We start from the raw sequence: 57,671 nt of genomic DNA, 5'->3' as shown, positions 1-57,671 counted from the left end.
CAAGCGGACGGATTACATGATCGCGAAGAGCGCGATCCGATCCGGCGCCTTCTGGGAAATCGGTCCCTACCTGCAGGATTATCCCAATCTGGCGCGGCTCAAGAAGGAGATTCTGGAGCAGGGGGCGGTGGACGGCAAAATTTACGGCCTTTATACCGAACGCCCCTCGTCCCGGCAAGGACTGATCATCCGGAAAGATTGGCTCGACCGGCTCGGCCTGCAGCCGCCCGGAACGCTCGATGAGCTGTACGAGGTGCTGCGCCGCTTCACGTGGGACGATCCGGACGGAAACGGGCGCAAGGACACCGTCGGTTTGGCGGATCGCAACGACCTGGTATACGGCGCCTTCAAAACGCTCAGCTCCTATTTCGGGACGCCGAACAACTGGGAGCGGCGCGAATCGACGTTCGTGCCGGAGTTCGAGACCCAGGCGTACATCGATACGATGGATTTCATGCGGAAGCTGTTCCGGGAAGAGTTGATCAACACCGATTTCGCGATCACCAGCAAAGAGCAGCAGCGCGACCTGCTGATCCGGGGAGTCGCCGGCGTATACGTCGGCAGCATGACCGACGTGCAGCGGCTGCTGGAACAAGCGAAAGCCTATAATCCGAAGACGGAGTTCACGCTGGTGAACCGGATCATGGGCCCATTGGGCAGCCGGGTGTGGTCGATTCCGAATTACAACGGGCTGTTCCTGTTTTCCCGCAAGACGATTCCGACCGAAGACGAATTAAAGCGGATTTTGGCCTTTTTCGACCGTACGATGGAGAAAGACGTCAGCAATATCATGAAATACGGCATCGAGAACGTCCATTATACGCTGTCGAACGGGAAAGTCGTCCTGCCCGAGGAAACCTACGCGCTTCGGGTAAGCGAAGTGAGTCCGCTGTACACGCTCATGATCGCGGACATCAACAATCCGAACGTCTTGCCGATCGAATCCCACGAGCCGATGGCCGATCTGGCCGACCGGCTGAGCAACGACAACGAGAAGTTCACCGTCCCCGACCCGACCGTGAACCTCGATTCGAAGACGTTCGACGAGCGGGGCGTGGAATTGACCAAGATCGTCACGGACGCGACCTATCAATATATTCTCGGTTTCCTCGATCTAGCCGGATTCCAAGATCAGGTGAAGCGCTGGGAAAACGCCGGCGGCCGCCAGGTCATCCAGGAGTACGAGACGTCCTATCGAAATCAGAACGAGGCGGGATAACCCCTGCCAAGCTGTCCTAATCGCGCAGATCGCTGCCGGGGGCAGCTTTTTTGTTTTTACGCCGAAAGTGTCATTAGCAATGGCGATAATCATTGTCTCGGATTCCGCGCCGTTATGCCTTTGGAACCTCCGAAATGAGCAAATGATTGTTTACGCACCAAAGCGCGCCCCGGTACGGTGAAGGTGCAACAAACAAATTCGATTTTGGAGGTCATAGCGGTATGTACAGAAAACGAGTTTCGGTCCTGACCAGCTTGATTCTGGCGTTTACCCTCGTGCTGACGGCATGCGGCGGGGACAAGAAAACGGAATCCAGCCCGTCGCCGGCCGGCAGCGGATCGACGTCGGGCGGAGCATCCCCGTCCGCATCGCCCTCGGAATCCGCCAAGGAGCCGACCAAGATCACGATCATGCTTCCGCTCAACATCGCCGAGACGCCGCCGGACACGATCGAGAAGGAAATCGAGAAACTGACGAACACGGATTTGACCTATCAATTCTTCCCCGCGGACACGTATGAGGACAAACTGAACGCGTCCTTCGCGACCGGCGCGCTGCCGGAGGTCACGTACCTGAAAAACCAGTCGACCTTCATTCAAATGAAAGAAGGCATCCGCGACGGACAATTCTGGGAAATCGGGCCGTACCTCTCCGAGTTCCCGAACCTGTCCAAGCTGAAGCCGCAAATCCTGGAAAACACCAAAGTCGACGGCAAGCTGTATTCCTTGTATATCGGACGTCCGCTTGCCCGCCAAGGCATCGTCTACCGCAAAGACTGGGCCGATAAGCTGGGCCTCAAAGAGCCTCAGACGATCGACGACGTCTTCGCGATGGCGAAAGCGTTCACCGAGAACGATCCGGACGGCAACGGCCAGAAGGACACGGTCGGCATCACGGACCGGAACGACCTGATCTACGGCGCGTTCAAGACGGTCGCTTCCTGGTTCCATACGCCGAACAACTGGGGCGAGAAGGACGGCAAGCTGGCGCCGGAATTCGAATTCCCGGAATACATCGCCACGATGGATTGGTTCAAGAAAGTCCGCGACGCCGGCTACATCAACAAAGATTTCGCCGCGACGAGCAAAACGGACAGCGTGAACCTGTTCACGAGCGGCAAAGCCGGCATCTACATCGGCTCCATGCAGGACGTCGACACGCAGCTGTACGCGAACCTCGTGAAAAACGTGCCGGATGCCGTCGTCGATACGGCCGCGCTCATCAAAGGTCCGGACGGCACGGCGACGACCTGGTCGATTCCGGGGTATAACAACGTCGTGCTGTTCCCGAAAATGGCCATCAAGGACGAAGCCCGCCTGAAGGAAATCCTGGCGTTCTTCGACAAGATGATGACGCCGGAAGTGTCCAACGTGATGTTCTGGGGCATCCAAGGCGCGCATTACGAAGTGGTCGACGGCAAAGCCAAGGAAACGGACAACAAAGACCTCATTCAACGCGAAGTCAAAGGTTTCAAGGACAGCGTGATCGGCGAAGAAGAAACGAACGGGCGCCTGTACGGCTACTATACGCTCGAAGCGCGGATCAAGGCCGAGCAGCTGCTCCGGGAAAACGAGAAGATCATGATCAACGACCCGACCGCGGCGCTCGATTCGAAAACTTACAACGAGCAAGGCGTGCAGCTGCAAGACGTGATCAAAGACGCCACATACCAGTACATTTACGGCAAAATCGACGCCGCCGGATTCCAGAAAGCCATCGACGACTGGAAGAAGCGGGGCGGCGACAAGATCATCGAAGAATATAACGCCGTTTACAAGAAATAATCCCTTGAACGACCGCGAAGAGCTGTTGATGTTCTCGTCAACGGCTCTTTCGCGAAGGGATGGCGTTCCCCATCATGCGTCTTTTCGAACGTAACGAAAGCCGCTCACGCAGGGAGGAAAAATCCGCATGCAGGCAATAGCGCATCGCAGGGAATTGAAACAGCGGCTGAAGCGCAACAAATGGCTCTATGTGATGATCCTGCCGGGCATCGTCTATTTTCTGATTTTCAAGTACGCGCCGATGTACGGCTTGATCATCTCCTTCCAGGATTTCAAACCGTATACCGGAATCGCGCACAGCGACTGGGTCGGCTTGGAGCATTTCAAACGGCTGTTCACCGAACCGGACTTTTGGCGCATTCTGAGCAATACGCTCATTTTGTTCGCGATGAACCTCGCGTTTTTCTTTCCGGTGCCGATCATCCTCGCGATGATGCTGAACGAAGTCCGGTTATCCGCGTTCAAGCGGACGATCCAGACGATCGTGTACATTCCGCACTTCATGTCATGGGTCATCATCGTTTCGATCGGATACGTCATGCTGACCATGGACGGGGGGATCATCAACGAGTTGTTGGTCTATTTCGGCCATGAACCGATCAACTTCCTGCTCAATTCGCACTGGTTCCGGCCGATGTACATTTATCAGGTCATCTGGCGGGAAGCAGGCTGGGGAACCATCATCTATCTGGCGGCTATCGCGTCCATCGACCCGCAGCTGTACGAAGCGGCCCGGATGGACGGGGCAGGACGGTTCCGCCAAATATGGCACATTACGCTTCCGGCGCTCCGGAGCGTCATCATCGTGCTGCTCATCCTGAAAATCGGGGATGTCCTGGAGCTTGGCTTCGAGCACGTGTATCTGCTCCTCAACTCCATGAACAGGGACGTGGCCGAAATCATCGATACCTACGTCTATACGGCGGCTTTGAAGCAGGGACAGTTCAGTTACAGCGCCGCGATCGGTTTCTTCAAATCGGTCATCGGGCTGGTGCTCGTCATCGCCGCGAACAAACTCGCCAAGAAAATGGGAGAAGAAGGCGTCTATTGACGCCCGCGGGAGGTTAAGCCATGGTAGAAGACCGCTCCTTTGGAGGCCGATTGTTCTCGATCGTCAATTACGCGCTCTTGGGAATCATCGCGCTCGTCTCCTTTTTGCCGTTCGTTCACGTCATTGCCGGCTCTTTCACGACCGGCGCCGAACTCGCGGTGAAGAAATTCGTCCTCATACCGACGGTATGGAGCTTCGACGCGTATCGGTTCATTTTCTCCACCAACGCCATATTCAGAGCCATGCTCGTCTCGGTGCTCGTCACGCTGATCGGCACCGCGTTCAGCATGCTGATTTCCAGCATGATGGCATACGGACTGGCGAGGCGCGATTTGGACGGCAGAAGGTTCATCATGTTCGCCGTCGTCTTCACGATGCTGTTCAACGGCGGGCTGATTCCGACGTTCCTGGTCGTCAAGGAATTGGGCCTGGTCGACCAATACGCCGCGCTCGTTCTTCCGATCGCGGTCAACGCGTTCAACATGATCATTCTCAAAAACTTTTTCCAGAACATTCCGGATGGACTCGAGGAGTCCGCCAAAATCGACGGGTGCTCGGACTGGGGCATTTTGTTCCGGATCGTGCTGCCGCTGTCTCTGCCCGCCTTGGCGACGATCTCGCTGTTCTATGCCGTCACGTATTGGAATACGTATTTGAACGCCATTCTGTACCTGGACAGCAGCAGCAAATGGCCGATCCAGGTACTGCTGCGCCAAATCGTCGTACTGGCCAGCGGCTTCGAATTCGGCTCCAGCCTGGACAACGAAGTGCCGCCGCCCGATCAGTCGGTCAAAATGGCCGTCATCGTCGTCGCGACGGTCCCGATCCTGCTTGTCTATCCGTTCTTGCAGAAACATTTCGCCAAAGGCGCGCTGCTAGGCTCGATCAAAGGATAACTTTGGCTGACGGTCAATACGATGAAACGAGCGGGCCGGCTTCAAAATAAGGATTGAACGAAAAACCGTTTCCACCTATGATAGAAGAGGACTGGAAATAACAACGTTGTTATCCCGAACCTTGAAAGGTGGAATTGGCGTTTATGGCAGGATTCATGGAAGAAAATTTTCTGCTGAACAACCGGACGGCCGTCGCCCTGTATCACGATTACGCGAAATCGATGCCCATCATCGACTACCACTGTCACCTGAGCCCGCAGGAAATTTACGAGAACAAAACCTACAAGAACATAACGGAAGTATGGCTCTACGGAGATCACTACAAATGGAGAGCCATGCGCGCGAACGGCGTGGAAGAGAAATACGTGACCGGGGACGCAAGCGATTACGACAAGTTCCTGGCCTATGCCCGCACCGTTCCGATGACGATCGGCAACCCGCTGTACCATTGGTCCCATTTGGAGCTGAGAAGGTATTTCGGGGTGAATGAACTCCTGAACGAGAAGAACGCTCCGGTCATCTGGGAGAAAGTGAACGCCCAGCTGAACGGCGAAGGCTTCGGCGCGCGCGACCTGATCCGCAAATCGGACGTGAAGGTCGTCTGTACCACCGACGATCCGGCCGACTCGCTCGAATTCCATCTCAAGCTGCGGGAAGAGCAAGGAGCCGGCTTCGCAGTATTGCCGTCCTTCCGTCCGGATAAGGGACTGGAGATCAAACGAGCGGGATTCCGGGAATGGATCCGGAAGCTGGAAGGAGCCTGGGGACAACCGATCGGGGATTACGACGCGCTGCTTTCGGCGCTGAAGTCGCGGGTGGATTTCTTCCATTCGGTCGGCGGCCGGGTATCGGACCACGCGCTCGACTACGTTCCGTTCGCCGAGACGACGAAGGAAGAAGCGGCGGGCATTTTCGCGCGGGCGTTGAACGGCGAAACCGTCAGCCTCGCGGACGAGCAGAAATACAAAACGTACACGCTGGTCTATCTCGGCAAGCTATACGCGGAACGCGGCTGGGTCATGCAGTACCATATGAACGCGCAGCGGAACAACAACGCCCGCATGTTCGCGAAGCTCGGTCCGGACACCGGCTTCGATTCGATGAACGACAGCCCGATCGCGCAGCCGCTGGCCCGGCTCTTGGATGCGCTGGAGCGCGAGGACGCGCTTCCGAAAACCGTGCTGTATTCGCTCAACCCGGCCCAAAACCCGATTATCGCTTCCATGATCGGCAACTTCCAAGGCGGCGGCATACCGGGCAAGCTGCAATTCGGCTCCGCTTGGTGGTTCAACGATACGAAAGAGGGCATGATCGCCCAGATGAAATCGCTCGCGGACATGGGCTTGCTCAGCCGGTTCGTCGGCATGCTGACGGATTCCCGGAGCTTCCTGTCCTATACCCGGCACGAGTATTTCCGCCGGATCCTCTGCAACCTGATCGGGGAGTGGGTCGAAGGCGGAGAGTTCCCGAACGATCCCGAGCTTCTCGGCACGATCGTGCAGAACGTTTCCTACAACAACGCGAAGGAATATTTCGGATTCTGATCGTTTTCGGCTTTGTTTTGCCCGCGCATCGCGTTTGCGCGGGTTATTCGCGTTTTCCGCGCCGCGCGCATCCATTCGCTTTCCCGGCCCTATGTTCGATTCGCATTCGGGCTCATAAACTAGGAGCAAGATCCTCGTTCGATGAGCCTGGGAGGTGTCCGATGAAAGACAAGATCGCGATCGTGGGAGAAGGGAGGTTGGCCGACCTCGTGGCCGAATCGCTGTCCGCCGAACGTCCCGTCCTCCGGCTGGGAGACGCGATCCGTTCCGACGTTCCGGAATCCGTCGTTTTCGTTGTGGCCGTTCATGACGAATACCGCCCGTCGGCGTATCAGGCGATTAACATGGCGCTGCGCGAAGCCGGAATTCCGTGGCTTAGCGCGACGGTGATCGCCGATGAAGGCATCGTCGGACCTTATGTCCGGCCCGGCGAGCCGGGGTGCCCGCATTGCGCTTTGAAGCGGCGAACGACGTCCTCGGCGGATGACGCGAAGCAGCTGGAGATGCGAATGACCTTGTGGAAGAAAGGGGTCGTGAAACGGGACCCGAAAGTTCCGCCGTGGGGACTTCGCCACATGCGCGATTTGATCGTGGCGGAAGCGCGGAGTGCGCTGGGCCGGGAGACTCCCCGTACGGACGGGCGGATTTACCTGGTGGATCTGTGCACGCTGGAAGGTTCGCGGCACGTCTTTCTCCCGGATCCGTTCTGTCCCGTATGCGGGCGCTTGCCAGACGATACGCCGGAATCGGCGCGAATCGACTTGAAGCCGCGTCCGAAAACCGACCCCCGTACCTTTCGCGTCAAATCGTTGACGGAGACGGATTTCTCCCGGTTGCAAGAAGATTATCTGGACGACAGGACCGGGGTGATGAAAGAAGCGCGGCTCCAGCTTGCCCATCCGTTCAGCGACGTGCTCGTCCTGTTGCCCTCGGCCTTCGGGGACGAATGGACCGCCGGTCGCTCGCATGCGTATCCGCTGAGTTTGGCGTCCGCTCTTTTGGAAGGTTTGGAGAGAAACTGCGGAACGACGCCGCGGGGGAAAAAGACCGTAGTCCGGGACAGTTACCGAAATCTGGCGGACATGGCTTTAAACCCGACCGACGTCGGACTTTATTCGCCGGAACAATACGCGGACGAAGATTTCCCGTTTGAGCCGTTCGATCAGGACGCGCCGCTCACGTGGGTATGGGGGTATTCGTTCATGCGGGAGAGTCCGATTCTCGTACCGGAGGGGCTGGTCTATTACCACGCGGCATTCGGCGGCAGCTTGGCGAACGAAGGTTCGAACGGCTGCGCGCTCGGGGGGAGCTTGGAAGAAGCCGTCTTCCATGGCGTGATGGAGGCGGTGGAGCGCGACTCGTTCCTGATGGCCTGGTACGCGCGTCTTCCTCTGCCCCGGCTGGATCCGTTCTCGGCCGGCGATCGGGAATTGGGGCTGATGGCGGAGCGGCTTATCGCCGTGGCCGGATATGAGCTGAACTTGTTCAACGCGACGACGGAGAACGGGATCCCGAGCATCTGGGCGCTAGCGAAGAACAAACGCCGGACGGGCGCGAACCTGATTTGCGCAGCCGGCGCGAGCTTGGACCCGGTAAGGGCGGCCAAAAGCGCGGTTTACGAGCTGGCGGGTTTCACCCGGTTTTTGAGCGAGCAAGCCGAAGCCCGGCGCGAAGAAATCCTGGAAATGCTGGGCGATTCGAATCGGGTCGAAGAAATGCCGCATCATGCTCTCGTCTATGCTTTGCCTGAAGCGGAAGAGCGGCTGCGTTTTTTGCGGAATCCCGAACGGCCGGTGCGAAACTTCGCCGACGAATTCGCGGAACGTGCGCCCAGCCCGGATTTGACGGAAGACCTGCGGGGCGTGCTGAATCGGTTCCGCCGATTGGGGCTCGAGGTGATCGTCGTCGATCAGACCTCGGCCGAGTTGTCGCGGAACGGACTGCATTGCGTCAAGGTGCTGATCCCGGGGTTGTTGCCGATGACGTTCGGTCACCGCATGAGGCGGGTGCACGGCTTGGATCGGCTGCTCAAGGTGCCGATGGCACTTGGGTATACGGACCGTCCTCTCACGGAAAACGAGCTCAATCCGTACCCTCATCCTTTTCTGTAAACCGATGCGAGGGCGCCGTTCCGCCGGGATCGCGTATGGGCGCCTGCATAATTCCCGAAATCTGGACATCTGTCCTGACGGGTTCAATGTCCTCGCCATATGTTAGGGGTGTAACAACCAATCCCTAACTGAAAAGGCGGTGACGAATTTGGGATTCGGAGTAGCCGGTGCAGGGTTTAGTTGCGCGGGATTCGGAGGCGCTGCGGCGTTCGTACTCGTATTGTTCATCCTGCTGGTCATCATCCTCTCTGCCGGTTTCTTTATCTAACGAATGCGTTCGTTCGATGCGCGGAATCGGCGAAATGGCCGGAGGCCATGAAAGGCGGCACCTCCTGCGAGGTGCCTTTTTCGCGTTTCCTAGCGGAATCTCCATTTGACGTCCGGCTAACACCGCTAAAACGAAAAATTAAGGTTCGGATAGAAGCAGAAGAGCAGCGGAGCGATCCGCTGCTCTTCTCGTTTATCCGACGAGCTCGATGAACCGGCTGGCCGCGATGGATAACGGCATGTTCCTCATCGTCATGATGCCGACATGGGACGGAGGCAGGGACACGTCCAGCCGGATTTCGAACAGGGATCCCGCTTCCAGCTCGTTCGAGACGAACTCCCGGGTCACGTACGAGATGCCGAGTCCCCGGCGCGCGAACTCGATCAGCAGGTCGACGCTGCCGACTTCGATGTCCGGCTTGAGCGTCAGTCCGTAGCTCTGAAAAAGCTCCGTGATCGTCATCCGGGCGCGGCTGTTGCGGGAGAAGAGGATTACGGGATACTGCAGCAGCTGCTCCAGCGACAATGTCTTGTCTTTGAGCTCCGCATAGCGGGCTCCCGCCACGAAGCAGTCTTGGAGCTGGAAGCTTTCGCGGACTTTAAGCTGCGGATCCACGATCGGCATCCGCACGACGCCCAAGTCGATCCGGCCTTCTTTCAGGAACGTGATCACTTCCGGCGTCGTGCCGTGGTGAAGATGCAGCTTGATGCCGGGATGGCGCGAATGGTACGACTCCAGGATCGGGAGCAAATAGTGCTTGAACAACGAATCGCTGCCGCCGATTCTGAGCTCGCCGCTGTCCAGGTTTTTGAGCGCGGCCATTTTTTCTTCGGCCAGCGCGATCAGGATCATCGATTGCTCGATGTAGGAGTAGAGCACGTTGCCTTCCTGCGTCAGCTCGACGCCTTTCGGCGTCCGGAAGAACAACGGCACGCCGAATCCGTCTTCCAGCTGCTTGATGGCGTGGCTGACGCTCGGCTGCGTGAGGTAGAGCGCTTTGGCGGCCTGCGTCAAACTGCCCGTTTTGACCGCCCAATAAAACACTTTGTACAGCTCGTAATTTTTAATCATAGACATCATCTATGTCTCCTCATCAATCTATCGATTACTTATATGTCCCCTTATCGTATTATAGTAGGATTATGAAAAAGTCACCAGAGCTTTGCTATTGAGCTCTCCACGAAAGGAGCATCGCACGATGGAGCCTGCTACGATTGTCCTTTTCGGGGCGACGGGGGATTTGGCGAAACGGAAAATCTACCCGGCCCTATATAACTTGTTCCTAGACGGCAAGCTGGCGGAGCCTTTCTCCTTGTTCGGACTCGGCAGAAGGGAGTGGACGGACGAATCGTTCCAGGCCAATGTCGAGAAATCGCTGCGCGAATTTTCCAGACGCCGGCCGGAGGACGAGGAATCGCTTCGCCGCTTTATCGGCGGCTTCCGGTATCACGTGCTGGATATCGGCCGCGAGGATGATTATCGGACGTTATCGGAGCGGATCCGGCAGCGCGAAGCCGAACTCGGCGCACCGCCGAACCGGCTGTTCTATATGTCCGTCGGGCCGGAATATTTCGAGACGATCGCCCTGAACATCAAGGCAAGCGGCCTCGGATCCGCCGGCGGGTGGAAACGCCTCGTCGTCGAGAAGCCCTTCGGACACGACTTGGACTCCGCCCGCAAGCTGAACAGCACGCTTACGCAGGCGTTCTCGGAAGAGGAAATTTTCCGCATCGACCACTACTTGGGCAAGCCGATCGTGCAGCGTCTGGAGTCGTTGCAGCAAGCCAATCCGGTCATCCAGGCGTTGTGGACGAACCGCTACATCGCGAACGTGCAGATCACGGCGAACGAATCGCTCGGCGTGGAAGAACGCGCGGGTTATTACGATCACGTCGGCGCCATCCGCGACATGTTCCAGAACCACATGCTGCAGCTCCTGATGATGGCGGCGATCCATCTGCCGAACGACAGCACCTCCGAGAAGGTGCGCTTCAAAAAGAAAAACGTGATGGAAGCCCTGGAGCTGTTGCAGAAGGAAACCGTCGGCGCGCATGTCGTGCGCGGCCAGTACGCGGCGGGCACGATCCAAGGCAAGCCGGCGGCCGGTTACCGGGAGGAACCGGGCATCGCGCCGGATTCGATGACCGACACGTTCATCGCCGCCCGCCTGCGGATCGACAGCAACGACTGGCGCGGCGTGCCGTTCTATATCCGCACGGGCAAGCGGATGAAGGAGAAATCGACGAGAATCGTCGTCGAGTTCAAGGAACCGCTCAAGCCGGTTTCCTTGCCCGGCGGGGAGAGCGCCGCGCCGAACCTGCTCGTGTTCGAGATCGGCCCGAAGGAAAGCATCACGCTGCAGTTGAACGCGAAAGAGCCCGGCCGCACCGGCAAATTCAAGCCGATCCATATCGATTTGCACGCGAACCCGTCCGAATCCCCGGAGGCTTACGAAAATTTGATTCGCGACGCGCTGCGCGGCGACGGCACGTTCTTCGCCCACTGGGACGAAGTCGAATTGTCCTGGCAATGGGTGAAGCCGATCCTCGAGGCTTTCGAGGAGCAATCGGTTCCGCTGCATCTCTATGAAGCGGGGTCTTACGGGCCCGAAGCGTCCGACGCGCTGCTCGCGGAAGACGGTTTCCAGTGGTGGTTCGACGAGAGAAACGAAAACAATAACGAAGAAGAAGGGGAACGTTATGCCAGCTACGCAAACCATTGAGCAACTCGCGGTCGACACGATCCGCACCTTGTCCATCGACGCCGTCAACGCCGCCAATTCCGGCCATCCGGGCCTTCCGATGGGCGCCGCGCCGATGGCGTACGCCCTCTGGGCCGAACACCTGAACCATAACCCCGCCAACTCCAAATGGTTCAACCGCGATCGTTTCGTGCTGTCGGCGGGACACGGGTCCGCTCTATTGTACAGCCTGCTTCATCTTTTCGGTTATCAGGTGTCGGTTGACGACTTGAAGCAGTTCCGCAAGCTGAACAGCCGTACGCCGGGCCATCCCGAATTCGGCCATACGGACGGCGTGGAGGCGACGACGGGACCGCTCGGGCAAGGGATCGCGAACGCGGTCGGCATGGCGATGGCCGAAGCGCATCTGGCCGCGAAGTTCAACCGGGAAGGCTTCCCGGTCGTCGATCATTACACGTACGCGCTCGTCGGCGACGGCTGCTTGATGGAGGGGATCTCCTACGAAGCGATGTCCATGGCGGGTCACATGAAGCTCGGAAAATTGATCGTCCTGTACGATTCGAACGACATTTCGCTGGACGGGGAACTGAATCTTTCGTTCGGAGAGAACGTGCGTCAGCGGGCGGAGTCGGCCAAATGGCACTATTTGCGCGTTGAAGAGGGCAACGACATCGCGCGCATCGCCGAGGCGATCGCGGAAGCGAAGCGGCATGAGGACCAGCCTACGCTGATCGAGATCCGCACGATCATCGGTTACGGCTCCAAAGCCGAAGGAACGAATAAGGTGCACGGCAATCCGCTCGGCAAAGAAGAAGCGGCGGCGACCAAAGCCAGATACGGCTGGCCGTATGAGGAAGAGTTCACGGTTCCGGATGCCGTTCGGGCGCATTTCGCGGAATTGAAACGGAAAGGCGCGGAGAAAGAAGCCGCCTGGAACCGGCTGTTCGCCTCGTTTAAAGCCCAACATCCGGCGCTCGGCCAGGAATTGGAGCAAGCGATCGACGGCAAGGTGACGATTCAGGCATCCGACATCCTGACGTTCGATACGTCCAAAGCCGTCTCGACGCGCGTGGCGAGCGGCGAAGCGATCAACCATTTCGTGAAAACCGTGCCTTCGATCTTCGGCGGAAGCGCGGACTTGTCCCATTCGACGATGACGGATATCAAAGGGGAAGCGAAGTTCGCCGTCGAGACTTACGCGGGCCGCAACGTTTATTTCGGCGTCCGGGAGCACGCGATGGGCGCGGCCGGCAACGGCATGGCGCAGCATGGCGGCGTGAAGCCGTTCGTCAGCACGTTCTTCGTCTTCTGCGATTACCTGCGTCCGTCGATCCGCTTGGCCGCGCTGCAGAAGCTGCCCGTCATCTACGTGTTCACCCATGACTCCATCGCGGTCGGCGAAGACGGCCCGACGCACGAGCCCGTGGAACAGCTGGCCTCCTTGCGCGCCATTCCGGGCCTCACGGTCATTCGTCCGTCCGACGCCAACGAAACGGCGAGCGCATGGGCGTACGCGCTGGAGAAGAAAGACGGTCCGGTCGCGCTCGTGTTGAGCCGTCAGAACTTGCCGATCTTCGAAGAGACGAAATGGAACAAGGACAATGTCGCGAAGGGCGGCTATATCCTGGCCGAGACGAACGATCGGCCGGACGTCGTGCTGATCGCGACGGGGTCGGAAGTATCCCTTGCCGTCGGCGCGAAAGCGGCGCTCGAGAAGGACGGCGTCTCCGTCCGCGTCGTCGCCATGCCTTGCCGCGAATTGTTCGACCGCCAGCCCGAAGCGTATAAGCAAAGCGTGCTGCCGGACGCCGCATCGAAGCGGATCGTCCTCGAGACGGGCATCTCGCTCGGCTGGGACCGTTATGCGGGACCCCAAGGCAAGATCCTGTCCATCGACACGTTCGGCGCTTCCGGCCCGGGCGGGGAAGTGCTCGCGCACTTCGGGTTCACGGTGGACAACGTCGTCCGACTGGCGAAACAAGCGCTGCAATAAGCAAGAGTCCACATACAAATTCAATATTCGGAGGGAATAACATGAAATTTTTCATCGATACCGCGAACCTGGAAGACATCAAAAAAGCGTATAAAATCGGCGTGCTGGCCGGCGTGACGACGAATCCGTCGCTGGTCGCCAAAGAAGGCGTCAAATTCGAGGACCGCATCGAGGAAATCCTGAAAGCCGTGCCGGGCGTCGAGTCCGTCTCCGCGGAAGTTACGCCCGACGCCGTGACGGCGGAGCAGATGATCGCGCAAGCGAACGAACTGATCAAAATCAACAACAACGACAAAAACATCACGATCAAGCTGCCGATGACGCTCGCCGGCCTGGAAGCTTGCCGTTACCTCGCCGACAAAGGCGTGAAGACGAACGTCACGCTGATCTTCACCGTGAACCAGGCGCTCTTGGCCGCCCGCGCCGGCGCAACCTACGTCTCGCCGTTCCTCGGCCGCTTGGATGACATTTCGGAAGACGGCGTCCAACTCGTGACCCGCATCGCAGAACTGTTCCGGACGCACAGCCTGGACGCCCAGATCATCGCCGCTTCCGTGCGCCATCCGGATCACGTGACCCGCGTAGCCATGGCTGGCGCGCATATCGCCACCGTACCGTTTGCCGTCATCGAGCAAATCACGAAACACCCGCTGACGGATCAAGGCCTGGAGAAGTTCGCGGCCGATTGGAGAAAAGCCGTTCAATAAAGCGAAGTTATCGGGGATTTACCGGAAGCCGGAGGCGTTTCAGCCTCCGGTTTTTTTGTTATCGATATACCGCAACGCCGATTCCAGTCGAGAACCGGGGCGGGGCTGCGGGACATGAGTACGTCCTTGACGACGCAGCCGGACGAAATGGTAAGATATTGATCCAATCCAACCTAGAGAGAGCGGAGCTGACACCATGATCGTCAACCCGAGCGAATATTTCATTAACGGCCTTAAATATTACGTTCGATCGGCTGTTTCCGCTGACGCGGCGGCTTTATCCGCGCTCCGGCTGCAGATAGACGGAGAGACCGAGAACATGGACCGGGAACCGGGCGAAGCGTTTCTCGACGCGGAAGCGTTCCGACGGATCATCCAAACGGATACGGAGAAGCAGAGAAACATTTTCCTAGTGGCAGAAACGGATGGGCGGCAGTGAACCCAAACGGCTAACAATCGCGAAAAAAGCGCGGCGGATTCATTCCGCTGCGCTTTCTTTTGCAGAGGCCGGCTCGGATTCCCGGGTGAGGTTCAAATACCGGAGCGCCGTAACGATTCTCCAGAGCAAGATCATGCCGAACGCCAGCAGGAAGAACAGCGCGCCGGATTGCGGAAGGGTCACGTATTGTTCCACGAGAGGATGCAGCAGCAACCGGAACAGCAGCAAACCGAGCAGGACGTAGATGAAGGAGCTGGATCTTTTCAAATAGACTTGCCCGTCCACGACCTGAAACTTGGAGGTATGAATCAACGGGTAGGACAGCAGCAACCCGACGAGCAAAGCGGCGATCGCGTATTCGAACGGAACGCGCATGAACGGAAAGAGAAACATCAGAAAACCGGTGCTCATGCCGAGAGGGGGGATGATCAGCTTGCGCAAGGAGGTCGGCCGTTTGGCCGCTTTGAGCCGGATCGCGATGACCAACGAGGCCATACCCGCGGTGCCGACGGTCGACAGAACCCTCATCACGGATGGAGCGAGCAGATGTGTCGACATGGCGATAGAGTCCCCGCTTTCATGGAAAAGTCGTTCCTTTCATTTTACTACAGGATCCGTTCCGGAAGGAAATCGTCGGCCGGTTCCGGCTCCAGCCGGAGGCCAATCCTGGCCGATTCGAGGACGGGCGTTTCGCCGAATCTTTTGACAATCGCAGCAGAATCGGGTAAGATGCCTGTAAATGTATGAGAGGGGGTTTCCGCGCACCGATGGAGTAATCATGCTGATCTGCGACGCTTTCACACTTGACGCAACGACGATGCGGCAAGCGCTCTGCCGAAGGCGGAGGAAGCGGGATCAGTGTGGACTCGGGGCCGGACTCCCTTTGGACGGGATTGTCCGCGTTTCCGCGGTTTAACGCACGACTCTATCCTGTTTTCCACCTGCCCGGCCGGCGATATGCGGCCGGGTTTTTCCGTATTCCGCGTTGTTCAGGCGCGCTTGCGGCATTCCATGAAGGAGTGACGCAACGATGTTTATCGTAAAACTAACGGATGTCAGAAAGGAATGGAGCGGCACCGAGTTGTTCCGGAATGTCACGTTCGAGATTCGGGGAGGGGAACGAGCGGCGCTCTTCGGGCGCAACGGAGCCGGCAAAACGACGCTGCTCGGCATCATCCGCGGGGCCGTGGAGGCGGACGGCGGCACCGTGCAGCGCGGAGTCGGCCCGGAAGATTGGGGCTGGCTGGACCAGCATCCGATCGTTTCCGCGGATGAAACGACGATCGGTTATGTACGCGGCGCCAAGCCGGACATCGCCGCCGCCCGCGAGAAGATGCGGCTTCTGGAACACGATTTGCATGCGGCTTCCGCCGCCGGGGAAATCGAAACGGTCACGCAAGCGGCGGAACGGTACGGGGAGTCGCTTGAAGCGTACGAAGCGCTGGGCGGTTACGCGTGGGAGACGGAAACGGAACGCGCGCTGCAGAGAGTCGGCCTGCCGCCGGAGACGTGGGAGCTGCCGTTCGTATCGCTAAGCGGCGGCCAGCAGACGCGGGCCGGCATCGCGCGGCTGGCGGCGCTTCGGCCGAAGGTGCTTACGCTGGATGAGCCGACGAACCATCTGGACATGGAGACGATCGATTGGCTGCAAAACTGGGTGAGGGATTACCCCGGAACGGTTATTATGGTTTCTCACGATCGGGCCTTTCTCGATGCGGCGGCGGACCGGATCGTCGAGCTGACCCCGACAGGCACCATGTCCTATAAAGGGAATTATACGGCGTTTCGCGAGCAGAAAGAGCTGGAGCGGAAAACGCAGATGGCGCTGTACCGCAAGCAGGAACTGGAGAAAGAAGCGATCGTCGAAGCGATCCGCATGTACAGCCAGTGGTACGCGAAGGCGAGCCGCGACGCGGCCAAGATCGGCGGAGCGGCGAAACCTTACTACGCCGCGAGGGCCAATAAACACACGGCGCGTTACCATGCCAAAGAGAAAGAACTGGAGCGTCTGGAGAAAAACCGCGTCGAAAAGCCGAGGGACGCGGAGCAGCTTCGCGTCGCGTTCCGGGAAGGAACGTTCGAGGCGAAAACGCTGCTGCAGGCGACGGATCTCGCGTTCCGGTATGAGGGACGGGAGCAGCCGGTGCTCCGCGGAGGCTCCTTAACGCTGAACCGAGGCGACAAGCTTGCGGTCGTCGGGCCGAACGGGGCGGGCAAAACGACGCTGCTGAAGCTTCTGCTCGGAGAGCTGGCTCCGACGTCGGGGGCCGTCGTCCGCCATCCCGCGCTGCGAATCGGCTATTTCTCGCAGCAGCTCGAGCATTTGGACGGAGACGAGACGGTGCTGGACAGCTTGCTGCGGGTGCCGGACATGACGATGACGTTCGCGCGTACGATCCTGGGTTGCTTCCTGTTCTCCGGAGACGCGGCGTTCAAGCGCATCGCCGACTTGAGCATGGGGGAACGCTGCCGGGTCGCCTTCCTGCAGTTGTACTTCAGCGGGGCGAACCTGCTCGTCCTTGACGAGCCCACCAATTATCTGGACATCGACACGCGGGAACGGATGGAAGAAGCGCTGGCCGCGTATCCCGGCGCCCTTGCCGCGGTTTCGCATGACCGTTATTTCCTCCGCAAGGTGGCGAACCGGGTCGTTTCGCTCGACGGCCGCGGCGGATGGACGGTTTTCGATGTTCCCTATCGCGAATACGAATCGTCCGGCGGCCGGTCCGAACGCGGACGCACGGAAGAGGAACGGGAGCGGGACGAAGCGCTTCGGTTGGCCGAATGGGAGAGAACGGCGCTGATGGCGAAGGAAGAGCTGAACGCGGGGGATCGCTCGCGTTTGGAGGAGCTTCGGCAGTTGATTGCGGAGCTGACCGGAGAAGGCTGACCCGCATGGATTTTCGGATTCCATCCGTTGACGGGTGGAATTTTTTTCTATACAATGTCAGTAAGTACTGACAGACATAGCGACAGGAGGTTTCTATCCGTGGATGCGTTCACCGGCGAACTCGGCAGCGGCGATCGATTATTGATGGCGGCGATCGATCTGATCGCGGAGAAAGGCTATAACGGGGTGACCACGGCGGAGATCGCGTCGGCTGCCGGTCTCAGCGAGAAGACGTTGTTCCGGCATTTCGGCAGCAAATTGAATCTGCTCGAATCCGCGATCGACCGTTTCCGATACGCCGAAGAGATGCGTCAGCTGTTCGAAGGGAAATTGGTGTGGGATTTGGAAAGCGATCTGTATGCCATCGGCGTCAAGTATCACGAGATCATGAACCGGAACCGCAAATTGCTGATGATCAGCATTAAGGACGAAGCGCATTTGCCCGGATTGAAAGAAAGGAAAATGCAGCATCCCCATCAGCTGCTGGACTTCCTGGATCGCTATTTCCGGACGATGGCGGAGAAAGGGAAGATCGCGAACGGAAACCCCCGCATGCTGGCGTTTACGTTCCTCATGGCCAATTTCGGCGCGTTCATCAACGACTTGGAAGCCGGAGAGAATTATCCCGGAATCGGGTTGGATTCGTTCATCCGGGAGAGCGTAAAGATTTTCGCAAGGTCGGTCGCACGGTAAAATCAACCGATGAGGTGAGAACGTTATGCATCCGCTCGACTGGACGCTCGTACGCGTTCTTGACGCACCGCCCGAGCAGGTCTTCCGGGTCTGGACGGAACCGGAACATTTGATGCGGTGGTGGGCCCCCAAAGGCGCCGATCTGCTCATCTTGCATCATGAGCCGCGTCCCGAAGGCCTCTTCCTTTATCGTCTGCGCCTGCCGGGCGGTCAAGTCGCGCACGGCCAATGCGTTTACCGGGAAATCCAAGCGCCTGACAGGCTGGTTTTCGACTATACCTCCAACATGGAAAGCAAACGGATGAACAATCGTCCGCCGTCGGATGTTTGGCGGATTCGGTTGACCTTGCAGGAAGCCGGCAGCGGCACGGTGGCGACTTTGCAGGGAACTTTGTTGGAGGTACGGCGAAAAGAACGGCATGCCGCCTGGACGGAATCGGACGCGGGAGTCTTATTGCAATTTATCGGCGTATAACCGTCCGGCAGTGATGGAGCGAAGAGCGTGCCTTCTTCGTCGGGGGTATCGGATCGGGGAACTGTCGGATGAAGTTTCGCGATGCCGAGTCGAAAAATGTTGTATAATGGTAAAAACGCCAATTCCCTAGCATGCGATCGGAGAAATTGCATGAGGTTTACGGCTGTTCTTCTCGCGAGCCTCATTCTGGTTTTATCGGGAGTCGCTCTCCCGGCCAAGGCGGCATCGAAGCCGGCTCCCCGTGCGGTTGCCGGCTTTTTGGATTTGCGAGGCGAATCGTTTCGACAGTCCGGCATGGCGAATCTGGACGGGGAATGGGCGTTCTACTGGAACAACCTTCTGACGCCGGAGCTCCTCCACGCAGGTTCCGGCCATATCCCGGCCGAATACGCCGAAGTGCCCGCGGAGTGGTCTTTCGTGCGGCAGCCCGGCGTTTCGAATCAGGGGCATGCCACGTACCTCCTGAACCTTCGCCTGGACGAACGGGACGCGAACCGGGTAATGGCGATCCATATGCCGGGCGTGGCGTCTGCCTATCGGCTTTGGATTAACGGAGCGCTCGCCGCCGACAATGGGACGGTCGGGACGAGCCGGATGGAGATGTCTCCCAAGAAGTATGCGAAGGTCGTCACCTTCGTCCCCCGGAGTCCGGACATCGAGCTCGTGCTCCAAGTGTCCAATTACGTCCAGCGTAAAGGAGGGCTGACGGAGCGGATCCTGTTCGGATACGAGAACCGGATTTCAGCCGAACGGGACAAGCGAACGGCTCAGGAGTTCGCCGTGTTCGGCGGTTTACTGCTCATGGGCATCTATCATTTCGGACTATACGCGTTCCGACGTTCGGAGAAGTCGACGTTGTACTTCGGCATTTTCTGTCTGCTGATCGCGCTGCGGTCGCTGTTGGTCGGCGAAACGTTTCTCGTCGGCTTCTTCCCGGATCTGCCTTGGGAGTTGGCGGTGAAGTTGGAATACTGGCCGAATACGCTTGCGGTGCCGGTATTCGTCTGGTTCGTGCACTCCCAATATCCGCTCGAAACGCACCGCCATGCCCGCGCGATCGCGCTGGCGCTGAGCCTCCCGTTCACGCTGCTGATCCTTCTGGCGCCGGCCAACGTTTACACACGGGGCATTCTGTTCGTTCAACTGCTGGATTTGCTGACATGCCTTTACTGCGTATACGTATTCGTCAAGGCTGCGATCCGTTTGCGGGAAGGCGCAGTGATCAACCTCGCGGCGATGGTCGTGTTCACTTTGCTCGTGCTGAACGAAGTGCTGTACACCGACCATATCGATTGGATCGGACGAATCGCGAACGTGTCGGCCGGCTTCTATGTATACCTGTTCGCTCAATCGGTCATTTTGTCCATGCGGTTCTCCAAATCCTTCGCGCATGTGCAATTATTGTCGAATGAACTGGCCGATTTGAACGCGTCGCTGGAGCAAAAGGTGAAAGAGAGGACGGAGGCGCTCGAGAAAATGGATCAAGCGCGCCGCAGCCTGCTCTCGCACATTTCCCACGAGCTGAGAACGCCGCTGACATCCATCCAGGGTTACGTAAAAGGAATGATCGACGGCGTCGTTCCGGCGGGAGACCTCCGTATCGCGGCGGGCATCTACGATCGGACCCAATGGTTGAGACGGATCATCGACGACCTGTTCGAACTGACGAAGCTGGAAGCCGGGCAGGCCCGCTTCGAGTGGCAGACCGTCGAGTTCCTGCCCTTCATTCGGCAGCTCTGCGACAAATACAAGTCGGAGCTGCAGGACAGCGGGCTCGAGTTCCGGTTCGCGGACGAGACGGTCCGGACGGAGGGAAGGCCGCTGCGGGTCAAGCTGGATCCGATCCGGATCGAACAGGTGTTGGCTAATTTGCTGACCAACGCGGTCAAATTCACGCCGGCGGGCGGCAAGATTACCGTAAAGGCCGTCGCGAGGGAGAACGAGGCGACCATCCAGGTCATCGACACGGGCAGGGGAATCGATGAAGAGGAGCTGCCGTACATTTTCCAGCGCTTCTACCAAGGGTCCGCCACGCGGAAATCCGATCAAGGAGCGGGCCTGGGTCTCGTGATCGCCAAAGAGATCGTCGAAAAGCACGGCGGAACGATCGGCGCGGCCGGCAAACGGGGCGAAGGCAGCACCGTGTTTTTCACGCTGCCGCTGCTTCGGGGAGAGTAGAACAATATGACGATGATGAATCCGATCGGGAAGCAGAAGATTTTAATCGTGGAAGACGATCCCGGCATCCGGGAAATCGTGAGGCTGTATCTCGAAAGCAACGGTTACGAGGCGATCGAAGCGGCGGACGGAGAAACCGCTAACCGGTTGTTCCAAGATAGAACGCCGGATCTCGTCATCTTGGACATCTTGCTTCCGGATACGAACGGCATCGATCTGTGCATGGAATGGAACCGGTTTTCGGACGTTCCGATCCTGTTTCTCAGTTCGAGGCAGGAGGACGGGGAAATCATCGCCGGCCTGAAGGCAGGCGGCGTCGATTATGTGACGAAACCGTTCAATCCCAGCGTCCTGATTGCCAGGGTGGAGGCGAACCTTCGCCGGTCGGCAGCCAGGCAAGGCGCTGCGGCGGATAGCGGAATCATACGGCACGGGGATTTGGAACTCGACCTGAATACGCGCGAATTGCGGGTGAATGGACAAGCCGTGCCGCTCTACGCGAAGGAATGGAAGCTGCTGCGCTATTTGCTGCAACATCCGAATCACGTGTTCAGCGCGGATGAACTGTACGAGCAAGTATGGGGGGAACATTCGATCGGCAGCGAAGCGACCATCATGGTGCACATCAGCAATTTGCGCAAGAAAATCGAGCCGGATTCGCGCACCCCCCGCTATATCGTGACGGTGAAAGGCCTCGGTTACAAGTTCCATTCGAAGATTGGAAAATGATGGGGAGGAGTTTGGCGAGATCCGTCGAATCCAATCGAGAGCATGTGACCATGGAATGGGGGAACCGTCTTTTGAAGAAAATCTTCGCCTTATGCTTGACCCTAACCCTGCTGGCATTCGCCGGGATATGGACGCCGTCTGCCGCTTCCGCTAACGATAGCGAACTGCAGATCGTGAAACCGATCGGCGACCGTACGCTGCTGATGAACGACGGTTCGATCTGGACTTGGGACTCGTTAAACGTCGTCCACACGCTTGGAAATTACGCCGATGCGGCAGGCAAAGACGACCAGCGCGGACTCGCGCTGACGAAAGACGGCCGCGTCGCCTCTTGGTGGTTCGGGCGTCCCGCGGTTTTGGCCAATACCTCGGGGGTTCGTCAAATCACGGTAGGCTATTTCCTGAAATCGGACGGCACCGTCTGGACGGAGAACGGACAGGTGAAAGGATACTCGGATATCGCCTTGATCGATGCCTATGATTCTTTCTTCGCCGCGCTGACCCGAAAAGGGGAAGTCCTGTATCGGGAAGGAATGGACTCGGCCGTTAAATCGCTGGGCATGGCCACGGATCCGTCTTCCGTTACGTCCGTCGCGGTAACGAACCACATGGTGGCTTTGTTGTACGCCGGCGGCAAAGTCGTCATCTACGATACCGTCAATTTCGACGATAACGGCCGGATCATCCCCGTCACGGCAACCGAAGATGCCGTCCATATCGTCTACGCCGCGAAGACGGCCACGCCATCCGGCGAATCCGACAAACTCATCATCACGCGCAAAGACGGCTCCGTTTGGATAACGGGCAAATATAACAAACGCTTTACGCCGACGACGAAAATCGAGGGTCTCGCGGACATCGTCAAAACAGCCGCATGCAAGGACGAGAACCGGTTTTACGCGTTGAAGAGCAGCGGCGACTGGGTGTTATACCACGATGGCGAAATCTCCCCGGTCGAAGTTCCCTCCGTCAAGGCTCTGACGGTCTCGCTATCGAATCCGGAACCGAACGTGGGCGAGAGCGTTCAAGTCGACATTCAGGAAACGTATACGAACGGCGCGAAGATCAAGGCGTCGCCGACGGACGCCGTCATTACGGTCGAGAAACCGCATTTGTTGAAAAAGACGGAGGATGGTACGTTAAAAGTTCTTGGAGTCGGGGAAACGAATGTCTCGATCACGTCCGGCGGCCAAACCGCCTCCGTGAAGGTCTCTTCCGTCTTAGGGCATAATTTGAAGTTCGCCAAGCAAGTGAACGGAGTCGCCTATGTGCCGCTGAAACCGGTGATCCAGGCGCTTGGCGGAACCGTCGCGAAATCGACGGAGGCTGGCGTTTGGGAAATCCGCGTCGGAGAAACGGCCCTCAAGCTGAAAACGGGGGATGTCAACGCCGTCGTCAATGATCGGCCCTTGCGGATGAAAGCGGCAATGATCGCAGACGGCGGAGAGAATTACGTTCCCGCTTCCTTGATCGCGGATCCTTTCGGCGCGACGGTGAAGTGGGTCGACAAATGGAAGCAGGTCGAGATCGCTTTCGGCAAGTCCGTCCTGACCGTCGTCTCGAAGGATACGGCGGCGCTGGTCAAGAAGGCCGCGCAAGGAAGTCTCGCCGCCTACATCGGGAAATCGTATTGGGTCAACCATTTTCAAGATTACGATAGGTTCCAGAAAGTCACGATCGCGGATGTCCTGCCGGACGATACCGGGGATTTCAGGCTCGTGTTCAAGACTTCGTCGGGGCAGAAGCTGACCTCTTATCCGATGAAGGCTTCCTATGTGCCGGAGCTGCTGGGAGATTCCGATTCGTTCCTGACTTATGATCCGTACAAAAAATACAAATGGTCGGCTTCGGTCTGGAAGCATGTCGTCGACGGCGAAGTCACGCTCGGCATGACGAAGGATCAAGTCGCGCTGGCTTGGGGATCCCCTGCAAGCAAAACGATCACCAACGCGAACGGCAAAACGATCGAAGTATGGGTGTACGGCAATTTCGACGCGGTCGGATTCGTGAACGGCAGCGTCGCGCTGATTTATTCGTAAGAGCGATTACGCAATCGTGCAAAAGAGTCATGGCGCAATGGAGACGCCATGACTCTTTCTTCCTTGGGAAGCGACCGTTCAGGTCTGGTTCTGGTTCGGAGCGTGCTGGGCCGTATGGGCATTGGCTCCAGCTGCTTGACCGGCTTGCGTCAAGGATTGGAGGCTGTCGAGGGAGCTTTGGATTTTAAGAATTTCCGTCTCCAGTTCGTTCGGAGAATTCACGATCGCCTGGATCCGGCGGCCGGATGCTTCGATTTCCTGCGCTACTCGGTTCACGGTTGCTACATCGAACTGCGTCATGGGGAATTCTCCTTTCGTTCAGATCTCATCCGGATAGATCCGGTCGGAGCTCTCCGAGCGCAGTTCGGCCGACATCACGGTATCGTCGGAACGGAAGGCCGCAGGGTCGGATTTCAGGTGGATGTCGTTCTCGTTGTTTTCTTTGGCGGAAGTGGAGGGCGTATCGGCCGTTTCGTCGGCGATTCTTTCCGCTTCGTGATCGTTCATGGACATGGCGGGGCCTCCGATCATAGGTTCAATTCCATTGGCATTTTCTCCATTCGCGTTCCCCCCTATTCGCCATGAATATTTTGCCTGGCCGGCCTTCAAATTAATCGAAGGAAACGGAGGCGCTGGGGCATGGATGAAAAAACGACTTACGAGATCCAATTTAACGAAAGTTTCACGGTGCGCATGCAGACCGAGAACGAACCCATGAGTCCGGAGGAGTTCGACAAAGCCGCCTTCGAGGCCGTCTTGGCGGACCTCGTGCTTCGGGCGAAGGACGAGTCGGACGGCGGCGAAAATCCGGAGGATTTATGGAGGTGGGTGTGTACCCAACTCGGGACGGCTCTGCAAAATACGGTATTCGCCGAAGAGGACGGACAAAGCGAACAGGATCCGCTCGACACGCTGATCCATGCCGCTTTCAAGCTGAAGGGAGCGGCGAGCGAGGATAGCGGGGACTCCGAAGAAGAAGAGACGATTACCCCGGTACATTTGCTGGAGCACTTGCTCACCTATATCCACCAGGAAAATCAGATCGAATCGGTCCTGTACGTCGCGCGGATGAACGACGGGACGATCACGTCGGGCTGGACGGACTTGGCGCACACGGAAGCGATCGGACTGCTGGAAGTCGGAAAGCTCCAAGTGGTGAAGGAAATGTGGAACGATTGGGCACCTCGGTAAGAAGCGCACCCAAACAGGCGATCCCCGGTCATGAATCGGGGATCGCCCGTTTTTTGCCGTTCGGCTTTTTCTGCTTATGATGAGGAAGCCGTGCAAGAGGAACGGATACATTGTTCTCGCTCCCCAATCGCTGAATCGTTCGCGCCGGCGCGGCAGAACGGTGGAACCATTTGTATGCTTGCGTGTACTTTCGCCGTCTCCAGGTGTATGATTCAGAAAGGATCGGCTTGAAGGAGAGAAGACATCATGACGCGTTTGTCGCGAAAGCAGACGATTTTCTATTTGGCTTTTCTAGTATTGATGTGGGGCGTCAACTGGCCCTTGTCCAAATACGCGCTGCAATTTACGCCGCCTATCTTGTTCGCGGGATTGCGAACGCTGATCGGCGGCTTACTGCTCATCGTGATCGCGATACCGCGCTTGAAGCAGCTTCGCTTGCGGGAGACCTGGCATATTTACCTGTTGTCCGCCATTTTAAGCATCGTATTCTATTACGGGTTTCAAACCGTAGGCTTGCAATATATGCCGGCCGGGCTGTTCTCGGCGATCGTGTTCCTGCAGCCCGTCCTGCTCGGGCTGTTCGCTTGGATTTGGCTGGGCGAAGCGATGTACGGTCGGAAAGTCGCCGGGCTGCTCGTCGGATTCGCCGGAGTTGCTGCGATGAGCATCGGCGGACTGGAGGGCGGCCTCTCGGCCGTCGGCATCGTCCTGGCGCTGGCCTCTGCCCTCAGCTGGGCGCTCGGCACCGTATATACGAAGCGGGTGACCGCGAAAGTCGACTCGCTCTGGATGACCGCGATGCAGATCACGATCGGCGGCATCCTCATGCTGGCTTACGGCTCTTCCGTCGAGAATTGGAACGCGATCCGTTGGACCGGTTCGTTCGTCTATGACACCATGTTCATTTCCGTATTCGTCATCGCGCTGGGTTGGCTTGTCTACTTCCGACTGATCGGTTCCGGAGAAGCGTCCACGGTCGGCTCGTTTACGTTTCTCATTCCGGTCGTCTCGATCGCATGCAGCGTTCTGTTCATGGACGAGAAAGTGACGCTGAATCTGGTTGCGGGGATCTTGCTGATCGTCGTCAGCATCGTGCTGGTAAACGTGAAACCGAAGCGTTTGCGAAGTTCGTCGTAAAAAAACGGTCGCGGGAGTTAACTTTCGTTAACTGTTTTTATTATTACATGCGTATATAATTGGCCGGATAAGTATGCGGAGGAGGATATTTCCGTCATGGCCCGATGGTTCCGATTGAAGCCGGCGCTCGCGGTGAGCGCGGCAGCGATTCTTGCGATTCCCGCCTGGGTGCGGCCCCCTTCCGCGTCCGCGGCGCCGGATTATTTGTTCCCGGCCGTCCACTATAGTGTTGGCGGGCAGCCTAGCGGTATTTTTGCCGGCGATATTAACGGAGACGGCAAGGTGGACCTCGCGACGACCACCGGACAAATCCTGACGATCCTGTTCGGCAACGGGGACGGAACGTTCGGATCGCCCGACAACGTGGCGCTCCGCGGCATGGCAACCGACCTGACGGGAGCCGATCTCGATGGGGACGGCCGTTCGGAACTGCTCGTAACCGAAGATGGAGTCGATGCAGGCGGAAACGGCGGCGTGGAAGTATGGGAACTGGACAACGCAGGACAGTATCAACTGTCGGGACCGTATGTAACGGGCAAATCTCCCGTGGATGTCGAGATCGGCAGCTTCAACGGAGACTTATATCCCGACGCGGTCGTCGCCAATTTCGCAAGCAATACGGTCTCCACGCTGCTCGGCAACGGGGACTCGACGTTCCAATCGAAAATCGACTTTGCCTATACCTCTCCGAAAAGCCTGACGGTTTCGGATTTCGACGGGGACGGCGTCATGTCGGATTTGTTCATCTCGACCGATCAACCGAATGTCTTCGCTAAATTGCTCAAAAGCAAGGGTGACGGTACGTTCCAGCAACGAATGGACTTCGTGAAGGGGCCGATCAACGCTACGGCCTTGAACGATTTCAACAAGGATGGACTGCAGGATCTGGCTAGTGCCTCAAGCGACAATCATGAGTTAATCGTGGAATTCGGCAGCACCGTACCCGGATATTTGTTCCGCGACTGGGTGAAGTTATCCACCCCGGAGCCGATGCGGAGCCTGCGCGCGGCCGACGTAAACGGCGACGGGGTATCGGACCTGCTGGCGGTAGGCTCAAACAGCGGGAAAGTTTTGACTTGGCTCAGCAACGGAGACGAGACGTTCCGGGGCGCGATCGTTTCAGCCGTTCAAGCGGGACCGGCCGCCATCGCGGCGGGTGATTTCAACGGGGACGGAAGGATCGACTTGGCGTCGGCGAACCGGGGAGGAGGCAGCGTCAGCATTCTCCTGAACAACACGCCGGATGCCGATGCCGTAACGTTGGACGAAGCGGGGCTGGCGATCGGCTACGCGGACGGAGACTCCGCTTCGCGCGTCACGCGGAACTTGGCGTTGCCGCCAAGCGGCACCAACGGCTCGTCGATCGTCTGGACGTCCAACCGGCCGGACGTGCTGGGAGATGACGGAACGGTCACGCGGCCGAGTTTCGTCAGCGGCAACGCTACTGTCAGGTTGACGGCTGTGATCACGAAAGGGGCGGCCGTCAGCAGCCGAACGTTCGACGTGGTCGTCATCAAGCAAGACCCGGTGGACGAGGAAGCCGTCGCCGCGGACGCCGCGGGCATGCAGATCGGCTACGCGGCGGGGGATTCGGCTGCCCGCGTCTTGAACGATTTGGAACTGCCCACGACGGGAGTCAACGGCTCGCGGATTGATTGGCGATCCAGCCGCGAAGACATCGTCGCGACGGACGGCAAGGTGACGCAACCCGCCGCCGTGACGGGCGTTAGGCTGACCGCGGAGATCCGCAAAGGATCGTATTCCGCGACGCGGACGTTCGAACTGACGGTGCTTCGGGCGGAGAACAATTCCGCGCTCCGGTTCGGCGGGACGGAGGGAACCGGTCTGTCCGTACGTGTGCCGAATGTTCGGCTTGATGAGAGTTTCACCGCGGAGTTGTGGGCGCGCTCGGAGACGCCGAAGTGGAACGAGAACGGTTTTCTGCTCTCGGCGCGCCGTTATCGGGGGATCCTGTTCCACCCGAACCAAGGTGCGAACACCGTGGGGTTCTACATTCCCGACAGCTCAAGTCATGCGACGGAAATCCCCGTGGACGATTATCCTTCGATCGACATCACCGCTTGGCATCATTACGCGTTGACGCGCAGCTACAACGGCTCGATCTCGAGCCCGAAATCCGTTTATAAAATCTATTTGGACGGCCGATTGATCCAGACTCGCGAAGTATCCGGCTATCAATCTTACTCGAACGTTACGTTGTTGATCGGAAAGGACGAAGTCCTAGATACGTCCGGACTCCAAGAAAGGTACGGCAAAGCGGATCTCGACGAGGTCCGTGTCTGGAACCGGGCGTTAACCGACACGGAGGTCGCGAAGCTTTACTCGCACAAGCCGACCGGGACGGAAACGGGCTTGGTGATGGATTTGGATATGGAACATGGGGTAGGCGCGACCGTGGAAGACTTGGCGGGGCAAGATCAGAACGGCTCGTTGGACGGCACACGCCTGCTCGTGCCGGGGCCCCGTCTGGCGTCCGAAGAGGTCGAACGGTTTGCCGCCGAATACCACGCCTTGTCCATTGACTACGCTTCAGGGGATACTGCCGACAGCGTGACGCGGGCCGTGTATCTGCCGGCGGTCGGCAGCAATGGGTCCAGCGTCGTATGGACGTCCGGCAGCCCTGCGGTGATCGGGGCGGACGGCTCCGTTCATCGACCGTCGTATTCGGAAGCAGACGCGGCCGTTACATTGACCGCTCGCCTCGATAATGGGCAGGAGACCGCGGAGAAAACGTTCGTCCTGACCGTGAAGAAACTCCCCCGAACGGACGAGGATGCCGTCGCGGCGGATGTCGGGGCTTTGACCATCGGCTTCGCGGAAGGGGACACGGCCGACAGCGTGACGCAGGCGGTGTATCTGCCAACGACCGGAGGCAACGGCACCTTCATCGATTGGACATCCAGCGATCCGGAAATCGTCGGGACGAGCGGCTCGGTCCATCGCCCGGCTTATGGACGGGGCGATCGGACCGTGACATTGACCGCGACCGTACGAAAAGGCGGCGCTTCTGCCGAGCGGGCATTTACGTTGAAGGTGCTGGAAGAAGAGGAGGTGCCCGATCCGGAACCAGAACCGGATCCCGATCCGGATCCGACCCCGTCTGCGCCTTCGGATTCGAGCGGCAGCGAGCAGAAGGAGAATGACAAAGAGATCGCTCCGGATCCAGGATCGTTCCCCGTCTACGCGGGAGAACGTACGGAGTGGAGCTTGAAAGGTATCGTCGACATCATCGTTCCGAAAGGAGCCGTTCCGGTTGACGGAAAAATGAGCGCGGCCGTGTTGCCGTCGGAACGGGTTCCGCAATCGGGGCCGCTTCGCCCACTAAGCCCTGTCGTGGATTTCGCGAGTACTTCCGGCCATCGTTTCGGGGCACCGCTTCAGCTGACGTTCTACTATGACGCGTCCAAATTAACTGCCCGACATCGGGCGGCGGTGTACTACTATAACGAAGCGCTGGGAAAATGGGTCTACGCGGGAGGGATGTCGGGTACGGCAGGCCGGATATCGGTATCGGTCAATCATTTCACGGCATTCGGCGTTTTCGAAGCTCCGGCGTCCGCCTTTTCCGACTTGGGAAGGCATTGGGCGGCCGCGCCGCTGGACCGCGTGATCGGCATGAACGTCATGTTAGGGTATCCGGACGGCACGTTCCGCCCGGATACCCCGGTGACCCGGGCCCAATTCGCCCGGATGCTGTCCGCGGCGCTCGGATTGGACGCCATGGCCAACGAGGGAACGTTCCGTTTCGCGGACGAAACCGACATTCCGGCTTGGGCGAAGCCCGGCGTCGCCGCAGTCGTCCGGGCCGGCCTGATCCAGGGGGACGGGATCGGCGCGGCAACCCGTTTCCGGCCGAACGCCACCGTGACCCGCGCGGAAATGGCCGTGATGGCAGCGGCTGCGCTGAACGCGTCGCCCGCCTCGGCTGCGGCCGATTCTCTGCCGTTCAAGGACGGCGACCGGATCCCAGGTTGGGCGCGAGGTTCCGTATCCGCCGCGGTTTCTGCCGGACTGCTGACGGGATACGAAGACGGCGCGTTCCGTCCCGACCGCCCGGTCACGAGAGCCGAAGCCGGCGTTTTGATCGGCAAGTTGCTGAACGCACTTTATCTTTAAAATAGAAGGAGCTTCCGCCGCCGCGGAGGCTCCTTCCTTGTTCAGTCGCATATTTTCCGATTCTTCGGAATAAAACAAACCCCGTGCGCCGCTATCTCCCGATCCCCGAACGAATTCCCGAACAAAGCGCACCATTTCGGAAAAGAGAGAAATGTCGAAACGGCCGGATTCCGGCCATAATGGAAAGCGTAATCAACATGCGTTCTAAGGGGGAAATCCGGTGAGTATCGCTCCGAAACCGATGAAGGGATTCGCGCTTTTCGCGCTTGCGGCGGCGATCTTGTCCGCTTGCGGCTCGAAAGGCGGCAGTGACGCCAGCACCGCGCCCGCAACCGAGTCTGCGGCCGCGCCGAGCGTTTCGGCCGGCGCCAGCGCGTCCGCGTCCGAGCCGGCCGCGCCAAGCGACCAGCCTCAGGTCACGGTGGAATTCTGGCATGCCTACGGGGAAGGGGAAGAGAAAGTCCTGCTGGAGCAGGTGATCCCGAAATTCGAAGCGGCCAATCCGAGCATCAAAATCCACGCGACCCGCATGCCGACCGAGAACCTCGACCAGCAGGTGCTGACGGCCGTCGCGGGAGGCACGCCGCCCGACATCATGCGGATGGACAATACGTGGGTGTCGAATATGGCAAAGCAAGGGGCGCTGCAGGAAATTTCCGGGTTTCCTGACGCGCAGGCCATTCTCGACAACTCGTTTAAAGGCACCGTGGACACGAACCTTTATCAGGGCAAGTATTACGGCGTCCCGCTCGACACCAACACTCGCGTCGCCATTTACAACCAAGAGCTGCTCGCCAAAGCCGGCGCTTCCGAACCGCCGAAGACGATCGACGAGCTCGTGGAGCTGGCCCGCAACCTCAAAAGCCAAGGCAAATATTCCGGCATCACGATCGGAGGGACGAACGTCTGGGATTTCTCCGCTTGGTTCTGGACGCTGGGCGGCCAATATACGGATCCGGCCTATACGAAGGCGACGGGCTACCTGAACTCCGACGCCAGCATCAAGGCGCTCGAAACGATCTACGGTTGGCATAAAGAAGGCTTGCTCGCGCCCCCGATTCTCGGCGGCCAGCCCGGAACTTGGGAAGGGCTGCGCGGAGATAAAGGCAAGCCGGCATCCTACATGATGATCACCGACGGTCCCTGGTTCTTCTCGCTCATCGGCGACGCCGAAACGAAGGGCAAAATGATTCCCGCGCTCATCCCGGCGGGCCCCGACGGCCAGAGCCATTCGGTTATCGGAGGCGAGGACCTCGTCATCTTCAACGGGGCGAAGCAGCCCGAGGCCGCCTGGAAGTTCGCGCAGTTCATGACTTCGACGGACATCCAGATTCTCATGGCGCTGCAGACCGGCCAAATCCCGACCAACATGCAGGCCGCGCAAGCGCCCGATTTGAAAAACGTCTGGTACCTGCAATCGTATGTCGACCAGCTCGCGAGTGCTTACGCCCGGACGCCCAGCCCGAACGCCAACAAAATCAACGACGCCATCGGCACCGCGTTCGAATCGGTATTCCGCGGCAAGGCGAACGCCAAGGACGCGCTGGACAAAGCGGCGAAGCAAGTGGACGGTTTCCTGACCGAGTAGCCGACGCCGCGGACGGCGACCGGACCGATCCCGCATCGGCCGGCCGCCGTTCTTTTTCCGGAAAGGAAGGGGGTTCGCCCATGCGCAAAGCGCTCAAACAGTACGCCCAAGTATCGCCTTATCTCTCGGTCGGCCTCGCGCTCACGCTGGCTTTCGTGCTGTATCCGATGGTCAAAGGGATGTATATCAGCTTTTTCCATTACAACGTGATCAAGCCGGAGACGAGCGAGGCGGCCGGCTTTGCCAATTACAAACACGTGTTTACCGATCCGCTGATCCTGACCGCCTTGCGCAACTCGCTGCTCATGGCCGCGGTCACCGTGCCCGGCCAATGGATCGCCGGCGTGATCCTCGCGCTGATCATCCAAGCGAAGACGGTCCGGCTTAAAGTGTTATGGCGCCTGATCTACTACATTCCCGTCATCAGCTCGTGGATCGTCGTGTCGTATTTGTTCCGGTTCCTGTTCGCGGACGGGCATGAAGGCCTCATCAACTACGCGCTCGTCGACGTGCTGCGCCTGATCGGGGAACCGATCGGCTGGCTGCAGAACACGTGGACGGCCAACCTCGTCGTCTGGCTCGTCAGCATCTGGAAAGGGGCCGGATGGGTCATGGTGCTCTACCTGGCGGCGCTTCAATCGATCCCGAAATCGCTGTACGAAGCCGCGGAAATCGACGGGGCGAAGCCGGCTTCGCTGTTTCACCGCATCACGCTGCCGCTCGTCCGCCCGCTGACGCTGTACGTGATCATCAACCTGATCAACGGGGCGATCCAAGCGTTCATCCAAGTGTACGCGATTACCCAAGGCGGGCCGATGGACAGCACGCAGCTGCTCAATACGTACCTGTACAAACAGGCGTTTCAATACTTCGATTTCGGCTACGCGTCCGCCATCAGCGTCTGCCTCGGAGTGCTGATTTTCGCCTTGACCTATTCGCAGCAGCGCTCGATCGGCCGCGAACGGATCGAATATTAGGAGGGAGAGGCCATGTCGAAGCTCAGAGCGGCGCTTCTTCACCTTGTGCTGATCGCCGGCATCGCCGTCGTCGTCGGCCCGTTCGTTTACATGCTGCTCACGGCGATGACGACGGATAACTACAGCCTCCCCAGCCCGCAGAAGCTCATGACCGACGCGAAAACGCTCGGCAATTTCGCGGAGGCTTGGGGCAAAAACCATTTTCAGCTGTTTTTCGCCAACAGTCTTCTCGTGACCGCGGCGACCATGGCGTTCTCGCTGATGCTGTCGTCCTGCATGGCCTATTCGTTCGCGAGATTCGAGTTTCCGGGCAAGGAGCTCCTATTCCGTTTGTTCGTTTTCACGCTGTTCGTGCCTGCCATCATCAACATCATTCCGCAGTTCACGATTCTCAAAAGCTTGCATCTCGTCGATAACTATGCCGGACTCGTCCTGCTGTACGTCGGCTCGGGTCTTGTCGGGAGCACGTTCTTCCTGCGCGGGTTTTTCGAGCGGATTCCGCGCGAGCTGGAAGAATCGATCGTCATCGACGGAGGAGGACGTTTTACGGTTTTCCGTTCGGTCTACATCCCGATGTCGCTGCCCGCGCTGGGCACGCTGGCGATTTTCTCTTTCCAAGGAACGTGGGACGAATTCGTCGTCGCGCTGACCGTGATGAAATCGGAGGCCCATCGGACGCTGCCCGTCGCCCTGCAGCTGTTCCGCGGCCAATACGCGTCGTTCTACGGCTTGTTCTTCGCGGGTTCGATCATCGCGCTCGTTCCGACGATTCTCGTGTTTCTGCTCTTTCAAAAACAATTCGTGCAAGCCAACCTATCGGACGGCGGCGTGAAAAACTAGGAGGAGTCCGTTGTGAACGATACGTTGTCCCTGCGCCTGCTTCCCCGCAAGGCCCAATTTCGGCCCGGAGAGGCGGTGCGGATTCTCGTCGAATTGCCAGACGCGGACGATGGAGAAGAGGGTGCCTCCGAGTGCATTCGTTTTCGTTGGCAGGTGCAAGCATGGGATCGGATCGTCCTGCAAGGCGTCGGCGCGCTCGCTAGGGAGGAAGAAGGCGAGCCGATTCGCGCGGAAATCTCTCTGCCCGGCTTCGCCGGCAGCGGCGCGTACGGCGTGTTCGCGCAGACGGAAGGGATAGCGCCGATCGCCGGGGAGACGGCGTTCGACGTGGCCGCCCATTGGAGAGAAGCGCCCCGTTACGGGTTCCTGAGCGATTTCGCGCCCGGCGATCGGGATTCCGCGGATGCCGATTTCCTGCTCCGCTGCCATCTGAACGTCGTGCAATTCTACGATTGGATGTACCGGCACGACCGCCTGCTGACGGACGAGGACCCGTTCACCGATCCGCTCGGGCGCACGATCTCGTTCGCCGCGGTCCGCGGGAAAATCGCCGCGCTGCAGGAAAGGGGCATCGCCTCGCTCGCTTATGCCGCCGTGTACGCCAGCTTGCCGGATTACGCGAGCGAGCACCCGGAGCAGCTGTTGTATCGCAACGACGGCACCCCGTACAGCCTCGGGAATTACTTCTTTATCATGGACATCTCGCCCGGATCGGCGTGGACGGAGCGCGTGACGGACGAGTTCCGAAGCGCGGTCGAATGGGGGTTCGACGGCCTGCACCTCGACCAGTACGGATTTCCGAAGCGGGCGCTGCGCAAGACGGAAGACGGAGGCTTCGAAGCGGTGCGGCTGCGGGACTTATATCCGGCGCTCATTAACCGGACCCGGGAGAAGCTGTCGGAGGCCGGACTGATTTTCAACAACGTCGGCACGTACCCCGTTCATGCGACGGCGGAAGCCTCGCAGGATGCGGTCTACATCGAAGTGTGGGACCCGGTCACGAGGCTTCAGGACTTGTACGCGCTCGTCCGGCGGACCCGGGCGCTCACCCGGAAGCCGATCATCCTGGCCGCCTATTTGCCGGCGTTCCATCCGGAGCATCCGGCCGACCCGGAGCAGGCCGAGACCGGAGCACTCTTCGCGATGGCGGCGATCTGCGCCTCCGGCGCTTATCACCTGCTGCTCGGGGAGAACGGCGGCGTATTGGCCGATCCCTATTATCCGAAATACGGCCAGGCGTCTCCCGCTTTCCGCGAACGGCTGATCCGGCATGCCGATTTCATCGTGATGTACCGGGACCTGCTTTTCGATCCGGCAATGGACGACTGGACGGAAGCGTTCACCGGAGGCATCAACAACGAGCTGACGTTCGCGGCGGCGGACGGGCATATCCGATTCTCGACGGAAGCGCGGACGGGTACCGTCTGGACGATCGCCAAGGAAAAACCGGACGCGTATGTCATCCATCTCGTCAATCTCGTCGGCCTGGATAACGACGACTGGCATGCGCCGAAAGCCTCCCGTCCGAAATCGCTGGGCGGAATCGAAGCGACCGTGGAAGTGGTCGAAGAAATCGAAGGCATCTACGCCGCGTCGCCGGACGGGGAGTCGATCGCGCCGATCCCGCTGGGCTGGGAATGGGTGCGCAAGGGAGAGGACGGCGGCCGGTTCGCCCGGTTCACGCTGCCGCGCTTGGACGTGTGGACCGTCGTATTCATCCGTCTGCGCGCGGGATCCGCGGCGAGTTAACCGCCGCGGCTGCGCAGCCCTGTGCTATACTCGAAGTAACAAATTCCCGTAAACGGTTGGGACTCCGATGATCAAATGGCTGAAGAAGCGGCTGTTCGAGAAAGTGTCCACGAAGCTGGTCGCCATGGTGCTGAGCTTGATCCTCCTGTCCGCGACCTTGATCAGCACGACCTATTACGGTTCTACGGTTTCCATCATCGGAAGCCATGTCCGAACCTCCGCCGAACAAGGGGCGAAGCAGACGGCCGATTATTTGTCCCTGATGCTGACGGTCGGCACGGACATGGGGCAGCAGATTTTCCGCAACACGCGGCTGCAGGATGCCTTGAACCGGGAGCGGCAGGGGAATTTGACCGTGGACGAAACATTCGGAATCAAGGAATCCATCGGCCAAACGCTTAACGATACGATATACGCCAGCTCGTTCGTGCGCAGCATTTACATTTTGAGAGAACGGGGAGAGAGCTGGGGCAGCGGCCTGTTCAACGCGTCCAAGGTCAAACGGTACACGCTGTCGGGCCACGACTGGTACAGCCAAGTCGTGGGCAATAAGGCCAACGAAATTTGGCTGCCGCTCGGTTACGATCCGTTCAGCGGCGGAGGGGACAACACCGAGCTCGTATTGACGCTGGTCGACGCGTTCCGGGATCTGAAGTCGAGGGAGACGGAAGGCGTCATTCTCGTCAACCTGGACGGCCAGCTGCTCCTCGATGCCGCCCAGCGGATCCAGCTCGGCCGAACCGGGCGCTGGTCCGTCGTCGACGGTTCGGGTCAAGTGATGATCGACGCCGACCCGGACCGGTGGGGCAAGCCGCTGCCGGACCGCGAGCTTGCCCGGCGGATCGGCAGCCAGCGAGACGAGGAGCTGGAATTCCAAACGAAGCTGGGAGGGGAGGACTTTTATGTCGTATCGGTGCGAATGGCCAACGGGTGGAAACTCGTCGGGCAAGTGCCGGTCAAGGAAATCATCGGGGACATCGAGTCGCTGCAGCGCAAAATCTCCCTTTACACGCTCCTGTTCCTGTTCGCCGCGCTGCTGGTCGGCCTGCTCTTCTCGACGCGGATCACCCGTCCGCTCCAGGAGCTGACCCGGCAGATGGCAGCGATCGAAAACAGCGATTTCAAAGCGCGGACCCGCATCCGTTCCCGCGACGAAATCGGCAAGCTGAGCCTTCGGTTCAACCAAATGGCCGGGCAAATCGAGACGTTGGTCCGGGAAGTGGACGAGGCGGGCGCGCGCAAGCGGGAAGCCGAAATCCGCGCGCTGCGGCACCAGATCAACCCCCATTTTCTGTATAACACGCTGTCGACGATCCGTTGGATGATCCGGCTGAATCATTCCGAAGGCGCTTACAAAGGCATCGCCGCGTTGGTGGAACTCATGGAGTCGAGCATGGGCAAATCGGGGATGATGACGACGATCCGCCAAGAACTCCGGATGCTGGACCAATACATGCTCATCCAGCGGCTCCGCTATGGGGAAGGATTGAGGCTGGAGATCGAAGCGGACGAAGCGCTGCTGGACGTCGAAATGCCCCGGATGCTGCTGCAGCCGATCGTGGAAAACGCGATTTTCCACGGGCTTGCTTCCCGGGCGGAACGGGGAACGCTGCGGCTTGCGGTCGCCCGTCGGGAGTCGCCCGTTCCGGGGACCGTCGCGATCACCGTCTCCGACGACGGAGTCGGCATCGATCCCGTCCGCCTCCGATCGTTAATGCGGCAAGAAGGGGAGTCCCCGAAGCCGGGCATGTTCGGGATCGGTCTGCGGCACGTCCATGAGACGCTTCAGTTGTTTTGCGGGCCGGGCAGCGGCGTTTCCATCCGCAGCGAACCGGACCGCGGCACGGACGTGGAACTGATCATGACGCCGAGAGGAGAAGCGGACAATGGCGGCGTATAAAGCGCTGATCGTCGACGACGAGCCGATCATCCGGTACGGCCTCGCATCCACCGTCGATTGGAAGGGAGCCGGGATCGAGCTGGCGGGCGAGGCCGGCAACGGAGAAGCCGCGCTCGGCTTGGTGATCGAGAAGGAAGTCGATATTCTGATTACCGATATCAAGATGCCCGTCATGGACGGGCTCGAGCTCATTCGCCTCGCCAGGCGAAGCCGGCCGCATCTGAAAGCGATCCTGATCAGCAGCTACAGCGATTTCGAATATGCCCGGCAAGCGGTACAGCTCGGCGCCGTCGTCGATTATTTGCTGAAGCCGACGATGGAGCCGGAAGACGTGACGCGGCTGCTCGAGGAGTGCCGGCGGCGTCTCGACGGAGAGCGGTCTCTGGAGGAACATTCGGCTCTGTACGCGCGAGAAGAGAAGAAGCGCGAGCGGCATCTTCTGGAAACGGAGATGCAGAGGGCCTTAAGCGGACAACCGGCGGAATTGCCGCGTTATGCCGGCGAGTTCCCGGGGCCCTATGTCCTGTCCATCTGGCGATGGAACGTTGCGGGGGTCGGAAGGGAACCCGAGCGCCGGACCCGGAAGCTGGCCGAGCTCTTCCCCGAAGGGGCGCTCTGCGCGATCAACGAGAGAGAGCTTGCGTTGCTGCTCCCGGACGGAGCGGAAGGGAATTCCGCCGGAATGGCCGGCGCGCGCGTGCGCGAGGCCCATAGCGCTCTATTAGCCGCCGAAACCGGCGGGCAGGACGGATCCCGCGTGACGGTCGGCATCAGCCCGCTTTTCCATGATCTCGGACGGTTGCCGGATGCCTATAGCTGGGCCGAGCGCGCGTTCGCGCGCGCCTTTTTCGAAGGCATTGGGGGTTGCTACGACGGCGAAATCGCCCGAAATCCCGCATCGGTCTCCGGAGATGCGGCCGACGCGGGGGCGGAAGCGCGAGAGCAAGCGGCCGCGTTGCGCGAACGGTTCTCCCGCAAGCTGGCAGAGTCCGATGCAGCCGCCTGCGAACGGACGTTGGGCCAAATTTTCGAGCTGTGGCGTTCGCGGACGATCGCGCCGGATGATATCCGCAAGTTGGCCGGCGACTTGCTGCTGCGGATCGCGACCAGCCGGCATTTCCTGAAAGCCGAGGAGCGGCTGGAGCTGTTAATGGAAGAGAACGAGAAGCTTCGGCAGGCGGAAAGCTTGGAAGACGTCATCGCCATCGTAAGCTCCCGCTTCCGCCAAGGCGCGGATCTCAGGGGGGCGCCAGCGCTGCCGGCATCCCCGGACCCATCCGGCGGCACCCAGGCGATCCAGTCTGCGATCCTCTACATTCAAGAGCATTACCGGTCCGAGTTGTCCTTGCAGGAAGTCGCGGACAGCGTGCACATGAGCCGCAACTATTTCAGCGAGACGTTCAAGCGCCGCGTGGGACTCAATTTCATCGATTACGTCATCCGGCTGCGCATCCGCTACGCCCGCCACCTGCTGGAGACGACGACGCTGAAAGTGTTCGATGTCGGCATCCAATGCGGGTTTAACAGCGCGAAGCATTTTCTGAAAATGTTCAAACGGGAAACCGGATGCACGCCCGTTGAATACCGGATCCGGGCACGAAAAGGCGAGGGGGGAGAGGGTTGAGGCACGGAGGACGGATCATTCGGCGATGGTTGGCGGTTTTGCCGCTGTTCTCGACGCTTGCGGCATGTTCCCCCTATACGCTGGTCGAGGAACCGAACGCATCGGGACGGGATTCGGCATCCGGAGCCAAGGTCGAATTGCAGTTCTGGCATACGTACAGCGACGTCGAGACCCGAGTGTTCGAAGACCGCGTGCTGCCGCTGTTCGAGAAGGAACACCCGAACGTCGCCGTGCATGCGGTGCGGCAGAACTATACGTCCCAATTGAACGACAATATCGTCGCTGCGGTCGCCGACGACAAGCAGCCGGACGTCATGCGGATGGACATCATCTGGGTGCCGCAGTTCGCCCGCAGCGGCGCGCTCACCGATCTGACCGCCATGCCCGACTTCGGCGAGTACCAAGACCGGTTTACCGGCTCTCTGATCCAGACGAATCTTTACGACGGACGTTATTACGGCATCCCGCTTAACGCGACGACGATGGTGCCGATTTACAACCGAACGTTGCTGAAGGAAGCCGGTCTGTCGGCTCCGCCCGCGACGTTCGACGAGCTCATCGCGGCTTCGCGGAGACTGAAAGCGAATGATCCGGGGCTGTACGGCGTCAGCATCTGCTGTTCGAGCACGTGGGGAATGCTGCCTTATTTCCGTACGCTCGGCGGCGAGCTGCTGAGTCCCGCGCTGGACAAAGCTGGCGGATACCTGGACAGTCCGGCCAGCGTGAAGGCGATGCGGAAGCTGAAAGCATGGTTCGACGAAGGATTGATCAGCCCGACCGTCGTGGGAGGGGAGCCGGGAGGCTGGGACGGCTTATTCGGCCGCAAAATCCTCATGATCGACGAAGCGCATTGGTTTTTCACGTCGAATGAGCATACGGAAAACCATGCTCTGCTGGACGACATGGCGACCGGATTGTTCCCGTCGGAAGAACGGGATGGCACCTCCGTCATCGGCGGAGAGAACCTGGTGCTGTTCCGAGGTTCCCGCCATCCGCAGGAAGCATGGACGTTCATGAAATTCATGGTGTCCGAACCGGTGCAGGAAATCATGGCGGAGACGGGATTGATCCCGGCCATCCGGGATTTCGACCGGGCCAAGCTGCAGCCCGTGTTCCGCGTTTACGTCGACCAGCTTCAGCACGCCGAGCCGCGTCCTCCCGTTCCGCAATGGGACGAAGTGGACGACGAGTTCTCCCGCATGGTGACCCGGATATTCGAGGGGGAACGGCCCGTCGCCGAAGCGCTCCGCGAGAGCGCGGCGAAGATCGACGCCATTTTGGCGTCCCCTTGAAGTACGAGAAGAGCGTTCTTCCTCCAGAAGGAGGGGGAACGCTCTTTTAATGAAAACATTTTTGCCAGGCAAGGATATCCTCGTCTTGGGGAGCGGGGAGCTCATTCGGAAACGGATTAAATAAAGAACCCTCCCGCGATTAATGAGATCGCCAAAATGTCGAACAAAGCCAGTGCGAGAATGGGAAATCCGAACGCTTTCGTGGTCGCTTTGTTCGCGATGTAGGCAGGGGATACATTCAGATAAACGTGTTGATTATCGTATCGAACGAGTACTCCTTCGTGGATCCGGCCGTCAACGGTCGCAACCGCGACTCGTTGGTTCAAACAGCGTTCGCATATGAAGAGCAAGTGATCCATGTCTGTCCTCTCCTTTCGCGACGGCAGCATCGAGGGCTGTCGAATCGATATTGCACAATATATGTACAATCCTGTTCGCCCGAAATGGCAGTGTACCCAATGTTCGAAAAGTATTTCTCTGGTTAAGGTTTCGGTTCTGAAAATCCTTGGAGATACAATTTAGGCATGCGGGGCATATAGATAAGAAAACCAGATCCGGAATTTCCGTCCCCATTACGCAGCGGATTAACGAACTTCGAAGAGCCGCGCAAGATTGCATGCATCTGTTGGTCGTCCGTAAAAGCAGGAAAAAAGACGATTACGTCCTGATCGGCGGGAACAGTCATTACGAATATCTCCGAAAGCATACGAAAAAGATCGCCGCGCCTTGTCTGGTAGACGAGAGCAATGTCTCGGCGCGTATTCACTCGCTGGTTCAACGCTTCCGCAAGCGGAACCTGCCCTATGACATACCGCTCGTCAAGAGGGAGCGGACCCCTGCCGCCAGTTGGTCGATCATCCGAAGGTTTTTGCGGCAGGAGCCCCGTTTCTCTCAATTGACCCGCAAGCAGCAAATCAAAGTCCTTCGGCTTGGATTGCAATATAAGAAGACGACCGTAGCGTCCATGAAAGCGACGGTCGACGATATGACGAAAAAACGATGATCCGCGGCTGCCGCGGATTTTTCTTTTGCGGCGGCCCATTCCCATATTGACGGACCATTTATTTCCATTATAAGATATGACCAAGGACATAAAATGACTGCGGTCATATTTCGGCACGAAGATCATCGCAATTGAGGCCACCGGAGAAGAGGAATTCCACCCATGCGAATGCGAGAGAAACAGAAGGAGCTTGTCCGGTCCGCGCTCATCCAAGCCGGTATGAAGCTGTATGAAACGCAGGGCTTCGCGAAGACGACGGTAGATCAAATCACGACAACCTCCGGCGTCGCGAAAGGAACGTTCTACAATTATTTCGACACGAAAGAAGACTTGCTCGTCGCCGGGATGGCGATCATGCAAGCGCAGGATACCAGCCTCGCGAGTGCCCGAGTACTTCAACCCGATACCCTGACGGAGAAACTCGATCGTTTCATCGATTGGTCGGCGTCATGGATTCAGGCCCATCCGGAGCTTGCGTTTATTTGGAGTTTGGAACGGCTTCGCCGGGGGCTTGAAGACCACAGTCCGAACAGCTTCGACGGTCAATTGCGGGCGATCGTCGTCTCCGGGCAGCAAAACGGGGAATTGCGGCAAGACCGTCCCGCCGAGCAATTGTTCCTGGAAATGACGGCGCTATTCGTTTTCGCCATCGCTTGTTGGGTGCATCACGAACGGCAATATGAGCTGGCCGCCGCGATCAAAGATTCGATTCGAACGTATTTGACGGGCGCCATACCATCCAAGTCGGGAGGAGACCTCGAATGAGCACTTACGCGGTTACGGTAGAACAATTGATCGAAGCTTCGCATCCGAAGGTTTACCAAGTCGTCACGGACATGGAGGAGCACCGCCGGATTCTCCCCAAGCAGTTCGAATCGTTGGAGGTGTTAAAGGGCGGCAAAGGCGCCGGAACGGTATTCCGTCTGAAAATGAACGTCTTGGGAAATCGTTCGACTCTCGAGATGACGATATCCGAACCGGAACCGGGTCGGGTCATCCAAGAGAAGGATGCGAAGGCCGGCGTCACGACGACTTGGCTGCTCACCCCGACGGACGGAGGCAGCCGCTGCCGGATCCGACTGACGAGCGAATTCCGGAGCAAACCGGGCATCGCCGGCTGGCTGGAGCGTTTCATGGTTCCGCCGGTCATTCGCTCCATTTATCGTCAGGAGCTCCAACAAATCAATCAATATTTGTCGTCAGACGGTGCGGCCGGATAAAGAGGATCTCCCCTTGCCGATACAGGTAAGGGGATTCGTTTTCTGCTAGAATCAAGGAGAATGCGGTAAAGGAGGAATTAGCAACATGGAATATACGAAACTGGGGAACACCGGTTTGGACGTATCCCGGATCTGCCTGGGCTGCATGGGCTTCGGGGAAAAGGGGCGGTGGATGCACCCGTGGGTGATCGATGAAGAGAGCAGCCGTACGATTATCCAGAAGGCTTTGGAGCTCGGCGTCAACTTTTTCGATACGGCCAACGTGTATTCGGACGGCACCAGCGAGGAATTCCTCGGACGAGCCTTGAAGGATTACGCGGACCGGGATGAAGTCGTAATCGCCACGAAGGTCTATTTCCGCATGTTTGAAGGACCGAATGGAGCAGGTCTTTCCCGCAAGGCCATCATGACCGAAATCGACAAAAGCCTGAAACGCCTGGGAACGGATTACGTGGACCTGTACCAAATCCATCGTTGGGATTACCAAACGCCGATCGAGGAAACGATGGAAGCCCTCCATGACGTCGTGAAAGCAGGGAAGGCGAGGTATATCGGAGCGTCCGCCATGTACGCCTGGCAATTCATGAAGGCGCTGCATGTTGCCGAGAAACACGGATGGACCCGGTTCGTATCGATGCAGAACCATCTTAACCTCATCTACCGCGAAGAGGAACGGGAGATGCTGCCGCTCTGCCGGGAAGAGAAAATCGGGGTCATTCCTTACAGCCCGCTCGCCTCCGGAAGATTGACGCGGGATTGGTCGGAAACCACCCTTCGTTCCGAAACCGACCAGGTGCAGAAATCGAAATACGGGGCGACGGAAGATCAAGACCGGTTAATCGTCGAACGCGTCGCGGCCATCGCCGAACAACGCGGCGTTCCCCGCTCCCATATCGCCCTTGCCTGGTTATGGCAGAAAGAACCGGTCACCGCACCGATTATCGGCGCCACGAAAATCTCGCATCTCGAAGATGCCGTCGCCGCCCTGGCGGTGAAGCTGACGCCGGAGGAGATCGCGTCCCTCGAAGAGCCGTACGTTCCCCATCGGGTCGTCGGCGCGATTTGACTAGCAGTTCAGTCTATCCATGATGCGAAGCGGATAAGAAAAAGAAAAGGGAGCCGAAGCTCCCTTTGGGCAATCGAGTCGAGTGGGCCATGTGGATCAGACTTTCGCGGAATCGATTGGCTTCTCCGCTGCATCGTTATGGGCGTTCAACGCGGCGAGCAGCTTGTCGCCTTCGACGTCCAGGTTCGGCAACAACCGGTCCAACCATTTCGGCAGCTTCCACGCAAGGTCGCCGAAAATTTTCATCACGGCAGGCACCAGGGCCATTCGGACGAGGAACGCGTCGATCAGAATGCCTAACGCCAGCGCAAAGCCGATCTGTTTGATCATGATATCCTCCGCGAAAATAAAGCCGGCGAAGACGGATACCATGATCACGGCCGCGGCCACGACGACGCGGCTGGCTTGTTCGTATCCGCGCACGACGCTCTCCGTCCCTTTATGTCCGTGCACGTAAGCTTCCCGCATGGAGCTGACCAGGAACACCTGGTAATCCATCGCCAGCCCGTAGAGGATGCCGGTGACCATAATCGGCATAAAGCTGAGCAACGGACCGCCGGTATCGAAGCCGAACAGGGAATGGAGCCATCCCCATTGGAACACGGCCGTGGCGATGCCGAACGTGGCGAGCACGCTGAGCAGGAATCCGATCGTGGCCTTGATCGGCACGATGATCGAACGGAACACGAGCAGCAAAATGATCAGCGAGAGAATGACGATCGTGGCGACGTATAACGGAAATACCTCCGCCAGCTTGGACGACATGTCGATGTTAATCGCCGTAAACCCGGTGACGCCGATCTCGGCATCGTATTTCCGGGCGATCGGAGAATCCGTTACGCGGAGATGCTGGACGAGTTGTTTGGTTTCGGCGTCCGTCGGTCCCGTCTTCGGGATCAGGCTGAATATCGCCATATCGCCGGTTTTGCTGGCGCCTGCGGCGGTCGCCAGCAAGACGTTGTCCTGCTGCTGCAGGTCCAACACGATCCCGTTTATCCATTCCGGCGTTACATGAGCCGAGTCCCCTTTCGGTTCGGCGACCAAAAGCAGCGGACCGTTGAAGCCTTCCCCGAAGCCGTCCGAAATCGCGTCGTAGCTCTGTCTGGCCGCCGTATCCAAATTCGCCGTAGCGCCGGAAGGAATGGCCAGCTCCATCTTGGCGACGGGAATCGCGGCCGCACCCAAGACAACGACGATGCCGACCACGACGAGCCAGCGGAACTTCACGACCCCTTTGACCCACCGGGCAGCCACGCCGTGGCGGGGTTCCGATCCGTGAGCGCTGCTGTTGGCCCTTGCTTTGGCCGAGCAAATGCGCTCGCCGACCAGGCCAAGCAAGGCTGGAAGCAACGTTAGGGCGATAAGCACGTTGACGAAGACGGCCGCCGCCGCGATCAGCGCCATCGTGGACAGGAAGGCGATCCCGATCACGAGCATGCCGCACAAAGCGATGATGACCGTAAGTCCCGCGAACAAGACCGCGCTGCCGGCCGTGCCGATCGCCCTGCTAGCCGCTTCGCGCGCGGATAGTCCTTGATCCAGAATCATGCGGCGCTGGCGATTCACGATGAAGAGGGCGTAGTCGATGCCTACGGCCAGACCGATCATCAGCGCCAACACCGGCGTAATATCGGTCATCGAGATGAAGGCCGAGATCGCGTAGGCGCCGCCTACGCTGACGCCTACGCCGAGAAGGGCGATCAGGAGCGGCAAGCCCGCGGCGACCACGGAGCCGAGCGTCAGGAAAAGCACGACGGCGGCGACGAGCAGGCCGATGCCTTCGGTCGATCCGATCGCGGGTTTACCGGCCAGCGAATCGCTCGGCAAGGCCTGGATGCCGGAGCTCTCGACGGCCTTCACGGCCTCGATGACGGTATCCGGCACGGATTCGGGCAGCGACATTTGCGGCACGGTAAATTGGAATTGGAACAAGGCGACGCTGCCGTCCGCGGCGATCATGACGCCGGGCACCGGAACGCCGCTAACGACCAGGGGGCCGAACGGGGCGGACGCTCCGGCAGCGGCTTGCGCGTCCCCCGCGCCTGAGGCGCTCTGGGCGCCTTGGGCGGATGCGGCGCCGGACTGCTGGGCGTCCCCTTGGACGGCGCCGGCTTCCGCGTACGCTTCGGCAGGATTGATTACGTATTCAAGGCTGTATACGTCGTTAACGGCTTTGGCGATCGCGGCTATCCGCTCGGGCGTATCCAAACGCTCGCCGGCAGGCGCCTTGAATACGACGCTGGCTTGTCCGCCGGAAGCTTCCGGAAGCTTCTCCGCGAGCTGATCCAACACTTTCTGCGATTCCGTGCCCTCGATTTTCATTTCGGAACTGACTTGGATGCCGTTCGCGCCTAGCATGGCGAGGACGACGCCGAGAATCGCGATCCAAGCGGCGATGAAATACCACGGTTTGCCGTAAGCGGTTTTTCCGAGTTTGTACAAAAATAAAGACATGACACTTCTCCTTCATGTGGGGCCGTGCGGAAAACCGCTAGAAGCCGTTTTTTAATAAACCGAACATCGTTTCCAAATATTCTTCGAACGTCTTCGCCCCGGGGGCTTCCGCAGCCGGCTGGCCCGGCAGCAACACGTTCAGGGTGCCGTCCAGCAAAGGCAGCAGCGCGCCGAAAACCGCGCCCGTGAGCAGGTGGGGGTATCCTTCCGGGTAACGTCCCCTGGAGAAGCCGCTCAGCACTTGCTGGGCTTCGTTCTGAAGCAGCCGGTGAATGCTGAGGATATACGGCGTCAACGTCGGATAACGTTTGGACATGGTCACGAGCCCGCGCATTTTCATGAGCAGTTCGGCGGTCAGCCGCATCTTCGTCAGCTGGCGCAGCAAGTCCAACGGAGGCGTGTCTTCCGGCAGACGGGCCAGCAAGTCCTCGGCTTCCTCATAGCCGTGGAAGGTCACGGCCGCCGCGACCACCGCTTCTTCTTTACAAGAGAAATGGTTGGCGAACGTCCTTCGGGCATAACCCGCGCGCTGCACGACATCTTCGACGACAAAGCCGTCCAGCCCGCGTTCCATCGCCAGTTCGTAAGCCGCTTCGGCCAGTGCGTTCGCCGTCGCGGCTTTTTTGCGATCGCGCAATCCCCGCGCATTCATGAGCTCTTGCAGATTCGAGCACCATCCTTTCTTGGCAACACTCATCTTAATTATTGCCCAATGGGCAACGATGCTCAATGGGCAAGGTTTTACGATTTTGTGTCACTTGTAATATCTATTTTCTAGCAAATGCAACGAAAAACGGCTTTCGCGTGTCTACTCATGTAACACCATGAATGGAACGCTCGGAAATGAAAATTAACGAGCGAAAGTAGTGGAATGACGAACTTACCTGCCGTATTGGTTTAAGTAACCGCATTCAAAAATGGGAAAAGGAGAGGTTCAAATGAAAAGTGCCGCGGAATTTATCGCAGGGATCTTCACGCCGTCGCTTTTCTGCTCCTGTTCGCAATCAGCGGTAATTCCTTTGCAAGCCAGGATCCATCTCTCGATCATGCAAACTTGCTCAAGAAGGATGACGTATTAAGAATCGTCCAAACCAACCTGGACGGATACATGAAAACGGACCTTCAGACACATGACAGGAAGATCAACGCCTCTATGGATTTCCTTCCCTTGTACGACATGGATGACCATCTCTTCGCGTATATGGTTCCTCTTCTCGAACAGGGCAGGGAGATCGGATACATCACCGTAGGCGCGATTGATGACGGTTATGCCACCTACGAAATAAACATTCAAGATCAAGCCGTCAGCAACGTGAAAGAACAATTGAAGAATAGAACCGGCAATTCGATCGGCAAAGGCGAGGTGGTCTACCTTCCGCCGTTCGACTATCTCATCAAAGTTTCCGACCAGGGACAGGCTCGTTATTATGACCTGGGCAACCATTCGCAGGAAGTCACGGAGAAAGTGAATCAGAAGAAACAAAAAATCAACGAAGACTTCAAACGGATCCGAAAAGAAGAAAACCGAAAACATATCCAAAACTTACTGTCGAACGACGTAATGATCGCAACGGTCACGAAAGAAGACGTGGCTTTGACGGTCGAGCGCGATTATGGCATGTTCGTTCCGGTCGAATACTCCACCAACGCATACAGTTATGGCGGAGATCAAGGCTGGTACGACACCTCGACAAAGCAGGATCGGGGATGCGGTCCGGTTGCCGCCGCCAATATCACCAACTATCTGGCCAAGATCAAAGATCCGACGAAGTACGGAAAACTGTATGTCGGGAATACGAACTCGAAAACCGATTTCGTCAAGCATATGGATAAGCTCTATTCTTATATCGATCCCGGCCTGTTCGGCGAAATATCCGGCCCGGATTTCACTTCGGATGTCGAAAGGTACGCGAAAGACAATGGAGTTGCCTTGAAAGGCGTTACCAACTCCGCCTCGTTTACGCTGGATAATGTCGCGAACTATATTAAAGCCGGACTGAGCATCAATTCTCCCGTCGCCACGCTGAATACCAAGAAATGGTCCGACTATGAATACGAGTGGCACTGGATGACGATCACCAAGTATTACCGTGACGTGAATGACAACCGTTGGATCGCCGTTTCCACCTGGGGACAAAGACGCAGTATCGATTACCGCGTACACTTCGACGCCATGGCGAACGGTTGGATCATGGGCGGAGTCATGTATTTCCAATAAATTTTTATGTAAAATAAAAGGATAGTGCTATGGCTTCCCCATAGTACTATCCTTTTCCATGGATGGAGAGGTGCTGAATGAAAATAGGGATATCGGTCATCATGTTGGCCTTTGTCTTGTCTCTTACCGGATGTATGACCCATCGATCCTTGTCATCGGAACAATTAAACGCCTTTAAGAAAGCCATCCGTTCGGAGTATGATGATATTAAAAAAATAAAAGTTCAAATGGCGCCCACCCAGATCGAGTTTCATTATTACCTGAACCGAGAATCGGATAGGGAAGCGGATCGAGCGATTTTCGAGAGAACGAAGGAGCTCGTGTTATCCGCGGACTTTCGGAAAACCGTCATTGAAGAGGCCTATTTCAAGCATTATTCCAAAGACGACCGGCGGTATCCGGACATCCATATTCGTTTTTTCGGGGATTCCAAAGACAAGGTCGATTACGAATATACTTCCTCCTATTACGGGCCGGGAGTTGAAGGTGCGGAGACTCGGCCGATCGACGGGTACAAGACATGGTACTATAACGATTTTAAGTCCATGAGCGTTCCCCTATCCCCATAACAGACCGTTTCCAAATCCCGATATCCGTTTGAAGGAGCAGAAAAGCGACCCTATGGCGAAAAAGTTCGTAAATGCAGACGGCTCATCCAATCTCAGATCGTTCGCGGAAATGCGGCAATGGCAGAAGGAGCGCCGGGCGAAGAAGAAGGATTTGTCTTATACCGTACCGCGTGTAGAGCCGGATCCGGCGTTCTTGTCCGGCAACCGGGAAAAGCCGACCGTGACGTTTATCGGACACTCGACGTTTCTCGTACAGCTCGGCGGGCTTAACATCGTGACGGATCCGGTATGGGCAGCAAGGATGGGATTCTCTTCGCGGCTGACGCCGCCGGGCCTTCCCATTCAATCACTGCCGCCGATCGACGTTGTCGTATTGTCCCATGCCCATTACGACCATCTCCATTTAGGCAGCCTTCGCCGCCTTCCGGGCGATTTTCTCGCCCTCGTGCCGGACGGACTTGCCGGTTGGTTCCGCCGCAAAGGGTTCCGCCGTGTCCAGGAGCTTTCCTGGTGGTCCGAGACGCAAGTTGAAGACGTCACGTTCGGCTTCGTACCGGCCAAGCATTGGACGCGAAGGACGCCTTGGGATACGAATACGTCCCATTGGGGCGGCTGGGTCATGCGCCATAAGGAAGATTGCCTGTATTTTGCCGGCGACAGCGGCTATGACGGCATCTTTCGCGAAATCAGCGCGAAGTACGGAGACATCCGCGTTGCCCTGATCCCGATCGGAGCGTATGAGCCGGAGTGGTTCATGGGGAGCTCGCATATGACGCCGGAAGAGGCGGTGCAGACATTCGAGGACGTGGGAGCGAGCGTATTCGTGCCGATGCATTACGATGCCTTCCGGCTTGCCGACGATACGCCGAAGGAAGCGTTGGACCGGCTGCTTGCCGAATGGGCGCGGCGCGGATTGCCGCGGGAGAAGCTGTGGACGATGGAACTCGGTCGAACGAAGTCGTGGTCGGAAGACGATATCGGAAACGAATAAAACCGTGACAAGTCCGCGTGAAAACGCGGCTTTTTTCATTTATGGTTGTTCGCTCTTACCTCATAATTGGTAAATTACGGCAGTTAAATTATGATATAATATCGCTTGTTGGCAACATTGGCAAATGCAGGTTTACTTTTATATTCTAGGCGGTGCAAGATGGCGGAAACCATACTGCTGGTCGAAGATGACCGGAGCTTAAGCGAGATCGTGGCCGGGCATTTGACGATGGAAGGATACCAAGTCGCAACGGCTTTCGACGGGGGAGAAGCGAGCAGACTGTTCGCCCAACACGCATTCGATTTGATCATTCTCGACCTGATGCTGCCGGTTGCGGGAGGAATGGAGATTCTGCAGCAAATCCGAACGAAGAGCTGGGTTCCCGTCCTGATCGTGTCGGCGAAGGACGGCGACGTGGACAAGGCGCTGGGGCTCGGATTCGGGGCAGACGACTATCTCGCCAAACCGTTCTCCCTGATCGAATTGACCGCGCGGGTCAAAGCGGCGATCCGCCGCTCCAAGTTGACTTCGCAGTCGGCGCAAGCCCATGAGCCCGCGATCATCCGCGTGTTCGACTTGGTCATCGATACGGATAACTTTACGGTGACGAAGAACGGCAAGGACATCAAGCTGACCGCGACGGAATTCCGGATCTTGAAGCTGTTCGCCGCGAATCCGAAACGGGTGTACACGAAGGGGCAAATCTACGAATCGATCTGGAACGAAGCCTACTACGGAGACGAGAACGTCATCAACGTCCACATGCGCCGGCTCCGGGAAAAAATCGAAGACGATCCTTCCGCGCCCCGGTATATCAAAACGTTGTGGGGGATCGGCTATAAACTGGGAGAGCCCGGATGATCGCATACGTATTATGCGGGCTGCTCCTGTTGTCGTTATTCGTCCATTTTGCGCAATACCGGATCACGGCGAGACGAAATGCCGGCCTTCGCTATATCAACGAGAAGCTAAACGGCATCCAGTCGGAGAAGACGAACGAACGTCTGTTGCTCGTTACGGCCGATCCGGAGCTGCGGGACATGCTGATCGGCATCAACCGGTTTCTTGCCTTCAACCATGAATCGGCCGCCGACAGCGCGCGGATCAAGCAGTCGATGCGTAAAATGCTGACGAACGTGGCCCACGATCTGAGGACGCCGCTGGCGGTCGTCATCGGGTATATCGAGACGATCCAATATAACCGGAACTTGTCCGATGAGGAGAAGGACGAATTGCTGGCCAAAGCCAAATCGAAAGCGGTGGAAGTTTCCGCGCTCATGGGCAGGCTGTTCGATCTGGCGAAGCTCGAATCCGGCGACTGGCCGTTGGAACGAAGAAACGTGCATCTGAACGAAGTTTGCCGGAATACCGTGCTCGGGTATTACGACGTTTGGACGGACAAAGGATTGGAAGTGTCGATCGACATTCCGGAAGCCCCCATCTACGTCAAGGTAGACGAAGAAGCGCTGCGTCGCATTTTGGACAATCTGATTTCCAACGCCGTCCGGTACGGAGCCGAAGGGAACGCGATCGGCATGACGGTGCGTCAGGACGAGGACCATGCGTATATCGAGGTTTGGGACCGGGGCAGGGGCATCGGCGAGACGGAACGGGAACGCATTTTCGAACGGTTGTACATGCTGGACGATTCCCGGAGCGCGGCCGCCGTTGGGAGCGGTCTGGGCCTGACCATCGCCAAGCGGCTGACGGAACAGATGGACGGCAGGATCCAAGTGGACAGCAAACCGTATGAACGAACGACGTTTACCGTGCGTTTCCCGAAACTGAACGTTCGGCTGCCGTTATCGGAATCGAAGTAAGATTTTCGTAAGAAACGAGACAGAAAAGAGAGAGAATCCCCGGATACAATGAAATCAAGGAACAGGAAGGGGATGGAAAATGACGCACATTCTGCGCACGTACCAGTTGACGAAGAGCTACCGCGGGAAAGAAGCCGTGTCGAACGTTAGCATGAACATCCGGAAGGGAGAAATTTACGGATTCGTCGGTCCGAACGGCGCGGGCAAGACGACGGTCATGAAAATGCTGACCAACCTCATCAAGCCGACGAGCGGCGAGATCGAGATTTTGGGCGAGAGGTTGACGCCGACTTCGTATGAAGTGCTGAAGCGAATGGGGAGCATCATCGAAAACCCGATCTTCTACGACAGACTGACCGCGCGGGAGAACCTCGAGCTGCATTGCGAGTACATGGGGTTCTATAACCGCAATGCCATCCGCGAGGCGTTGGAGCTGGTAAATCTAAAGAACGTCGAACGCAAGCCGGTGAAACATTTCTCGCTCGGCATGAAGCAGAGGCTGGGCATCGCGAGAGCCATCGCCACGAAACCGGAGCTGCTGATCCTGGATGAGCCGATCAACGGACTCGATCCTGTCGGCATCCGCGAGCTGCGGGACCTGTTCGTCATGCTGAGTACGCAGTACGGCATCACGATGCTCATCTCCAGCCATATCTTGGGGGAGATGGAACAGATCGCGAACACGATCGGCGTCATCCAGGGCGGGAAGCTGGTGGAAGAAGTGTCCATGGAAGCGATCCGCGGAAGGCAGACCGAATACTTGGAGCTGACGACCCGGGACCTGACGAAGGCGGCCTTCATTCTGGAGAAGGGCCTGAATATCCGCAACTTCCGGATCCTCGAAGACAGCGGCCTTATTCGAATCTACGAGCGGAAATTGCCGCAAAGCGACATCGCGAAAGCATTGATCGTGGGCGGCGTATCCGTCGAGTCCTTCAATAAGAAGAGCCATACGCTCGAAGACTATTTCCTGAAATTGATCCAGGGAGGCGAAGCCCGTGAAGCATCTCGTTAAATTGGAGTTGAAAAAGCACAGTTTGCGCGGCGCCTTATATACGTTCGTAATCGCCAGCCTAGCGATTTTCGGGTTCGTGCTGATGGTCGGCAATACGGACGGAGAAGAGGCATTCACGGGTTATGCCAATGCATTCTCCGTTATCGAGTTTCTGACCAATGCGACCTACGTCGTCTTCGCGTCCGTGCTGCTGTCGAGGTTCGTGGTGGAAGAGTATCGCAGCAACACGATCACGATCCTGTTCACGTACCCGATCAACCGGAAAAAGCTGATGTTGGCCAAATTGCTCATCGTTTGCGCGGTGACGTTCGTTCTGATCGTATTGACGAACGTGCTGGTCTCGGCTGGCTTCTATTGGTACAACGAGCAATGGCCGATCTTTACGGATGAGCTGACGAACGAACTTGTCGCGAGCCAAGCGCTGCGGCTCGTCGTCCATGCCGCTGCCAACACGGGGTTGGCGCTGATCCCGCTGTACTTCGGAATGCGCAAAAAGTCCGTGCCGGCCACCATCGTGTCGTCCATCATCATCGCCGTTCTGCTCAATGCCGGCAATAACGGGTCGACGTTAGGCTCCATCATCGCGGTGCCCGTCGCGCTCGGCGTCATCGGGATCCTGGTCGCCTATTTCACGATTCGCCGAGTGGAGCATGTGGATGTTTGAAATGACCGTGATCGCTATATGGAAAACCATGCAGGCGTCGCCATCCGGGCGGCGTCTGTATCATTTTATCTCGCATGATGATTGACGGGTATCGTTTGCCGATTCCATACATACAGCAATAAATGATACGACCTTTTCAGGAAATGAACGAAATCGGAAGGAGGCTTGGCCAATGTTGTCGAATAAAGGGAATAGGCCATGCCTTTTCCAAAGAAAAATGTACCATTTTGGCTGAATCTACGTATTACGAGTGAGGGCACCAGGGAGGGCTATGAATTGACGACTGCGAAATGGATGAAGCTTCTCTCACTGATCATTGGCGCAGCCATATTCAATATTATCATCCTCTCGCCGGGGTTCGTGGGAATCACGATCGGCGAGAACGCATTATCGACCGCGATCGGCGTCACCTTGCTACTCGCCAGCGCCCTTGCCGTCATTTACGGGTGCAACATGATCTTAATGAGAAAACCGGTCCACATCCAAGCGAAATTGCCTCAGTCCTACGACGAATATCCCGAGGCGCTTAGGCGTTTCAGAAGAATCGTAGGGGTGGAAGACGACATCGCCTTAATTCTCGAGCAGATCGAACGAATCCGCAAGAAGAAGGAAACTTTATTTAACGTGCTGAATCAAAGGTTCGCGCCCGAGGAAATGAGCCATAAGAAATTCGCTTCCGTAACGGAAGAGGTTGAAAAGCTGTTTTACCTCAACATCAGAAGTCTTTTGAACCGATTGTCCGTCGTCGACGAGAGAGATTTCGAACGCGCGATGGCACGCAGAAAAACCCGCTTATCCCCAGACGTACTCCAGGAAAGAGCGACGTTGTACAACGACTTTCTGGCTTTCCTCAAAAACTGCGTCGACACGAATGAGGAAATTTTGCTGAAGTTGGATAAGTTGTTGGTCGAAATCTCCAACCTGGACAGCCTGAGCCCGGGAGATATCGAGAATATGCCGGGCATGCAGGAAATCGATTTGTTGATCAAACAAACCAAACTTTATAAACAATAGAGGTGTTTCGATGAATAAGAAATTTCTCTTCGTTTCCGCCGTTTTGCTCGTCGTTGTGTTCGCCCTGGTCTACTTCGGGGTCAACGCAACCTCGAACTGGGGGAAATCGAAAGACCAGGTCACGGCCGAGGACGCGGGGAAGAAGCTGAACAAACTGTATGCGAAAATCGCTCCCTTAAGCGCGGATCCGATTAAAGGACAGATCGACCTGGATCCCGTCAACGTAGCGGATACGCTGCCGGACATCTCCAAGTTCCCGATCACGGTAGAGAACACGACGGACAATTTCGTGGAAATTTTCTCCTCGACCGAGAAATCCGGATCCGGCGTGGACGGGTGGCTAACGGAAACGGCGACCGCGTTTAACAACGCCAACATCGTCGTCAACGGGAAACCGGCATCCGTGAAAATCCGCAACATCGCATCGGGAACCGCAACGGATTATATCAAATCGAAAAAGTACGTTCCGGACGCGTTTACCCCTTCCAATGAACTTTGGGGCGAAATGGTCAAAGCGAGCGGCGTCAAAACGGAACTGATCGCGAAGAGACTTGTAGGCAACGTTCCGGGCATCGTCATTTCCAAGTCGAAACATGACACCCTGGTTCAGAAGTACGGATCGGTGAACGTGAAGACCGTCACCGAGGCGATTTCGAACAACGAATTCTCGATGGGCTATACGGATCCTTTCGCCAGTTCAACCGGCTTGAACTTTCTCGTTACGGCGCTCTATACGTTCGATCCTGCGAATCCGTTAGGAGAACAAGCGGTCCAAGGGTTCGAGCAATTCCAAGCCAACGTTCCTTTTATCGCTTCGACCACGATCCAAATGCGCGACGCGGCGACTTCCGGCCGGCTGGACGGGTTCGTTCTGGAGTATCAAACATTTATCAACGCGGCGGAGCTGAAGAACGATTACGTCTTCACGCCTTTCGGATTCCGGCATGACAGCCCTCTGTACGCGTTAGGCGATCTGCCGAAAGAAAAACTGGACGTCATCAAGAAGTTCGCAGAGTTCGTCCAACAGGAAAAGTACCAAACGGCCGCGAAAGACAAAGGCTTCAACAATTTGGAAAACTACAAGCAAGAACTGGAGCCCGTTGACGGCAGCACGCTGATCTCCGCGCAGAAAATATGGAAAGAGAAGAAGAACGGAGATAAAAGCATCGCGGCGGTGTTCGTCGCCGACGTATCAGGCAGCATGGATGGCGAACCGCTAATGAAGTTAAAAGAATCGTTAATCAAAGGTCAAAAATATCTCGGCAAAGACAATAGCATCGGACTCGTCTCTTACTCGGATCAGGTCACGATTCATCTGCCCATCGGAAAATTCGACGCCAATCAACAGTCCATGTTCGTCGGTGCCGTGGAAAGCCTGGAGGCCAGCGGAGGCACGGCTACGTTTAACGGGATCGTCGCAGCAATCAAGATGCTGGAAGACGAAATGGCGAAGAACCCTCAGGTCAAACCCCTGATTTTCGTGCTTAGCGACGGCGAGACGAACCGGGGATACACGCTCCAAGACATTCGCGGACTGATCGAGAACTATCGCATTCCTATCTACACCATCGGCTACAACGCCAATATCGAGGCGCTGAAGAGCATATCGAGCATCAACGAAGCGGCGAGCATCAATGCGGACACCGACGACGTGGTCTACAAAATCGGCAGTCTGTTTAACGTTCAAATGTAAGAATAACGAGGAGGATGAAGATGTCATTTTCAATGGAAGTCGTAGACCCGCAAGAAATCAAGAAAGCCATCGAGCAAGAGGTGAAGCCCGTTCCGGAAGAAGTGGCCAAACTGCAAGAACTGGCCGACTCCAACGTAGCCGCGATCATGGATCTTGATCTGGAGTCGCTGGAGAAGCGGAAAGAAATCTTGAATTCCATCGAAAGCTTCGGCATGCAGACGATGAAACAGTCGTCCAACAAGAACGCCTTACTCCAAGTGTCGGTCGGCAATCTCTCCAAAACCGGAGATGACGGCGGGCAGGTGGCCAAGGGGCTCGCCGAGTTGCATACGCAATTGAAAGATTTGGATCCCAGCATGATCGATTTCGCGAAAACAGGGTTCCTCGGCAAACTGTTCAATCCGCTGCGCGCTTATTTTCTCAAATTCCAAAAGGCAGACGCCGTCATCGCGGATATCGTGGAGTCCCTGGACAAAGGGAAGACCACATTGAAGAACGATAACACCACGCTCGAAATCGAGCAGCAGTCGCTTCGGGATTTGACCAAGAAGCTGCAGAAGGAAATCCAGCTCGGCATGCTGATGGACGCCTCCATCGAAGCGCAAGTCGAAGCGGCGAAGCAACGTAACGAGGACCCGGACAAAATCAAATTCATCACGGACGAAGTATTGTTCCCGCTGCGCCAAAGGGTGATGGACCTGCAGCAAATGCTGGTCGTCAACCAGCAAGGGATCATGGCGATCGAAGTCGTCATCCGGAACAACAAGGAACTGATTCGCGGCGTGGACCGGGCGAAGAACGTGACGATATCGGCATTGAAAATCTCCGTTACCGTCGCGAGCGCCCTGTACAATCAGAAGATCGTCCTGAAGAAAATCGAACTGCTGAACCAAACGACGAACGAATTGATCGCCGGAACCTCCCGCATGTTAAAGGAGCAAGGCGCCGCGATCCAGAAGCAGGCTTTCGAATCCAGCCTGTCCGTCGACACCTTGAAGCAAGCCTTCGCGGACGTTCTCTCCGCGCTAGAATCCATCAGCACTTATAAACAAGAAGCCTTGCCCAAAATGCGCGAAACGATCGATCAATTCCGCGTGCTGGCCGAGGACGGAGAGAAGCAGATTCAGCGGCTGGAAAAGGGGCATCAGTTGGGGTTGTGAGATGTTGGTTGGAGGATGAAGTTCTTGAAGTGCCCTTTCGTGGGGCACTTCTTTTTTTTGCTCATGTAAACGGCGATCGCCTACGCCGAAATCAGTTTGAATCTGTGAGCATGTGCGCGGAAGAGGAAAAATTAGGATATTTGTCGAATTCGTAATAAATAGCAGGTTGGAGGTTAAAGCGAATGGTCTTCGAAATATAAATTCTGGAATCTTGTAACATGAACAGTGTTCGTAGAATAGGAGTTAGATGAAACCACGCGAAAGAGTTTTATTGTCGTATTTCAGGGAGGGTTTGAATGAATAATATTCGACTTATCGTGCAGAATTTGTTGCCGAATAATGAGTTTTTATTTAGTCTTTCAGCAAGTGAAATAGTAGAGCATATATGTGTAGGTGTTTACGAAGAAGAAACACATGTACTTAGGGATAAAGTGATTCTTTCCAGTATTCCACAATTGATTAGAGATTGCGTATTACTTATTGATTTTGATACTGAAATTAATATGAATGGTATTTTTGGATATTTAGAAAACTCAACTGGATATTTCATTGAGGAGACAATTGAGGTTCTGGAGAGAATAGGGGCCGTAAGTGACGCTATAGCCCTAAATAATATAAAGAGGATATTAGTT

47 protein-coding genes (1 of these 47 running past the window's edge) are annotated in these 57,671 nt (G+C 57.5%); 40 read left to right on the top strand and 7 right to left on the bottom strand.

What is annotated here, in order from left to right; translation table 11 throughout:
- From PTZ19_RS22830 to PTZ19_RS22805, 6 genes are all read left to right on the top strand, one after another.
- Positions 1–1,219, top strand: the 3' portion of a protein-coding gene (locus PTZ19_RS22830) for an extracellular solute-binding protein (RefSeq protein ID WP_276357948.1). 308 nt of this gene lie to the left of the window's left edge; only the last 1,219 of its 1,527 coding nucleotides appear in the window; the start codon falls outside the window, past its left edge; the stop codon is at positions 1,217–1,219.
- Positions 1,220–1,440: 221 nt separating this feature from the next.
- Complete coding sequence (locus PTZ19_RS22825; RefSeq protein WP_276357947.1) at positions 1,441–3,003, top strand: extracellular solute-binding protein; 1,563 nt, start codon at positions 1,441–1,443, stop codon at positions 3,001–3,003.
- Between the two features lie 127 nt (positions 3,004–3,130).
- Positions 3,131–4,054, top strand: coding sequence for an ABC transporter permease (locus PTZ19_RS22820; RefSeq protein WP_276357946.1), 924 nt, complete (start codon positions 3,131–3,133; stop codon positions 4,052–4,054).
- A 20-nt stretch (positions 4,055–4,074) separates the two neighbouring features.
- Positions 4,075–4,950 carry a carbohydrate ABC transporter permease gene (locus PTZ19_RS22815; protein WP_276357945.1) on the top strand — a complete coding sequence of 292 codons (876 nt, stop codon included), beginning with the start codon at positions 4,075–4,077 and terminating at the stop codon, positions 4,948–4,950.
- Between the two features lie 143 nt (positions 4,951–5,093).
- Entirely contained in the window at positions 5,094–6,494 is a 1,401-nt protein-coding gene (gene uxaC / locus PTZ19_RS22810) for a glucuronate isomerase (protein ID WP_276357944.1), read from the top strand.
- 161 nt (positions 6,495–6,655) lie between these two features.
- The gene (locus PTZ19_RS22805) at positions 6,656–8,605 is read left to right on the top strand and encodes a TOMM precursor leader peptide-binding protein (RefSeq protein ID WP_276357943.1); all 1,950 of its coding nucleotides are present in this window, start codon (positions 6,656–6,658) and stop codon (positions 8,603–8,605) included.
- Positions 8,606–9,065: 460 nt separating this feature from the next.
- Here PTZ19_RS22805 and PTZ19_RS22795 read toward each other — a convergent pair whose 3' ends face one another.
- Positions 9,066–9,944, bottom strand: coding sequence for a LysR family transcriptional regulator (locus PTZ19_RS22795; RefSeq protein ID WP_276357957.1), 879 nt, complete (start codon positions 9,942–9,944; stop codon positions 9,066–9,068).
- Between the two features lie 127 nt (positions 9,945–10,071).
- Here PTZ19_RS22795 and zwf point away from each other — a divergent pair, with 127 nt between their 5' ends.
- The 4 genes from zwf to PTZ19_RS22775 all read left to right on the top strand — a co-directional run bounded on the left by zwf (position 10,072) and on the right by PTZ19_RS22775 (position 14,713).
- A complete protein-coding gene (gene zwf, locus PTZ19_RS22790; protein WP_276357941.1) occupies positions 10,072–11,595 on the top strand; it encodes a glucose-6-phosphate dehydrogenase in 1,524 nt (507 codons plus the stop codon).
- Complete coding sequence (gene tkt, locus PTZ19_RS22785) at positions 11,573–13,567, top strand: transketolase (protein WP_276357940.1); 1,995 nt, start codon at positions 11,573–11,575, stop codon at positions 13,565–13,567. Before zwf ends, tkt begins: the two co-directional genes overlap by 23 nt.
- 41 nt (positions 13,568–13,608) lie before the next feature.
- The gene (fsa, locus tag PTZ19_RS22780; RefSeq protein ID WP_276357939.1) at positions 13,609–14,274 is read left to right on the top strand and encodes a fructose-6-phosphate aldolase; all 666 of its coding nucleotides are present in this window, start codon (positions 13,609–13,611) and stop codon (positions 14,272–14,274) included.
- A gap of 196 nt (positions 14,275–14,470) precedes the next feature.
- Positions 14,471–14,713: a hypothetical protein gene (locus tag PTZ19_RS22775; protein WP_422615035.1), complete on the top strand. Its 243-nt coding sequence runs from the start codon at positions 14,471–14,473 to the stop codon at positions 14,711–14,713.
- Positions 14,714–14,752: 39 nt separating this feature from the next.
- On the opposite strand, the gene PTZ19_RS22770 is transcribed toward PTZ19_RS22775, so the two are convergent.
- Entirely contained in the window at positions 14,753–15,271 is a 519-nt protein-coding gene (locus PTZ19_RS22770; RefSeq protein ID WP_276357938.1) for a CcdC family protein, read from the bottom strand.
- A 472-nt stretch (positions 15,272–15,743) separates the two neighbouring features.
- On the opposite strand from PTZ19_RS22770, the gene abc-f reads away from it, so the two are divergent.
- The 6 genes from abc-f (at position 15,744) to PTZ19_RS22740 (ending at position 23,717) form a co-directional block, all read left to right on the top strand.
- Positions 15,744–17,603: a ribosomal protection-like ABC-F family protein gene (gene abc-f / locus PTZ19_RS22765; RefSeq protein ID WP_276357937.1), complete on the top strand. Its 1,860-nt coding sequence runs from the start codon at positions 15,744–15,746 to the stop codon at positions 17,601–17,603.
- Between the two features lie 144 nt (positions 17,604–17,747).
- On the top strand, positions 17,748–18,296 hold the full coding sequence (locus PTZ19_RS22760; RefSeq protein ID WP_276357956.1) for a TetR/AcrR family transcriptional regulator: 549 nt from the start codon (positions 17,748–17,750) through the stop codon (positions 18,294–18,296).
- A gap of 25 nt (positions 18,297–18,321) precedes the next feature.
- Positions 18,322–18,771, top strand: coding sequence for an SRPBCC family protein (locus PTZ19_RS22755; protein WP_276357936.1), 450 nt, complete (start codon positions 18,322–18,324; stop codon positions 18,769–18,771).
- A gap of 150 nt (positions 18,772–18,921) precedes the next feature.
- Positions 18,922–20,949, top strand: coding sequence for a sensor histidine kinase (locus PTZ19_RS22750; RefSeq protein WP_276357935.1), 2,028 nt, complete (start codon positions 18,922–18,924; stop codon positions 20,947–20,949).
- A gap of 6 nt (positions 20,950–20,955) precedes the next feature.
- Positions 20,956–21,678 (top strand): response regulator transcription factor, encoded by a 723-nt coding sequence (locus PTZ19_RS22745; protein WP_276357934.1) that lies wholly within the window; start codon positions 20,956–20,958, stop codon positions 21,676–21,678.
- A gap of 71 nt (positions 21,679–21,749) precedes the next feature.
- Entirely contained in the window at positions 21,750–23,717 is a 1,968-nt protein-coding gene (locus tag PTZ19_RS22740; RefSeq protein WP_276357933.1) for a copper amine oxidase N-terminal domain-containing protein, read from the top strand.
- Positions 23,718–23,795: 78 nt separating this feature from the next.
- On the opposite strand, the gene PTZ19_RS22735 is transcribed toward PTZ19_RS22740, so the two are convergent.
- Together PTZ19_RS22735 and PTZ19_RS22730 are read right to left on the bottom strand one after the other, a co-directional pair.
- The gene (locus PTZ19_RS22735; RefSeq protein ID WP_276357932.1) at positions 23,796–24,017 is read right to left on the bottom strand and encodes a hypothetical protein; all 222 of its coding nucleotides are present in this window, start codon (positions 24,015–24,017) and stop codon (positions 23,796–23,798) included.
- A gap of 18 nt (positions 24,018–24,035) precedes the next feature.
- Complete coding sequence (locus tag PTZ19_RS22730; protein ID WP_276357931.1) at positions 24,036–24,230, bottom strand: hypothetical protein; 195 nt, start codon at positions 24,228–24,230, stop codon at positions 24,036–24,038.
- A gap of 126 nt (positions 24,231–24,356) precedes the next feature.
- On the opposite strand from PTZ19_RS22730, the gene PTZ19_RS22725 reads away from it, so the two are divergent.
- From PTZ19_RS22725 to PTZ19_RS22680, 10 genes are all read left to right on the top strand, one after another.
- Positions 24,357–24,908 (top strand): hypothetical protein, encoded by a 552-nt coding sequence (locus PTZ19_RS22725; protein ID WP_276357930.1) that lies wholly within the window; start codon positions 24,357–24,359, stop codon positions 24,906–24,908.
- Between the two features lie 246 nt (positions 24,909–25,154).
- Complete coding sequence (locus PTZ19_RS22720; RefSeq protein ID WP_276357929.1) at positions 25,155–26,045, top strand: DMT family transporter; 891 nt, start codon at positions 25,155–25,157, stop codon at positions 26,043–26,045.
- 96 nt (positions 26,046–26,141) lie between these two features.
- Positions 26,142–30,182: an immunoglobulin-like domain-containing protein gene (locus PTZ19_RS22715; RefSeq protein WP_276357928.1), complete on the top strand. Its 4,041-nt coding sequence runs from the start codon at positions 26,142–26,144 to the stop codon at positions 30,180–30,182.
- A gap of 220 nt (positions 30,183–30,402) precedes the next feature.
- Positions 30,403–31,770 carry an extracellular solute-binding protein gene (locus tag PTZ19_RS22710; RefSeq protein ID WP_276357927.1) on the top strand — a complete coding sequence of 456 codons (1,368 nt, stop codon included), beginning with the start codon at positions 30,403–30,405 and terminating at the stop codon, positions 31,768–31,770.
- An 80-nt stretch (positions 31,771–31,850) separates the two neighbouring features.
- The gene (locus tag PTZ19_RS22705) at positions 31,851–32,747 is read left to right on the top strand and encodes a carbohydrate ABC transporter permease (RefSeq protein ID WP_276357926.1); all 897 of its coding nucleotides are present in this window, start codon (positions 31,851–31,853) and stop codon (positions 32,745–32,747) included.
- Positions 32,748–32,759: 12 nt separating this feature from the next.
- On the top strand, positions 32,760–33,587 hold the full coding sequence (locus PTZ19_RS22700; protein ID WP_276357925.1) for a carbohydrate ABC transporter permease: 828 nt from the start codon (positions 32,760–32,762) through the stop codon (positions 33,585–33,587).
- A gap of 12 nt (positions 33,588–33,599) precedes the next feature.
- On the top strand, positions 33,600–35,336 hold the full coding sequence (locus PTZ19_RS22695; protein WP_276357924.1) for a glycoside hydrolase family 66 protein: 1,737 nt from the start codon (positions 33,600–33,602) through the stop codon (positions 35,334–35,336).
- A 67-nt stretch (positions 35,337–35,403) separates the two neighbouring features.
- Positions 35,404–37,236 carry a cache domain-containing sensor histidine kinase gene (locus PTZ19_RS22690; protein ID WP_276357923.1) on the top strand — a complete coding sequence of 611 codons (1,833 nt, stop codon included), beginning with the start codon at positions 35,404–35,406 and terminating at the stop codon, positions 37,234–37,236.
- Complete coding sequence (locus PTZ19_RS22685; RefSeq protein ID WP_276357922.1) at positions 37,223–38,860, top strand: helix-turn-helix domain-containing protein; 1,638 nt, start codon at positions 37,223–37,225, stop codon at positions 38,858–38,860. Before PTZ19_RS22690 ends, PTZ19_RS22685 begins: the two co-directional genes overlap by 14 nt.
- Positions 38,857–40,152 carry an extracellular solute-binding protein gene (locus PTZ19_RS22680; protein WP_276357921.1) on the top strand — a complete coding sequence of 432 codons (1,296 nt, stop codon included), beginning with the start codon at positions 38,857–38,859 and terminating at the stop codon, positions 40,150–40,152. The genes PTZ19_RS22685 and PTZ19_RS22680 overlap by 4 nt, the downstream gene beginning before the upstream one ends.
- A gap of 481 nt (positions 40,153–40,633) precedes the next feature.
- On the opposite strand, the gene PTZ19_RS22675 is transcribed toward PTZ19_RS22680, so the two are convergent.
- Positions 40,634–41,281 carry a hypothetical protein gene (locus PTZ19_RS22675; protein ID WP_276357920.1) on the bottom strand — a complete coding sequence of 216 codons (648 nt, stop codon included), beginning with the start codon at positions 41,279–41,281 and terminating at the stop codon, positions 40,634–40,636.
- A 36-nt stretch (positions 41,282–41,317) separates the two neighbouring features.
- On the opposite strand from PTZ19_RS22675, the gene PTZ19_RS22670 reads away from it, so the two are divergent.
- The 3 genes from PTZ19_RS22670 (at position 41,318) to PTZ19_RS22660 (ending at position 43,441) form a co-directional block, all read left to right on the top strand.
- Positions 41,318–41,920: a TetR/AcrR family transcriptional regulator gene (locus PTZ19_RS22670; protein ID WP_276357919.1), complete on the top strand. Its 603-nt coding sequence runs from the start codon at positions 41,318–41,320 to the stop codon at positions 41,918–41,920.
- Positions 41,917–42,375 (top strand): SRPBCC family protein, encoded by a 459-nt coding sequence (locus PTZ19_RS22665; RefSeq protein ID WP_276357918.1) that lies wholly within the window; start codon positions 41,917–41,919, stop codon positions 42,373–42,375. The genes PTZ19_RS22670 and PTZ19_RS22665 overlap by 4 nt, the downstream gene beginning before the upstream one ends.
- A gap of 85 nt (positions 42,376–42,460) precedes the next feature.
- On the top strand, positions 42,461–43,441 hold the full coding sequence (locus PTZ19_RS22660; RefSeq protein WP_276357917.1) for an aldo/keto reductase: 981 nt from the start codon (positions 42,461–42,463) through the stop codon (positions 43,439–43,441).
- A gap of 96 nt (positions 43,442–43,537) precedes the next feature.
- Here PTZ19_RS22660 and PTZ19_RS22655 read toward each other — a convergent pair whose 3' ends face one another.
- The gene (locus tag PTZ19_RS22655) at positions 43,538–45,895 is read right to left on the bottom strand and encodes an MMPL family transporter (RefSeq protein ID WP_276357916.1); all 2,358 of its coding nucleotides are present in this window, start codon (positions 45,893–45,895) and stop codon (positions 43,538–43,540) included.
- A 37-nt stretch (positions 45,896–45,932) separates the two neighbouring features.
- On the bottom strand, positions 45,933–46,592 hold the full coding sequence (locus PTZ19_RS22650) for a TetR/AcrR family transcriptional regulator (RefSeq protein ID WP_276357915.1): 660 nt from the start codon (positions 46,590–46,592) through the stop codon (positions 45,933–45,935).
- A 456-nt stretch (positions 46,593–47,048) separates the two neighbouring features.
- Between PTZ19_RS22650 and PTZ19_RS22645 the strand changes: the two genes are divergently transcribed.
- The 11 genes from PTZ19_RS22645 to PTZ19_RS22595 all read left to right on the top strand — a co-directional run.
- Complete coding sequence (locus PTZ19_RS22645; protein ID WP_276357914.1) at positions 47,049–48,113, top strand: hypothetical protein; 1,065 nt, start codon at positions 47,049–47,051, stop codon at positions 48,111–48,113.
- Positions 48,114–48,340: 227 nt separating this feature from the next.
- Positions 48,341–48,682 (top strand): hypothetical protein, encoded by a 342-nt coding sequence (locus PTZ19_RS22640; protein ID WP_276357913.1) that lies wholly within the window; start codon positions 48,341–48,343, stop codon positions 48,680–48,682.
- 52 nt (positions 48,683–48,734) lie between these two features.
- Positions 48,735–49,673, top strand: coding sequence for an MBL fold metallo-hydrolase (locus PTZ19_RS22635; RefSeq protein WP_276357912.1), 939 nt, complete (start codon positions 48,735–48,737; stop codon positions 49,671–49,673).
- Positions 49,674–49,832: 159 nt separating this feature from the next.
- On the top strand, positions 49,833–50,534 hold the full coding sequence (locus tag PTZ19_RS22630; RefSeq protein ID WP_276357911.1) for a response regulator transcription factor: 702 nt from the start codon (positions 49,833–49,835) through the stop codon (positions 50,532–50,534).
- Entirely contained in the window at positions 50,531–51,493 is a 963-nt protein-coding gene (locus PTZ19_RS22625) for a sensor histidine kinase (RefSeq protein ID WP_276357910.1), read from the top strand. Before PTZ19_RS22630 ends, PTZ19_RS22625 begins: the two co-directional genes overlap by 4 nt.
- Before the next feature lie 79 nt (positions 51,494–51,572).
- On the top strand, positions 51,573–52,508 hold the full coding sequence (locus tag PTZ19_RS22620) for an ABC transporter ATP-binding protein (RefSeq protein ID WP_276357909.1): 936 nt from the start codon (positions 51,573–51,575) through the stop codon (positions 52,506–52,508).
- Positions 52,492–53,172 (top strand): ABC transporter permease, encoded by a 681-nt coding sequence (locus PTZ19_RS22615; RefSeq protein ID WP_276357908.1) that lies wholly within the window; start codon positions 52,492–52,494, stop codon positions 53,170–53,172. The genes PTZ19_RS22620 and PTZ19_RS22615 overlap by 17 nt, the downstream gene beginning before the upstream one ends.
- A gap of 198 nt (positions 53,173–53,370) precedes the next feature.
- Positions 53,371–54,186 carry a hypothetical protein gene (locus tag PTZ19_RS22610; RefSeq protein ID WP_276357907.1) on the top strand — a complete coding sequence of 272 codons (816 nt, stop codon included), beginning with the start codon at positions 53,371–53,373 and terminating at the stop codon, positions 54,184–54,186.
- A gap of 10 nt (positions 54,187–54,196) precedes the next feature.
- A complete protein-coding gene (locus PTZ19_RS22605; RefSeq protein ID WP_276357906.1) occupies positions 54,197–55,879 on the top strand; it encodes a VWA domain-containing protein in 1,683 nt (560 codons plus the stop codon).
- 20 nt (positions 55,880–55,899) lie between these two features.
- On the top strand, positions 55,900–57,039 hold the full coding sequence (locus PTZ19_RS22600; RefSeq protein WP_276357905.1) for a toxic anion resistance protein: 1,140 nt from the start codon (positions 55,900–55,902) through the stop codon (positions 57,037–57,039).
- Positions 57,040–57,335: 296 nt separating this feature from the next.
- A partial coding sequence (locus PTZ19_RS22595; RefSeq protein ID WP_422615034.1) for a DMP19 family protein occupies positions 57,336–57,671 on the top strand: 336 nt, incomplete at its 3' end.

This window comes from Cohnella caldifontis (assembly GCF_029360585.1).
Classification (GTDB): Bacteria; Bacillota; Bacilli; order Paenibacillales; family Paenibacillaceae; genus Cohnella; species Cohnella caldifontis.
This window is presented reverse-complemented; position numbering and strand designations above follow the sequence as displayed.

What these genes read in the sequence shown, in the direction of transcription:
- uxaC (WP_276357944.1), top strand. Translation starts at nt 5,094, where the DNA reads ATGGCAGGATTCATGGAAGAAAATTTTCTGCTGAACAACCGGACGGCC.
- PTZ19_RS22625 (WP_276357910.1), top strand. Translation starts at nt 50,531, where the DNA reads ATGATCGCATACGTATTATGCGGGCTGCTCCTGTTGTCGTTATTCGTC.
- PTZ19_RS22725 (WP_276357930.1), top strand. Translation starts at nt 24,357, where the DNA reads ATGGATGAAAAAACGACTTACGAGATCCAATTTAACGAAAGTTTCACG.
- PTZ19_RS22745 (WP_276357934.1), top strand. Translation starts at nt 20,956, where the DNA reads ATGACGATGATGAATCCGATCGGGAAGCAGAAGATTTTAATCGTGGAA.
- PTZ19_RS22605 (WP_276357906.1), top strand. Translation starts at nt 54,197, where the DNA reads ATGAATAAGAAATTTCTCTTCGTTTCCGCCGTTTTGCTCGTCGTTGTG.
- PTZ19_RS22715 (WP_276357928.1), top strand. Translation starts at nt 26,142, where the DNA reads ATGGCCCGATGGTTCCGATTGAAGCCGGCGCTCGCGGTGAGCGCGGCA.
- tkt (WP_276357940.1), top strand. Translation starts at nt 11,573, where the DNA reads ATGCCAGCTACGCAAACCATTGAGCAACTCGCGGTCGACACGATCCGC.
- PTZ19_RS22645 (WP_276357914.1), top strand. Translation starts at nt 47,049, where the DNA reads ATGGATTTCCTTCCCTTGTACGACATGGATGACCATCTCTTCGCGTAT.
- PTZ19_RS22635 (WP_276357912.1), top strand. Translation starts at nt 48,735, where the DNA reads ATGGCGAAAAAGTTCGTAAATGCAGACGGCTCATCCAATCTCAGATCG.
- fsa (WP_276357939.1), top strand. Translation starts at nt 13,609, where the DNA reads ATGAAATTTTTCATCGATACCGCGAACCTGGAAGACATCAAAAAAGCG.
- PTZ19_RS22675 (WP_276357920.1), bottom strand. Translation starts at nt 41,281, where the DNA reads ATGATCTTCGTGCCGAAATATGACCGCAGTCATTTTATGTCCTTGGTC.
- PTZ19_RS22775 (WP_422615035.1), top strand. Translation starts at nt 14,471, where the DNA reads ATGATCGTCAACCCGAGCGAATATTTCATTAACGGCCTTAAATATTAC.
- zwf (WP_276357941.1), top strand. Translation starts at nt 10,072, where the DNA reads ATGGAGCCTGCTACGATTGTCCTTTTCGGGGCGACGGGGGATTTGGCG.
- PTZ19_RS22770 (WP_276357938.1), bottom strand. Translation starts at nt 15,271, where the DNA reads ATGTCGACACATCTGCTCGCTCCATCCGTGATGAGGGTTCTGTCGACC.
- PTZ19_RS22655 (WP_276357916.1), bottom strand. Translation starts at nt 45,895, where the DNA reads ATGTCTTTATTTTTGTACAAACTCGGAAAAACCGCTTACGGCAAACCG.
- PTZ19_RS22825 (WP_276357947.1), top strand. Translation starts at nt 1,441, where the DNA reads ATGTACAGAAAACGAGTTTCGGTCCTGACCAGCTTGATTCTGGCGTTT.
- PTZ19_RS22755 (WP_276357936.1), top strand. Translation starts at nt 18,322, where the DNA reads ATGCATCCGCTCGACTGGACGCTCGTACGCGTTCTTGACGCACCGCCC.
- PTZ19_RS22685 (WP_276357922.1), top strand. Translation starts at nt 37,223, where the DNA reads ATGGCGGCGTATAAAGCGCTGATCGTCGACGACGAGCCGATCATCCGG.
- PTZ19_RS22665 (WP_276357918.1), top strand. Translation starts at nt 41,917, where the DNA reads ATGAGCACTTACGCGGTTACGGTAGAACAATTGATCGAAGCTTCGCAT.
- PTZ19_RS22820 (WP_276357946.1), top strand. Translation starts at nt 3,131, where the DNA reads ATGCAGGCAATAGCGCATCGCAGGGAATTGAAACAGCGGCTGAAGCGC.
- PTZ19_RS22700 (WP_276357925.1), top strand. Translation starts at nt 32,760, where the DNA reads ATGTCGAAGCTCAGAGCGGCGCTTCTTCACCTTGTGCTGATCGCCGGC.
- PTZ19_RS22650 (WP_276357915.1), bottom strand. Translation starts at nt 46,592, where the DNA reads ATGAGTGTTGCCAAGAAAGGATGGTGCTCGAATCTGCAAGAGCTCATG.
- PTZ19_RS22795 (WP_276357957.1), bottom strand. Translation starts at nt 9,944, where the DNA reads ATGATTAAAAATTACGAGCTGTACAAAGTGTTTTATTGGGCGGTCAAA.
- PTZ19_RS22730 (WP_276357931.1), bottom strand. Translation starts at nt 24,230, where the DNA reads ATGTCCATGAACGATCACGAAGCGGAAAGAATCGCCGACGAAACGGCC.
- PTZ19_RS22610 (WP_276357907.1), top strand. Translation starts at nt 53,371, where the DNA reads ATGCCTTTTCCAAAGAAAAATGTACCATTTTGGCTGAATCTACGTATT.
- PTZ19_RS22760 (WP_276357956.1), top strand. Translation starts at nt 17,748, where the DNA reads ATGGCGGCGATCGATCTGATCGCGGAGAAAGGCTATAACGGGGTGACC.
- PTZ19_RS22660 (WP_276357917.1), top strand. Translation starts at nt 42,461, where the DNA reads ATGGAATATACGAAACTGGGGAACACCGGTTTGGACGTATCCCGGATC.
- PTZ19_RS22600 (WP_276357905.1), top strand. Translation starts at nt 55,900, where the DNA reads ATGTCATTTTCAATGGAAGTCGTAGACCCGCAAGAAATCAAGAAAGCC.
- PTZ19_RS22815 (WP_276357945.1), top strand. Translation starts at nt 4,075, where the DNA reads ATGGTAGAAGACCGCTCCTTTGGAGGCCGATTGTTCTCGATCGTCAAT.
- PTZ19_RS22805 (WP_276357943.1), top strand. Translation starts at nt 6,656, where the DNA reads ATGAAAGACAAGATCGCGATCGTGGGAGAAGGGAGGTTGGCCGACCTC.
- PTZ19_RS22690 (WP_276357923.1), top strand. Translation starts at nt 35,404, where the DNA reads ATGATCAAATGGCTGAAGAAGCGGCTGTTCGAGAAAGTGTCCACGAAG.
- PTZ19_RS22720 (WP_276357929.1), top strand. Translation starts at nt 25,155, where the DNA reads ATGACGCGTTTGTCGCGAAAGCAGACGATTTTCTATTTGGCTTTTCTA.
- PTZ19_RS22670 (WP_276357919.1), top strand. Translation starts at nt 41,318, where the DNA reads ATGCGAATGCGAGAGAAACAGAAGGAGCTTGTCCGGTCCGCGCTCATC.
- PTZ19_RS22735 (WP_276357932.1), bottom strand. Translation starts at nt 24,017, where the DNA reads ATGACGCAGTTCGATGTAGCAACCGTGAACCGAGTAGCGCAGGAAATC.
- PTZ19_RS22750 (WP_276357935.1), top strand. Translation starts at nt 18,922, where the DNA reads ATGAGGTTTACGGCTGTTCTTCTCGCGAGCCTCATTCTGGTTTTATCG.
- abc-f (WP_276357937.1), top strand. Translation starts at nt 15,744, where the DNA reads ATGTTTATCGTAAAACTAACGGATGTCAGAAAGGAATGGAGCGGCACC.
- PTZ19_RS22705 (WP_276357926.1), top strand. Translation starts at nt 31,851, where the DNA reads ATGCGCAAAGCGCTCAAACAGTACGCCCAAGTATCGCCTTATCTCTCG.
- PTZ19_RS22630 (WP_276357911.1), top strand. Translation starts at nt 49,833, where the DNA reads ATGGCGGAAACCATACTGCTGGTCGAAGATGACCGGAGCTTAAGCGAG.
- PTZ19_RS22640 (WP_276357913.1), top strand. Translation starts at nt 48,341, where the DNA reads ATGGCGCCCACCCAGATCGAGTTTCATTATTACCTGAACCGAGAATCG.
- PTZ19_RS22620 (WP_276357909.1), top strand. Translation starts at nt 51,573, where the DNA reads ATGACGCACATTCTGCGCACGTACCAGTTGACGAAGAGCTACCGCGGG.